The 56,577-nt window shown below is 69.3% G+C and carries 51 protein-coding genes (2 of these 51 running past the window's edge); 31 read left to right on the forward strand and 20 right to left on the reverse strand.

Features of this window, described 5'->3' with window-relative positions:
- From DTA15_RS08075 to DTA15_RS08095, 5 genes are all read left to right on the forward strand, one after another.
- A protein-coding gene (locus DTA15_RS08075) for a MotA/TolQ/ExbB proton channel family protein (RefSeq protein WP_006484339.1) crosses the window boundary here: on the forward strand, window positions 1–697 show its 3' portion. The gene continues 20 nt to the left of window position 1, outside the view; 697 of the gene's 717 nt are visible here — the last part of the coding sequence; its start codon lies beyond the left edge, outside the window; its stop codon occupies window positions 695–697.
- Window positions 697–1,107: an ExbD/TolR family protein gene (locus DTA15_RS08080; RefSeq protein ID WP_006484323.1), complete on the forward strand. Its 411-nt coding sequence runs from the start codon at window positions 697–699 to the stop codon at window positions 1,105–1,107. The genes DTA15_RS08075 and DTA15_RS08080 overlap by 1 nt, the downstream gene beginning before the upstream one ends.
- Before the next feature lie 35 nt (window positions 1,108–1,142).
- The gene (locus DTA15_RS08085) at window positions 1,143–2,207 is read left to right on the forward strand and encodes an ABC transporter substrate-binding protein (RefSeq protein ID WP_006484337.1); all 1,065 of its coding nucleotides are present in this window, start codon (window positions 1,143–1,145) and stop codon (window positions 2,205–2,207) included.
- Complete coding sequence (locus tag DTA15_RS08090; protein WP_006484327.1) at window positions 2,204–3,421, forward strand: MFS transporter; 1,218 nt, start codon at window positions 2,204–2,206, stop codon at window positions 3,419–3,421. Before DTA15_RS08085 ends, DTA15_RS08090 begins: the two co-directional genes overlap by 4 nt.
- A gap of 197 nt (window positions 3,422–3,618) precedes the next feature.
- Window positions 3,619–5,934, forward strand: coding sequence for a TonB-dependent receptor (locus DTA15_RS08095; protein WP_006484324.1), 2,316 nt, complete (start codon window positions 3,619–3,621; stop codon window positions 5,932–5,934).
- 64 nt (window positions 5,935–5,998) lie between these two features.
- Here the strand turns inward: DTA15_RS08095 and DTA15_RS08100 are convergent, their stop codons facing one another.
- Complete coding sequence (locus tag DTA15_RS08100; RefSeq protein WP_006484330.1) at window positions 5,999–7,018, reverse strand: zinc-dependent alcohol dehydrogenase family protein; 1,020 nt, start codon at window positions 7,016–7,018, stop codon at window positions 5,999–6,001.
- A 136-nt stretch (window positions 7,019–7,154) separates the two neighbouring features.
- Between DTA15_RS08100 and DTA15_RS08105 the strand changes: the two genes are divergently transcribed.
- The 8 genes from DTA15_RS08105 (at window position 7,155) to DTA15_RS08140 (ending at window position 15,795) form a co-directional block, all read left to right on the forward strand.
- Entirely contained in the window at window positions 7,155–8,084 is a 930-nt protein-coding gene (locus tag DTA15_RS08105; RefSeq protein WP_006484328.1) for a LysR family transcriptional regulator, read from the forward strand.
- A gap of 170 nt (window positions 8,085–8,254) precedes the next feature.
- Entirely contained in the window at window positions 8,255–9,562 is a 1,308-nt protein-coding gene (locus tag DTA15_RS08110) for an MFS transporter (RefSeq protein WP_006484317.1), read from the forward strand.
- Window positions 9,563–9,723: 161 nt separating this feature from the next.
- The gene (locus tag DTA15_RS08115; RefSeq protein ID WP_006484321.1) at window positions 9,724–10,443 is read left to right on the forward strand and encodes an SDR family oxidoreductase; all 720 of its coding nucleotides are present in this window, start codon (window positions 9,724–9,726) and stop codon (window positions 10,441–10,443) included.
- 136 nt (window positions 10,444–10,579) lie between these two features.
- A complete protein-coding gene (locus DTA15_RS08120) occupies window positions 10,580–12,550 on the forward strand; it encodes an arylsulfatase (protein ID WP_006484325.1) in 1,971 nt (656 codons plus the stop codon).
- A gap of 16 nt (window positions 12,551–12,566) precedes the next feature.
- A complete protein-coding gene (locus DTA15_RS08125) occupies window positions 12,567–13,616 on the forward strand; it encodes a formylglycine-generating enzyme family protein (RefSeq protein ID WP_006484326.1) in 1,050 nt (349 codons plus the stop codon).
- Window positions 13,613–14,425, forward strand: coding sequence for a MetQ/NlpA family lipoprotein (locus tag DTA15_RS08130; protein WP_006484322.1), 813 nt, complete (start codon window positions 13,613–13,615; stop codon window positions 14,423–14,425). The genes DTA15_RS08125 and DTA15_RS08130 overlap by 4 nt, the downstream gene beginning before the upstream one ends.
- Window positions 14,419–15,405, forward strand: a complete 987-nt coding sequence (locus tag DTA15_RS08135; protein ID WP_006484318.1) for a YkgJ family cysteine cluster protein — start codon at window positions 14,419–14,421, stop codon at window positions 15,403–15,405. The genes DTA15_RS08130 and DTA15_RS08135 overlap by 7 nt, the downstream gene beginning before the upstream one ends.
- 63 nt (window positions 15,406–15,468) lie before the next feature.
- Window positions 15,469–15,795 carry an antibiotic biosynthesis monooxygenase family protein gene (locus DTA15_RS08140; protein ID WP_006484329.1) on the forward strand — a complete coding sequence of 109 codons (327 nt, stop codon included), beginning with the start codon at window positions 15,469–15,471 and terminating at the stop codon, window positions 15,793–15,795.
- Between the two features lie 10 nt (window positions 15,796–15,805).
- Here DTA15_RS08140 and DTA15_RS08145 read toward each other — a convergent pair whose 3' ends face one another.
- Both DTA15_RS08145 and DTA15_RS08150 read right to left on the reverse strand, forming a co-directional pair.
- Complete coding sequence (locus tag DTA15_RS08145) at window positions 15,806–16,636, reverse strand: hypothetical protein (protein ID WP_006484335.1); 831 nt, start codon at window positions 16,634–16,636, stop codon at window positions 15,806–15,808.
- Between the two features lie 154 nt (window positions 16,637–16,790).
- Window positions 16,791–17,723, reverse strand: coding sequence for a LysR family transcriptional regulator (locus DTA15_RS08150; RefSeq protein WP_006484336.1), 933 nt, complete (start codon window positions 17,721–17,723; stop codon window positions 16,791–16,793).
- Between the two features lie 206 nt (window positions 17,724–17,929).
- Here DTA15_RS08150 and DTA15_RS08160 point away from each other — a divergent pair, with 206 nt between their 5' ends.
- The 4 genes from DTA15_RS08160 to pdeR all read left to right on the forward strand — a co-directional run bounded on the left by DTA15_RS08160 (window position 17,930) and on the right by pdeR (window position 26,424).
- Window positions 17,930–18,703, forward strand: a complete 774-nt coding sequence (locus DTA15_RS08160; RefSeq protein WP_006484320.1) for a putative hydro-lyase — start codon at window positions 17,930–17,932, stop codon at window positions 18,701–18,703.
- An 83-nt stretch (window positions 18,704–18,786) separates the two neighbouring features.
- Window positions 18,787–20,085, forward strand: a complete 1,299-nt coding sequence (locus DTA15_RS08165) for an MFS transporter (RefSeq protein ID WP_006484334.1) — start codon at window positions 18,787–18,789, stop codon at window positions 20,083–20,085.
- 128 nt (window positions 20,086–20,213) lie between these two features.
- Window positions 20,214–23,852 (forward strand): hydantoinase B/oxoprolinase family protein, encoded by a 3,639-nt coding sequence (locus tag DTA15_RS08170; protein WP_012493128.1) that lies wholly within the window; start codon window positions 20,214–20,216, stop codon window positions 23,850–23,852.
- A gap of 568 nt (window positions 23,853–24,420) precedes the next feature.
- Window positions 24,421–26,424: a cyclic di-GMP phosphodiesterase gene (gene pdeR, locus DTA15_RS08175; RefSeq protein WP_006488779.1), complete on the forward strand. Its 2,004-nt coding sequence runs from the start codon at window positions 24,421–24,423 to the stop codon at window positions 26,422–26,424.
- A gap of 48 nt (window positions 26,425–26,472) precedes the next feature.
- On the opposite strand, the gene DTA15_RS08180 is transcribed toward pdeR, so the two are convergent.
- Both DTA15_RS08180 and DTA15_RS08185 read right to left on the reverse strand, forming a co-directional pair.
- Window positions 26,473–27,336 carry a crotonase/enoyl-CoA hydratase family protein gene (locus DTA15_RS08180; RefSeq protein WP_006488766.1) on the reverse strand — a complete coding sequence of 288 codons (864 nt, stop codon included), beginning with the start codon at window positions 27,334–27,336 and terminating at the stop codon, window positions 26,473–26,475.
- Window positions 27,337–27,602: 266 nt separating this feature from the next.
- Window positions 27,603–27,848 (reverse strand): hypothetical protein, encoded by a 246-nt coding sequence (locus DTA15_RS08185; protein ID WP_006492577.1) that lies wholly within the window; start codon window positions 27,846–27,848, stop codon window positions 27,603–27,605.
- A 179-nt stretch (window positions 27,849–28,027) separates the two neighbouring features.
- Here DTA15_RS08185 and DTA15_RS08190 point away from each other — a divergent pair, with 179 nt between their 5' ends.
- Window positions 28,028–29,944, forward strand: coding sequence for a transglutaminase family protein (locus DTA15_RS08190; protein WP_012493129.1), 1,917 nt, complete (start codon window positions 28,028–28,030; stop codon window positions 29,942–29,944).
- Between the two features lie 35 nt (window positions 29,945–29,979).
- Window positions 29,980–30,177, forward strand: a complete 198-nt coding sequence (locus DTA15_RS08195) for a hypothetical protein (protein WP_006488792.1) — start codon at window positions 29,980–29,982, stop codon at window positions 30,175–30,177.
- 30 nt (window positions 30,178–30,207) lie between these two features.
- Here the strand turns inward: DTA15_RS08195 and DTA15_RS08200 are convergent, their stop codons facing one another.
- On the reverse strand, window positions 30,208–31,257 hold the full coding sequence (locus DTA15_RS08200; RefSeq protein ID WP_006488753.1) for an AraC family transcriptional regulator: 1,050 nt from the start codon (window positions 31,255–31,257) through the stop codon (window positions 30,208–30,210).
- A gap of 70 nt (window positions 31,258–31,327) precedes the next feature.
- Here DTA15_RS08200 and DTA15_RS08205 point away from each other — a divergent pair, with 70 nt between their 5' ends.
- Entirely contained in the window at window positions 31,328–32,530 is a 1,203-nt protein-coding gene (locus tag DTA15_RS08205) for an MFS transporter (protein WP_006488787.1), read from the forward strand.
- A 52-nt stretch (window positions 32,531–32,582) separates the two neighbouring features.
- Here DTA15_RS08205 and DTA15_RS08210 read toward each other — a convergent pair whose 3' ends face one another.
- A complete protein-coding gene (locus DTA15_RS08210; protein WP_006488769.1) occupies window positions 32,583–33,461 on the reverse strand; it encodes an aldo/keto reductase family oxidoreductase in 879 nt (292 codons plus the stop codon).
- A gap of 104 nt (window positions 33,462–33,565) precedes the next feature.
- Between DTA15_RS08210 and DTA15_RS08215 the strand changes: the two genes are divergently transcribed.
- On the forward strand, window positions 33,566–34,465 hold the full coding sequence (locus DTA15_RS08215; protein WP_006488775.1) for a LysR family transcriptional regulator: 900 nt from the start codon (window positions 33,566–33,568) through the stop codon (window positions 34,463–34,465).
- On the opposite strand, the gene DTA15_RS08220 is transcribed toward DTA15_RS08215, so the two are convergent.
- The 3 genes from DTA15_RS08220 to DTA15_RS08230 form a co-directional block, all read right to left on the reverse strand.
- The gene (locus DTA15_RS08220) at window positions 34,452–34,628 is read right to left on the reverse strand and encodes a hypothetical protein (protein WP_006488764.1); all 177 of its coding nucleotides are present in this window, start codon (window positions 34,626–34,628) and stop codon (window positions 34,452–34,454) included. The two genes, DTA15_RS08215 and DTA15_RS08220, sit on opposite strands and share 14 nt — an antisense overlap.
- 76 nt (window positions 34,629–34,704) lie before the next feature.
- Window positions 34,705–35,466: an isocitrate lyase/PEP mutase family protein gene (locus DTA15_RS08225; protein ID WP_006488783.1), complete on the reverse strand. Its 762-nt coding sequence runs from the start codon at window positions 35,464–35,466 to the stop codon at window positions 34,705–34,707.
- A 149-nt stretch (window positions 35,467–35,615) separates the two neighbouring features.
- A complete protein-coding gene (locus DTA15_RS08230) occupies window positions 35,616–36,083 on the reverse strand; it encodes a MarR family winged helix-turn-helix transcriptional regulator (protein WP_006488765.1) in 468 nt (155 codons plus the stop codon).
- A gap of 81 nt (window positions 36,084–36,164) precedes the next feature.
- Between DTA15_RS08230 and DTA15_RS08235 the strand changes: the two genes are divergently transcribed.
- Both DTA15_RS08235 and DTA15_RS08240 read left to right on the forward strand, forming a co-directional pair.
- Complete coding sequence (locus tag DTA15_RS08235) at window positions 36,165–36,533, forward strand: hypothetical protein (RefSeq protein ID WP_006488774.1); 369 nt, start codon at window positions 36,165–36,167, stop codon at window positions 36,531–36,533.
- A gap of 93 nt (window positions 36,534–36,626) precedes the next feature.
- Window positions 36,627–37,244: a glutathione S-transferase family protein gene (locus DTA15_RS08240; RefSeq protein ID WP_006488786.1), complete on the forward strand. Its 618-nt coding sequence runs from the start codon at window positions 36,627–36,629 to the stop codon at window positions 37,242–37,244.
- Between the two features lie 60 nt (window positions 37,245–37,304).
- Here the strand turns inward: DTA15_RS08240 and DTA15_RS08245 are convergent, their stop codons facing one another.
- From DTA15_RS08245 to DTA15_RS08260, 4 genes are all read right to left on the reverse strand, one after another.
- Window positions 37,305–38,027 (reverse strand): HAD family hydrolase, encoded by a 723-nt coding sequence (locus tag DTA15_RS08245; protein ID WP_006488782.1) that lies wholly within the window; start codon window positions 38,025–38,027, stop codon window positions 37,305–37,307.
- Window positions 38,028–38,051: 24 nt separating this feature from the next.
- Window positions 38,052–39,023 carry an ornithine cyclodeaminase family protein gene (locus DTA15_RS08250; protein ID WP_006488773.1) on the reverse strand — a complete coding sequence of 324 codons (972 nt, stop codon included), beginning with the start codon at window positions 39,021–39,023 and terminating at the stop codon, window positions 38,052–38,054.
- A gap of 109 nt (window positions 39,024–39,132) precedes the next feature.
- A complete protein-coding gene (locus tag DTA15_RS08255) occupies window positions 39,133–40,263 on the reverse strand; it encodes a DSD1 family PLP-dependent enzyme (RefSeq protein WP_006488785.1) in 1,131 nt (376 codons plus the stop codon).
- A 101-nt stretch (window positions 40,264–40,364) separates the two neighbouring features.
- Entirely contained in the window at window positions 40,365–41,324 is a 960-nt protein-coding gene (locus DTA15_RS08260; protein ID WP_006488772.1) for a LysR substrate-binding domain-containing protein, read from the reverse strand.
- Between the two features lie 155 nt (window positions 41,325–41,479).
- On the opposite strand from DTA15_RS08260, the gene DTA15_RS08265 reads away from it, so the two are divergent.
- The 3 genes from DTA15_RS08265 to DTA15_RS08275 all read left to right on the forward strand — a co-directional run bounded on the left by DTA15_RS08265 (window position 41,480) and on the right by DTA15_RS08275 (window position 45,208).
- Entirely contained in the window at window positions 41,480–42,355 is an 876-nt protein-coding gene (locus tag DTA15_RS08265) for a LysR substrate-binding domain-containing protein (protein WP_006488756.1), read from the forward strand.
- A 249-nt stretch (window positions 42,356–42,604) separates the two neighbouring features.
- Complete coding sequence (gene psrA / locus DTA15_RS08270; RefSeq protein WP_006488762.1) at window positions 42,605–43,747, forward strand: iron-containing alcohol dehydrogenase PsrA; 1,143 nt, start codon at window positions 42,605–42,607, stop codon at window positions 43,745–43,747.
- A 15-nt stretch (window positions 43,748–43,762) separates the two neighbouring features.
- On the forward strand, window positions 43,763–45,208 hold the full coding sequence (locus DTA15_RS08275) for an MFS transporter (protein WP_006488763.1): 1,446 nt from the start codon (window positions 43,763–43,765) through the stop codon (window positions 45,206–45,208).
- A 19-nt stretch (window positions 45,209–45,227) separates the two neighbouring features.
- On the opposite strand, the gene DTA15_RS08280 is transcribed toward DTA15_RS08275, so the two are convergent.
- On the reverse strand, window positions 45,228–46,142 hold the full coding sequence (locus DTA15_RS08280) for an NAD(P)/FAD-dependent oxidoreductase (protein WP_006488767.1): 915 nt from the start codon (window positions 46,140–46,142) through the stop codon (window positions 45,228–45,230).
- A gap of 141 nt (window positions 46,143–46,283) precedes the next feature.
- Between DTA15_RS08280 and DTA15_RS08285 the strand changes: the two genes are divergently transcribed.
- The 4 genes from DTA15_RS08285 to DTA15_RS08300 all read left to right on the forward strand — a co-directional run bounded on the left by DTA15_RS08285 (window position 46,284) and on the right by DTA15_RS08300 (window position 52,166).
- Entirely contained in the window at window positions 46,284–46,724 is a 441-nt protein-coding gene (locus DTA15_RS08285; RefSeq protein ID WP_006488781.1) for an Rrf2 family transcriptional regulator, read from the forward strand.
- A 251-nt stretch (window positions 46,725–46,975) separates the two neighbouring features.
- The gene (locus DTA15_RS08290; protein WP_012493132.1) at window positions 46,976–47,566 is read left to right on the forward strand and encodes a DUF2760 domain-containing protein; all 591 of its coding nucleotides are present in this window, start codon (window positions 46,976–46,978) and stop codon (window positions 47,564–47,566) included.
- Window positions 47,563–49,404 (forward strand): Hsp70 family protein, encoded by a 1,842-nt coding sequence (locus tag DTA15_RS08295; RefSeq protein ID WP_006484308.1) that lies wholly within the window; start codon window positions 47,563–47,565, stop codon window positions 49,402–49,404. Before DTA15_RS08290 ends, DTA15_RS08295 begins: the two co-directional genes overlap by 4 nt.
- A 5-nt stretch (window positions 49,405–49,409) precedes the next feature.
- A complete protein-coding gene (locus tag DTA15_RS08300) occupies window positions 49,410–52,166 on the forward strand; it encodes an Hsp70 family protein (protein WP_012493133.1) in 2,757 nt (918 codons plus the stop codon).
- 85 nt (window positions 52,167–52,251) lie between these two features.
- Here DTA15_RS08300 and ctlX read toward each other — a convergent pair whose 3' ends face one another.
- Window positions 52,252–53,256, reverse strand: a complete 1,005-nt coding sequence (gene ctlX / locus DTA15_RS08305) for a citrulline utilization hydrolase CtlX (protein WP_006491076.1) — start codon at window positions 53,254–53,256, stop codon at window positions 52,252–52,254.
- Between the two features lie 58 nt (window positions 53,257–53,314).
- Complete coding sequence (gene ocd, locus DTA15_RS08310; protein ID WP_006494134.1) at window positions 53,315–54,394, reverse strand: ornithine cyclodeaminase; 1,080 nt, start codon at window positions 54,392–54,394, stop codon at window positions 53,315–53,317.
- Window positions 54,395–54,688: 294 nt separating this feature from the next.
- On the opposite strand from ocd, the gene DTA15_RS08315 reads away from it, so the two are divergent.
- Complete coding sequence (locus DTA15_RS08315; RefSeq protein ID WP_006479718.1) at window positions 54,689–55,120, forward strand: Lrp/AsnC family transcriptional regulator; 432 nt, start codon at window positions 54,689–54,691, stop codon at window positions 55,118–55,120.
- A 36-nt stretch (window positions 55,121–55,156) separates the two neighbouring features.
- On the opposite strand, the gene DTA15_RS08320 is transcribed toward DTA15_RS08315, so the two are convergent.
- The 3 genes in view from DTA15_RS08320 to DTA15_RS08330 are tightly spaced (each overlapping or abutting the next) and all read right to left on the reverse strand, a layout consistent with a single transcriptional unit that may run on beyond the window.
- Window positions 55,157–55,750: a peroxidase-related enzyme gene (locus DTA15_RS08320; protein ID WP_006491072.1), complete on the reverse strand. Its 594-nt coding sequence runs from the start codon at window positions 55,748–55,750 to the stop codon at window positions 55,157–55,159.
- Window positions 55,747–56,274, reverse strand: coding sequence for a CMD domain-containing protein (locus DTA15_RS08325; protein WP_006491077.1), 528 nt, complete (start codon window positions 56,272–56,274; stop codon window positions 55,747–55,749). The genes DTA15_RS08320 and DTA15_RS08325 overlap by 4 nt, the downstream gene beginning before the upstream one ends.
- Window positions 56,271–56,577, reverse strand: the end of a protein-coding gene (locus tag DTA15_RS08330) for an NAD(P)-binding domain-containing protein (RefSeq protein WP_006491074.1). The gene runs 1,154 nt beyond the window's last position; the window shows 307 of its 1,461 coding nt (coding positions 1,155–1,461); its start codon lies off the right edge, out of view — the gene reads right to left on this strand; its stop codon occupies window positions 56,271–56,273. The genes DTA15_RS08325 and DTA15_RS08330 overlap by 4 nt, the downstream gene beginning before the upstream one ends.

A 56,577-nucleotide genomic window follows, 5' to 3' on the forward strand; every position in this document is an offset into this window, starting at 1 on the left:
CTTCATCGTCCAGGGCGCGCTCTGGCTGCTCGTCGTCTTCTCCGTCGTCACGTGGACGCTGATCGTCGTGAAGGCGATCCAGAGCCTGCGTTCGAGCGCGCGCAACCGGCGCTACGTCAGCGCATTCTGGGCCGCGAACAGCTTCCACGACGCGGCCGCGCTCGACGGCGCGAACAGCCCGGTGGGCCAGCTCGCCGCGACGGGCTTCGACGCGCTGCGGCGCGCCGACGAGAGCAGCGCGCACGATCTCGAACACAGCTGGAGCCGTCACGACCTGCTCGAACGCCATCTGCGCCAGCAGATCCACAACGCGCGCCGGCGCGAGGAAGCGGGGCTCGCGGTGCTCGCGTCGATCGGCAGCACCGCGCCGTTCGTCGGGCTGTTCGGTACGGTGTTCGGCATCATCCATGCGCTGACCGCGATCACGCACAGTGCGTCGGCGAGCATCGACGTCGTGGCCGGTCCGATCGGCGAAGCGCTCGTCGCGACCGGGATCGGCATCGCGGTCGCGGTGCCGGCCGTGCTCGCGTACAACTTCTTCGTGCGCCGCGTGAAGGCTGCGTCGGCCGATCTCGACGCGTTCGCGACCGACTTCGTCACGCTCGCGCAGAAGGCCGGCTTCCGCGTGCCGGCCGCCGCGCCCGCGGCCGCCCCGGCGCGCCGTTCCGACGACACCCGCCAGGAGGCGTTCGCATAATGGCCTTCTCGTCCTCCTCCGACAACGATGACGTGCTCAGCGAAATCAACATCACGCCGCTCGTCGACGTGATGCTCGTGCTGCTGGTCGCGTTCATCGTCACCGCGCCGCTGCTGAACAACGCGGTGCACGTGAATCTGCCGAACACCGTCGCCACCGCGCCGGCCGACCGCAAGCCGAACGTCACCGTGAGCGTCGACGGCAAGGGCGTCGTGTATCTCGACAAGCGCGCGGTCGCGCTCGACACGGTGCCGGCCGAGCTGGCCGCGCTGAAGGCCGGCCGGCCCGACGTCGCGCTCGACCTGCAGGCCGACGAGCACGTGCCGTACGGCACCGTCGCGAAGCTGATGGCGGCGATCGAGCACGCGGGCATCACGCGACTGTCGGTGCTCACCGCGCCGCGCGGCTGACGCGCCCTTCACGACTCCTTTCTGCGAACGCATTCATGAGCACCACGGCTTCACACAACGTCCAGTCGATCTGGTACACGCGCTGTCCGGTGCCGACACCGCTCGGCATCGCCGCCCATCTCGGCTGGCTGGATCACGAATTCGCCGGCGACGGCATCACCGTGCGCGCGCTGCAGGAAAGCCAGCACGCGGCACTGCATCACGCGCACGTCGACCATTCGCTCGACAACGCGTTCCGCCAGGGCGGCAGCATTCCGGCGCTGTGGGCACGCGCGTCCGGCGCCGACACGCGCGTGATCGCGCTGACCTGGGTCGACGAGGCGCAGGCGATCGTCGCGTTGCCGGAAGCCGGCCTCGCGCGACCGAAGGATCTGCGCGGGCGCCGCATCGGCCTGCCGCGCCGCGACGGCGAGCGGATCGACATCTTCCGCGCGGCGGCGCTGCGCGGTTTCGTCAGCGCGTTGTCGCTCGACGGGCTCGGCCCCGGCGACGTCGACTGGGTCGACGTACCGGCCTCGAACCTGCGCGCGCCGGTGTCGACGCCCGCGACCCGCGACGCGGCATTCAGCCACCCCGCGAGCCTGTCGAGCCGGCGGCTCTATGCGGCCGAGGCCGCCGCGCTGGTGCGCGGCGACGTCGATGCGATCTACGTGAAAGGTTCGCTCGGGCTCGAAACCGCGCACCTGATCGGCGCGCAGCCGGTGATCGACATCGGCTTTCATCCCGATCCGCAGATCCGCATCAACAACGGCTCGCCGCGCCCGCTGACCGTCAATGCGTCGACGCTGGAGCGCCACCCCGATATCGTCAGCCGCTTTCTCGCACGCGTGACCGACGTCGAAGGGTGGGCCCGCGAGCACGAGCACGAAGTGCTCGGCTATCTCGGCCGCGAGACGGGCTCGGGCCACGACTGGCTGCGGCTCGCATACGGCGCGGACGTCCACCGGCGGCTGCGCACGGATCTCGACGAAGCGTCGATCGCCGCGCTCGACGATTTCAAGCGCTTCCTGGTCGACTGGCGGTTCCTGCCCGCCGACTTCGACGTGCGCGTATGGATCGACCGGCGCGCGCTCGACGGCATCGCGACGCTGTCGCGGTGAGCACGCCGGCACGCGTCGCCGACGCATGGCGGCGCGAGCGCTTCACCGGCGGCTTCATGCTGCTCGCGCTCGCGAGCGGCACGACGATCAGCATGGCGCAGCTCGCGACGACGCTGTATGCGCTGGCGCTCGGCGTCGACGACGCACGGCTCGGCATCATCGCCGCGATGGAGCCGCTCGGCATCGCGCTGATGACATTGCCGGCCGGGCTGCTGGTCGCGCGCTACGGTGCACGGCGCGTGTACTTCGCCGCGAGCATGGGGCCGATGCTGCTCAATCTCGTCGTGCCGTTCACCGGCGCATGGCCGCTGATCGCACTCACGCAGGGGCTGATCGGGCTGTGCATTCCGTTCCGGATCGTGTCGATCAACGGGGTGTTTCTCGCGCGTCTCGCGCAGATCGGCCTGGCCCGCGCGGGCTGGTATCGCGCGGCGATGTCGGTCGGAACGGGGATGGCGGGGCCGTGGCTGGCGAGCTGGCTGATCGGCACACACGGTGCGGTCGCGACGTTCTGCGCGGCATCGGCGAGTTTCGCCGGCATGGCGTTGTTCAGCCGCGCGTTGCTCGGCGATGCACCGCCGCCGCCGCGTGGTGATCGAACCGGAACCGGCAGCCTGCGTACGTTGCTCGCGCTCGCATGGCGCCGCGACATCCGCGAGCAACTCGTCGCGGAAGCGGTGAACAGCGCGACGCGCGCACTCGTCGGCACCTATACGGTCGTGCTCGCGATCCAGTCGCTCGGCCTCGCGCAGACGCATGCCGTCGCGCTGCTGACGTTGCAGGGCGTCGTCGCGGTGCTCGCGCTGTTCGGGCTCGGGCACGTCGCGCAGCGAATGACGGAACGTCGTTGCCATGCACTGAGCGTCGCGGGCGGCGTGGCCGGGCTGCTCGCGCTCGGCCTCGGGCGCGACGCATGGACCGTCGGCGCGGGTCTCGCCGCGCTGTGCGCCGGGTCGTCGCTGCTGCATCTCGTGAACATGCAGCATCTCGGCCGTCATCCGGCCGACAAGAGCCAGGTGTCGAGCCTCTACAACCTCGCGTCGATGACCGGCGCGTTCTGCGGTCCGCTGATCGGCGGCGCGCTCGCGCCACTCGTCGGGCTGCGGGCGGTGTTTCTGTGCTGGCTGCCTGTCGTCGTGCTGGGCGCGCTTGCACTGCGGTTCGCGCATGGACGTCGCGACGCAACGCAGCCGGCACCTGCGAAGCTGTCCTGACGATTTCGGCGTCGGCCGGTGTTGCGTGACCAGCAGTTTGACGTCGTTCACAGATGCGCATGCAGCAACACCGGCGCGGCATGCCCGCTGCAAGCCCCATGCGACGGGCATGTCGACGCTGGCATCCGAATTGCATGAGAGAACCCGTGCGTCGCGCACGCACGTGCGTTCAACCGATCAAACAGGATGACTCATCGATGTTCAGGAAAAAACTAATCGTCACCGCGCTGGGGGGACTGTTGACGGGCGGCGCCGTGTCGTTGCCCGCGTGGGCAGAGGACGGCGCGGCGACGGCGGGCGCGCCGGACGCGCAGCCGGCGCAACAGGCATCGGACGATGCCGCCGCGGCCGCGCCGAAGGCGGTGCGTGCGAACCGCGGCGCGGCCGCACGCGAAACGAACCTCGGCACGGTGACCGTGACGGCGCGCCGGCGCAAGGAAAGCATCCAGGACGTACCGGTCGCGGTCACCGCGCTGAGCGGCGATGCGATCAGGAACAACGAACTGCGCGTGATCAACGACGTGACGAAGTACGTGCCGAACTTCACCGGGCAATCGACCGAAGGCCGTGAGCGGCCGCGCTGGTTCCTGCGCGGCGTGGGCAGCAACGATCCGTCGGACCTGTCGCTGAGCCCGATCGGCGTGTACTTCGACGACGTCTATATCAACAGCGTGTTCGGGCAGGGCTTTCCGCTGTTCGACCTCGACCACATCGAAGTGCTGCGCGGGCCGCAAGGCACGCTGTGGGGCAAGAATACGGTCGGCGGCGCGCTCAGCATCACGTCGCAGAAACCGACGTTCGACGTGAGCGGCTACGGAAAAATCGGGCTCGGCCAGTACAACAGCCGGCTCGCGGAAGCGGCGATCGGCGGGCCGATCGGCAAGAACGACGTGCTGGCCGCGCGCGTGTCGGTGTATCACGAGAATGCCGACAGCTTCTACACGAACACGGTGCAGCAAGGGCGCTTCGGCGGCTTCCACGACAACGCGGTGCGCTTCCAGGTGCTCGCCGTGCCGACGTCGGATACCGATTTCCTGTTCAACATCCACGGCCGCAACTATACGGGCGGCGGCAACGCATGGCACGCGGAAGGCGCGGGACGCGGCGGCACGAACCAGTTCGGCTTCGTCGGGTCGAGCGATCCGTATACGGTGTCGCTCAACGCGCCGTCGAGCGATCACATCTCGACGTGGGGTACGTCGCTGACCGCGCACTGGCGCATCAACCCGGCCGTATCGCTGACGTCGATCACCGCGTTCGAGGGGCTGCACCGCTGGTACCAGGACGACGAGGACTATTCGCCGGTCGATGCGGCGCGCTCGCACGATCGCCTGTCGAGCCGGCAGTTTTCGCAGGAATTCCGGCTCGAATCGCCGCAGAACGACCGGCTGAGCTGGATCGTCGGCACGCACCTGTTCACCGAGCAACTGGCCGAGCAGGGCGCCGGCGGCGGGCTGCCGGGCTCGCCGTCGCCCGCGTACTACCATCTGACCGACCTCACGCAGCACACGCAGAGCGCGGCGATCTTCGGCAGCGTCAAGTACCGGTTCACCGACCGCTTCAACGTGACGGGCGGGCTGCGTTACACGATCGAGCGCAAGACCATCAACCTGACCGGGCTGCAGGATACGGGCAACGTGACGTTCAGCGATCCGAACAGCTGGTGGTCGCCGTCGTCGGTATCGTCGCCGCTCGCGGTCAGCGCGCAACAGCACCAGACCAACACCTGGCGCGCACCGACCTGGGACCTCACGCCCGAATATGCGCTCAGCAGCAATGTGCGCGCGTATTTCCGCTATGCGCGCGGCTTCCGCTCGGGCGGCTACAACGGCAACGCGTATACGCAGAGCACGGTGTCGACCGTGTCGCCGGAGTACCTGAGCGATTACGAAGTCGGCATCAAGAGCGAATGGTTCGACAAGCGGCTGATCGTCAACGCGAGCGTGTTCCACTACGACTATCGCGACATCCAGGTGTTCGCGCTGGCGCCGAACCCGTTCGGCGGCCCGCCGGTGTCGACGCTGTCGAATGCCGGGCAGGGGCGCGCGGACGGTTTCGAGCTGGAGCTGAAGGCGCAGCCGGTCAACAGCCTGTACCTGTTCGCGAACCTCGGGATGCTGAACACGCGCTACACGGAATTCCGCAACGTGCCGACGGCCGTCGGCAACTCGTTCGCGCGTTCGCCGCATACGACGCTGAACGCGGGCGTCGACTATCGCGTGCCGGTGTCGTTCGGCACGCTGACGGCGGGCGGCGACGTGAACTACCGCAGCCGCGAGTACTTCAGCGCGACGCGGCAGACGATGCCGCAGCTCTGGCAGGGCGGCTATACGGTGCTGAACGCGCATGTGTCGTACACGACGCCGAACCAGAAGTACATCGTGACCGGCTACGTGACGAACCTGACGAACAAGGTCTACAAGAAACTCGAGTTGTTGCCGTCGTATGGCGCGTATCCGGTGCTGTATGGCGATCCGCGCACGGTCGGGATCACGCTGACCGCGAAGATCTGACGGCGATGTCTGCCGCGGGCCGGCGCGTGGAGCGCCGGCCCGCGGCGGGCGCTCCACGCGCGCGTCACGAGGCGACGCGAATCACCACCTTGCCGAAGTGCTGCCCCGATTGCAGGTGCGCATACGCCTGTGGCGCTTCGTCGAAGCCGAACACCCGATCGACCACCGGCTTGATCCGTTTCGCGTCGACGAGCCGCACGACGTCGTCGAGCATCGCGCGGCTGCCGACCATGAAACCGTGCAACCGCCGGAAGCCGCCGATCAGCGACAGCAGCCCGAGTTCCGGCCCGCCGAAGCTGCTGAGGCCGCCGATCACCGACACGATGCCGCCGATTTTCGTCGCGGCGACCGAGCGCGGCAGCGTATCGCGGCCGCCGACCTCGACGACCAGATCCGCGCCGGCGCCGTCGGTGAGCCGCAGCACCTCGTGCTGCCATTCCGGCGTCGCGCGATAGTTGATCGTTGCGTCCGCACCGAGTGCACGCGCGCGTTCGAGCTTCGCGTCGCTCGACGACGTGACGATCGTGCGCAACCCGGCGGCCTGCGCAAGCTGCAGTGCGACGATCGACACACCGCCGGTGCCGAGCAGCACGACGGTCGCGCCCGGCTCCAGTCCGCCGTCGACGAACAGCGCGTTCCATGCGGTGATGCCCGCGCACGACAGCGTCGCCGCTTCGTCGTAGTCGAGATGCGCGGGAATCGCGACCAGCGCGGTTTCGTCGGACACGAAGCGTTCGGCGAGCACGCCGTCGAATTGCGCGCCGGGCGACCCCGCGACTTTCTGCGGCGTCGGCGGCCCGTCGATCCAGCGCGGGAAGTAGGTGTTGATCACGCGGTCGCCCGGCTTGAAGCGCGTGACGTCGCGGCCGGTTTCGACGACTTCGCCGGCGCCGTCGGCGACGGGGATCAGCGCTTCCTTGCCGATACCCAGATAGTCGCCGCGCGCGAACATCAGGTCGCGATAGTTCAGCGCGGCCGAGTGGATCTTCACGACGACGTCGGTCGGCCCGACCGGGCGCGCTGCCGCGTCGACGCGCCGGAGCCCGGCCAGGCCGTCGCCCGGTTTGATTTGCCATGCATGCATGTCGACTCCTTTTCGAGATAGTCCGGACTATCATAGTGTCGCGCGGGTGGACGCATTGGCGAGAATTTGGCCAACGATTGTTGCCGTCATGGACACAACCCCGTCATCGCATTTCATTGGAGCGGAGCGGAACGGCATGGACGAACGGCTCAGAGGCGTCGCCGAATTTGTCGACGTGGTGGAATCGGGTAGCTTCGCGGCGGCGGCGCTGCGCCTCGGCATGACGCGCTCGGCCGTCGCGAAGATCGTCGCGCGGCTCGAACTCCGGCTCGGCGCGCGGCTGCTGCAGCGCACGACGCGCCAGCTCGGCCTGACCGACGAAGGGTTCGTCTATTACGAGCAGTGCCGGCGGCTGCTGGCCGAACTGGGCGAGACGGAAGCCGCGCTCGACGCGGGCCGCCGCGAGCCGGCCGGGCGCGTGCGCATCAGCGTGCCCGTGCTGTTCGGGCGGCAGTGCGTGGCGCCCGTCGTGCGGCGGCTCGTCGAGCGCCATCCGCGGCTCGAAATCGACATGTCGTTCAGCGATCGCGTGGCCGACCTCGTCAACGACGGTTTCGACCTGGCCGTGCGCATCGGCGAGCTGGCCGATACGAGCGCGCTGGTCGGCCGCAAGCTGGGCGTGCAACGCATGGGCATCTGCGCATCGCCCGACTATCTCGCGCGTCATGGCCGGCCGTCGGGGCTCGAGGCACTCGCGTCGCACGTCGGCATCGCGTATTCGCGCGGCGGACAGCCGACACCGTGGCGGATCATCGGCGCGGATGGCGCGGTGCACGACCATCGCGCGGCCGGCCGCCTGCGGTTCGACGACCTGCAGGCGATCGCCGACGCGGCCGCCGCCGGCGCGGGCCTCGCGTGGCTGCCGTGCTGGCTGATGGCGCCGTACGTGCGCGACGGCCGCCTCGCGCTCGTGATGGACAGCGACAGCGTGTCGGGCGCCGAAGTGTTCGCGGTGCGGCCGGCGGCGCGCCACGTGCCGTCGAAGGTGCGGGTCGTCGTCGATGCGCTGGTCGACGAGATTCCGCACATGCTGGCGTCCGACGACGCGAGCGGCGAGCGTACGTGACGGCGACGCTGTTCCGACGACGACGCGACAACCCGGCTGGCTGCGCATCGCGCCCGCTCGCGTCTCACATATCGAGAAGACGTCCCGGTAATTGACGCGAATTTCACGCGGCTCCTAGACTGGCCTGCATGACGCCGCGCCTCACGCGAGACGATCCAGGAGACATGCCGATGACCGCCACCGCCCCGCAGTTGCACGCCGCGACGATGCGGCGCCTGAACCTGCGCCTGATTCCGTTCCTGATGCTGCTGTACCTCGTCGCGTATATCGACCGCTCGAACATCTCGGTCGCGGCGCTGCAGATGAACGCCGACCTCGGCCTCAGCGCCGAAATGTACGGGCTCGGCGCGGGGCTGTTCTACGTGACCTACATCCTGTTCGAGGTGCCGAGCAACCTGTTCCTCGCGCGGGTCGGCGCGCGTCGCTGGATCGCGCGGATCATGATCACGTGGGGCATCGTCGCGGCCGCGATGAGCGCGGTGCAGACGCCGGGGCAGCTCTATGCGATGCGGCTGCTGCTCGGCGCGGCCGAAGCCGGCTTCACGCCAGGCATCATCTACTACCTGTCCGCGTGGTATCCGCAGAGCGACCGGGCGCGGGCGATGTCGTTCTTCTATATCGGCGCGACGCTCGCGTCGGTGATCGGGCTGCCGCTGTCCGGCGCGCTGCTGAACCTGAACGGCGTGCTCGGCGTCGAAGGCTGGCGCTGGCTGTTCCTGCTCGAAGGCGTGCCCGCGTTGCTGCTCGGGTTCGTCGTGCTGCGCCGCCTGCCGGACACGCCCGCGCACGCGCGCTGGCTGCCGGCCGACGAACGCGCGTGGCTCGAAGCGACGCTGCGCGACGCCGCGCCGCGCGAACATCTGTCGCACGGCGTCGCATTGCGGCGTGCGTTCGGCGACGGCAAGGTGTGGGCGCTCGCCGCGTTCTGGTTGCTGCAGGCGTTCGGCACGATCGGCCTCACGCTGTTTCTGCCGCTGCTCGTGAAGAGTCTGTCGGGACAGTCGAGCTTCGCGGTCGGCAGCCTGTCCGCGCTGCCGTTCCTGTTCGCGTGCGTCGCGATGTACCTGAACGGCCGGCATTCGGATCTCGGCGGCGAACGCGCGCTGCATCTCGGCGTGCCGATGCTGCTGGCCGGTGCGTTGCTGATCGCGGCGATCTATACGCCGGTGCTGCCCGTCGCGTATGCGCTGCTGGTGCTCGCGGTCGGCTTCAACTGGGCCGCGACGCCGGTGTTCTGGGCCGTGACGACCGAGTACGTGTCGGGCCTCACGGCGGCCGCGTCGATCGCGCTGATCAACGCGGTCGCGAACATCGCGGGGCTCGCGCTGCCGCCGGTGATGGGGCGGATCAAGGACGTCACGCATTCGTACGATCTCGCGCTGCTGCTCGTCGCGGCCGCGTTGCTGGCGGGTGGTGTGCTCGCGTTGCGGATCGCGTCGCGGCGCGTAATGCCGGTCGTGGCGGGGCGGGTGGGGTGAGCGACTGGCGAGTGTGAGGGTGACGCATCGAACGCGACGAGAAGGCATCGACCGTACGCGTTTCTCATCGCTGCGGCACAATCGGGCGGAGCACGCGCGCGCCGGGTGACCACAAGGCGCGTTGCGCCATTTCCTCCGGATTCCTTCCCAAGGGCACGCCTATGTCATCCCGCACTTATCTCGTCACCGGCGCATCACGCGGCATCGGCCTCGCGATCAGCACCACGCTCGCCCGACGCGGCCATCGCGTCGTCGGTCTCGCGCGGCACGCGCAGGGCATCGACTTCCCCGGCGAATTGCTCGCGTGCGATCTCGCCGATATCGAGCAGACCGCCGCGACGCTCGCGCGGATCGGCGAACGCCACCATGTCGACGGCATCGTCAACAACGCGGGCATCGTGTTGCCGCAACCGCTCGGGAAGATCGATTTCCAGTCGCTGCAGACCGTGTTCGATCTCAACGTGCGGGCCGCGATCCAGGTCACGCAGCACTTTGCGGATGCGATGAAGGCGCGCGGCCACGGGCGCATCGTCAACATCTGCAGCCGCGCGATTTTCGGCAGCCTCGACCGCACCGCGTATTCCGCCGCGAAGAACGCGCTGGTCGGCTGCACGCGCACGTGGGCGCTCGAACTCGCCGAGCACGGCGTGACCGTCAACGCGGTGGCGCCCGGCCCGATCGAGACCGAGCTGTTCCGCCAGACGCGGCCGGTCGGCAGCGAAGCCGAGCGCAAGGTGCTCGCGACGATTCCCGCGCGCCGGCTCGGCACGGCCGACGACGTCGCGGCCGCAACCGCGTTCTTCCTGTCCGACGAAGCCGGTTTCGTCACCGGGCAGGTGCTGGCGGTGGACGGCGGCGGCAGCCTCGGCGGGCGCAGTTGATGCACGGCGGCGCGACGCGTGGCGGACGATACGCGTCGCATATTCCCCCACCCCGTTAGCATGTGACGAATCCGACTTTGGGCGCTGCGCGGGCGACGCTAAGATCGCCGCTCCCGTAGATCGAGCGTCAACAAGAATGAAAAAGTCCGCTTCGCCGTTGCATGCCTTTCGTTTCCGTGTCGTCTGCGCCGCGATTGCCGGCGCGGTGTCGCTCGCATCGTGCGGCGGCGTCGACAGCGATGCGCCGCCGTCGCAGGCCGGCGCCACGCCAGCGCCCACCCCGACCCAGGCCGCGAAGCGCCCGAACATCCTGTACATCATGGCCGACGATCTCGGCTACTCCGACATCCATGCGTTCGGCGGCGAGATCAACACGCCGAACCTCGACGCGCTCGTCGCATCGGGCCGCATCCTGTCGAACCACCACACGGGCACCGTCTGCGCGATCACGCGCGCGATGCTGGTATCGGGCACCGATCACCATCTCGTCGGCGAAGGCACGATGGGCGTGCCGACCGACGAACGGCGCGGGCTGCCCGGCTACGAGGGCTACCTGAACGATCGCGCGCTGTCGTTCGCGCAACTGCTGAAGGACGCCGGCTATCACACGTACATCGCGGGCAAGTGGCACATCGGCTCGGGCATCGTCGGCAGTACGACGGGCAGCGGGCAGACGCCCGACCAGTGGGGCTTCGAGCGCAGCTACGTGCTGCTCGGCGGCGCGGCGACGAACCACTTCGCGCACGAGCCGGCCGGCTCGTCGAACTACACGGAAGACGGCCGCTACGTGCAGCCGGGCCAGCCCGGGCAGCCGGGCGGCGCGGGCGGCAGCCCGGCCGTGTTCTATTCGACCGATTTCTATACGCAGAAGCTGATCTCGTACATCGATGCGAACAAGCAGGACGGCAAGCCGTTCTTCGCGTACGCGGCCTACACGTCGCCGCACTGGCCGCTGCAGGTGCCCGATCCGTGGCTGCACAAATATGCGGGCGTGTACGACGCCGGCTACGATGCGATCCGCAACGCGCGGATCGCGCGGCAGAAGGCGCTCGGCCTGATTCCGGCCGATTTCAAGCCGTTCGACGGGCTGCCCGAGACGACGGTCGCCTCGCCCGCGACCGCGAACAACGGCACGGCCGGCGCGAAGTACATCAACGCGGTGCATTCGGCCGCGGACGGCTACGGCGACTACGGCCCCGGCAAGGTCGACAAGCTGTGGTCGAGCTTGTCGCCGGCCGAGCGCAAGGCGCAGGCGCGCTACATGGAGATCTACGCGGGGATGGTCGAGAACCTCGACTACAACATCGGCCTGCTGATCCAGCACCTGAAGGACATCGGCGAATACGACAACACGTTCATCATGTTCCAGTCGGACAACGGCGCGGAAGGCTGGCCGATCGATTCCGGCGCCGACCCGACCGCGACCGACACCGCGAACGCACAGGAGCCGACCTATTCGGCGCTGGGTACTGACAACGGCAAGCAGAATGCGCAGCGCCTGCAGTACGGGCTGCGCTGGGCGGAAGTGAGCGCGGCGCCGTTCCGGCTCACGAAGGGCTATTCGGGCGAAGGCGGCGTGTCGACGCCGACGATCGTGCACCTGCCGGGCCAGTCGCAGCCGCTGCCGACGCTGCGCGCGTTCACGCACGTGACCGACAACACGGCGACGTTCCTCGCGGTCGCGGGCGTCACGCCGCCGTCGCAGCCGGCGCCGCCGCTCGTCAACACGCTGACGGGCGTCGACCAGAACAAGGGCAAGGTCGTCTACAACAACCGCTACGTGTATCCGGTCACGGGCCAGTCGCTGCTGCCGGTGCTCACCGGTTCGGCGACGGGCGAAGTGCACACGACGCCGTTTGGCGACGAAGCGTACGGCCGCGCGTATCTGCGCAGCGCCGACGGCCGCTGGAAGGCGCTGTGGACCGAGCCGCCGCTCGGCCCGCTCGACGGCCACTGGCAGCTGTACGACCTCGCGTCGGATCGCGGCGAGACGACCGACGTGTCCGCGCAGAATCCGTCGGTGATCGGCACGCTCGTCGACCAGTGGAAGGCCTACATGAGCAACGTCGGCGGCGTCGAGCCGTTGCGTCCGCGCGGCTACTATTGAGCGCGGGAGCGACACGATGCGGTTCCGCTTCTGGACGATCGGCGCGGCGCTGGCCGCCACGCTGTTCGCCGCCGCGTTCGCGGCCGGCTATGCGAACCCGGCGGCGCCGGCAGGCGGCGCGTTCGACGACCTGAATCGCGGCCGCGCGCTTGCGCCGCTCGGTTCGGAGCGCGAGTGCGAACGCTATTCGGGGCTGCCGTCGAAATGGCGCGACGATCCGAAGGCCGGGATGGTGCACCTGCGCGGCGGCGCGTTCGTGTTCGGCAGCACGCGCGGCTATGCGGACGAGCGTCCGGTCGGCGACGGCCGCACGCGCGTCGGCGGCTTCTGGATCGACCAGACCGACGTGACGATCGCGCAGTTCGCCGCGTTCGTGCAGGCCACCGGCTATGTGACCGAGGCCGAGCAGCAGGGCGGCGCGGCGGTGTTTCATGTGCCGACGCGCGACGAGATGAACGCGCGCGACCTCGCATGGTGGTCGTGGGTGAAGGGCGCGTCGTGGCGGCATCCGCGCGGGCCCGGCAGCGACGTGACGGGGCTCGGCAACCTGCCGGTGACGCTCGTCACGCAGCGCGATGCGCTCGCGTATGCGCACTGGCTTGGCCGCGATTTGCCGACCGAGGCCGAATGGGAATACGCGGGCAAGGCCGGCCGCGACGACGCATCGCTCGATGCGGCGCCGCGCGATGCGAACGGCAAGCCGGCCGCGAACTACTGGCAGGGCGCGTTTCCGGTGCTCGACTCGGCCGAGGATGGCCACGCCGGATTGGCGCCCGTCGGCTGCTATGCGGCGAACGGCTTCCATCTTTACGACATGATCGGCAATGCGTGGGAATGGACGAAGGACGCGTACACGGGCCCGCATCAATCGCACACGAACGGCGACACGGCGGCCGTCGCACCGCCGACGCGCCGGCACGATACGCCGATGGTCATCAAGGGCGGTTCGTTCCTGTGCTCGCGCGATTACTGCGTGCGCTATCGCGCATCGTCGCGCGAACAGCAGGAAGCCGATCTCGGCGCGTCGCATATCGGGTTTCGCACGATCCTGAGGGACGCGTCATGACGGCGGGCATCGGGCGATTCGTGTCGGCGTGGCTGCTGGCGGCATGCGGCATCGCGCATCATGGTGCGGCGATGGCTGCCGACGCCACTGCACCGGCCGTGCGCGTCGGCGTCACGCGCGGCGTGCATGCGCAGATCCTCGACGAAGTGAAGCGGGTGGCTGCCGCGCGCGGGCTCGGTGTCGACGTCGTCGAATTCGACGATGCGTCGCGCATCGACACGGCGCTGGCCGACGGGCGGATCGACGCGGCCAGTTTCGAGGATGCGCAACAGCTGGCCGCGACTCGCGCACGCCAGCGCGTCGCGCTGACCGAAGTCGCGCCGACCGTCACGCTGCCGATGGCGTTCTATTCGCGCAAGCTGAAGAACCTGAACGAACTGCAACCCGGCGCGACGGTCGCGCTCCCCGCCGATCGGCGCGGGATGGCGCGCGCGCTCGTGCTGCTGCAGAACGACACGCTGGTCACGCTGCGCGAAAAAGCCGGCCTGCATGCGACGCTGCGCGACGTCACCGGCAACCGGCTCGGGCTGAAATTCGTCGCGCTGCGCCGCGACCGCCTTTACGCGGCGCTCGACACGGCCGCGTTCGTCGCGATCGACAGCGACGACGCGGCCCGCTTCGGGCTGCAGCCCGCGCGCGACAGCATCAGCCTGGAGGATGCGCGCTCGCCGTATGCGAACGTGCTGACGGTGCGCGACGCCGATCGCGCGAAGCCGTGGGTCGCACAGCTCGTCGCCGCGTATCACTCGGACGACGTCGCGCGCTTCATCCTCACGCGCTACCAGGATTCGGTGCGGCGGCCGTGGTAGACACCTACCAGCTCGCGTGCAACGCGTGCGGACGCTGCTGCAACAGCGCGCCGACGCTGTCGTTGCGCGAACTGTTCCGGCATCGGCATTGCTTCGTCGGCGCATTGACGCTCCGCCGCGTGCCGAAGCGGCGAACGGGCGAACGCTGGCAGGCAGGCGGGCGCGAGCAGACGCTCGATGCGGACGACGTCGCGGCCGCCGATGCGCTGGCGGACCGGCTGTTCCATCGCGGCGGCGGCATGAACGGCGAATGGCTCGCGCTGACGCTGCAAGGCTACGACTATCCGTCGCTGGGCCGCTGCGCGGCGCTCGCCGACGACGGCCGCTGCGGCGTGCACGCGAACAAGCCGTCGATCTGCCGCGCGGTGCCGCTCGATCCGGCGCTGCCCGACCGGTTGCAGGCCCGCGTGCTCGCGGCGCGGCGCGACGATGCGGCGTGGCTGGGCGCGAACTGCATCGTCGAAGCGGGGCACGTGCGGTCTGCCGATGAATCGGTGTTCTCGATTCCGCTGGTGACGGCCGGACAGGTCGCGGACCGTGCGGCGCTCGACGCGCATCGCGCTGCGCTCGTGTTCGAGCGCGCGGTGTGGCGCGACGCCGTGTTCGCGTCGTTGACCGATGGCGGGCAGGACGTGCGTCATGCGCTGTCGCGGCTTGCGCCGGGCGGCTACCTGACCGTGTCGATCGTGCCGGTCCTGCTGGCCGTCGCGCCGGTTTCCGCGCATTGCCGCGCGCTGTGCATCGACTTCATCGACGCCCAGCTCGCGTTGATCGGCGCGAACATCGAAGCGGCGCTCGTGCGCCGGCAGGCGGCCGACCGGCCCGCGACGCACGAATTGCGCGGCTTCGCGCAGGCGCTGGAACGGGCGCGACGGGCGCTCGCGGCCATGCCCGCATCCGCGGTTGGAACGCGTGACGATGCGCCACGCATCGACGCATGGCTCGACGATCGCGTCGACGCCGATCCGCTCGCCGCGTGACGATCGCGGCACGCCGCGCGTGCCTTACACTTGGCGCTCTTTCACTCGTTCGGATGGAGCGGCATGTACGCGTCGACCTTCATTTTTCGTGCCGGGCAGTACGACGACGAATTCCACCGACTCGACCGGCAGATCGCCGACATGGCGCGTGCGACGCCGGGCTATCTCGGCGAGGAAACGTGGGAGAACGCGGAGGCGGGCCTGATTCAGAACGTCTACTACTGGGAATCCGAGGCGGCGCTGCGGCAGTTGATCCAGCATCCCGCGCATCTCGAAGCCAAGGCGAAGCAGGCGCGCTGGCTGGACGGGTATCGCGTCGTGATTTCGCAGGTGCTTCGCGAGTATGGCGACGGCAAGCTGACGCCGCCGCATGCAGGGGCGTCAGCGTAACCGTTGCCGGTCAGGCCGCTGCGCCGGCTTCTCCCGGCGCGGCCGGCTCGCTCGTCCTGCGCTCCCAGATCGGGAACGTCGCGTTCTGGATTGACGTCTGCGCGTCGATGACCTTGCGGTGATCGATGCCGGGCAGGTCGAGCAGCCGGTCGATCGCCGCCTTCGCGCCTTCTGCATCCTGCGGGAAGGCGCAGGCGAATTGCCTGTTCGTCTCGAACAGAATCCACCAGACATCCGACGCGAACGGCCCCTGGTCGTTGGTCTCGATCACGATCGCGCCGAGGTCGGACAGCGCGATGCCGCGCATCGCCCCGGTGCCGTCGGTCGCTTCGATGCGCGTGTCGGTTGCCGTTACGGCCCAGCCGTTTTGTCGGGTCGACGATCGCGCGGCATTCGATCGGGCCGTGCTGCCGGCAACTGCGCCAGTGCCAGTGCCAGTGCCGGTCGGCGCGGCCCCACCCGCGGCACCGGCCGCAACGCTCGGCGCCACGCCATCCTGCCGTTCGCGCCCGTCGATCCACGGCGGCGCGGCGGCGCCCACCATCGCCGCGATCCATAAGTAGTACCCGGCTCCGAACGTGCGGATCGTTTCGTAGTTCGCATCGGTCGGGATCGTATGCCACCCGAGCGCAAAGACCACGACCCCGGCCAGCAGTGCGGACACTGTACGGCTCGGCCTGAGCAGCGCGACGACGAGCACCGTGTAGCCGTGCCACCAGCTCACCGCGCCGGCCGCATTCGGCGGTTCGGCCGCGACGGGCAGCAGCAGCGACGCGATGTACGACGCGACGATCACGACACGCGCGAGGTTCAGGCGGGGCGAAGCGGAGCGAATCTGCATGTTGCCTTCTCGTTGTGCACGATCATGCGAAGCGACGAATGGCGGATGGCCGGGCCGTCATTCACGATGCGCGGGCCGACGTGGCGACGCGCCGAACGCGATTGTGGGCGATTCGCGCGGCGATGTCGAACGTGCGTGGTCCACCGCTGCGCCGTCACAGCGCTTCGACCAGCAACCGCGTGCTCTTCTCGCAATACTCGTGACATGCCGCGCGCGCGGCGATCGACGCACCGTGCACGAACCTGGGCGCGTCGGCCCGCCGCGACATCGACACGACGATCGACGGCGGCGACGGCTGCAGCGGCAACTCGACGACTTCGCCGCGCTCGATCAGCGCATCGACGAACAGCACCGGAATCGCGGCGACGCCGAAACCGTCGCGCACCAACTGCACGATCACCGAGATCGACGGCGATCCGGTGATGCGCGTCTCCGACAGCGGCACGCCATGCGCGTGCGCGAGCGTGCGGACGATGTCTTCCAGCGCGCGATGGGGCGCGGTGCCGCGCCCGTAGGTGAGGATCGGCTGGCGCAGCACCTGCCGCGCGAGGCCGGTGCGCGTGTTCGGCAGCAGCCCGGCGCGGGCGATCCAGCGTACCGGGTAGTTCGCGAGCGCGTCGCACACGACCGACGCTTCGTCGCTGCCTTCCACGCGGATGATCAGGTCGAGTTCTCCCGCCATCAGCCGGCGCTGCAGCACGACGCTGACGTCGACGGTCAGGTCGATCTCGAGCTGCGGATAGTCGGCCGCGAGGCGCCGCATGTAGTGCGGCAGCCAGCTGTGCACGACCGTCTCGATCACGCCGAGCCGCAGCTTGCCGCGCAGCGCGCTTTCGCCGGACGCGGCGGCCTGCAGTTCCTGCGTCGCCTCGACCACGGCTTTCGCATAGCCGAGCAGGTATTCGCCGTTCGGCGTGAGCCGGAACGCGCGGCTGTCGCGATCGACGAGTACCGTCTGCAGTTCGTCCTCGAGCGCCTTCAGGCGCTGCGAGATCGCGGCCGGCGTCGCATGCAGCGCCGCCGCGGTCGTGCGGAAGTTGCGCAGCTTCGCGAGCGTGACGAAGGTTTCGAGAAAACGTGTGTTCATGGCGGTCGGGCGAGGCAGTGGATGCGCAGCTTGCCGGCGACGAAAAGTGAACGGGACCGGGGAAAACCCGCAGATCCGTTAAGAAATTCTATACAACGGGCGCAAAAAAACTCGTTGGCGACAAAATTTTTTCCTTTCTATTCTTCGCCATATCCGATGACACACCACCGTCATCCCCACGCCATCCCGATCTGCGACCGACCATCATGACGCCTTCCGAATTCCGCCAGTCCGTACGCCGCGGCGCGTTCCGCGGCCCGACCGCCGGCCATTGCGGCCCGTTTGCCCAGGCGAACCTGGCGATCCTGCCCGACGCATACGCGCACGATTTCCTGCGCTTCTGCCAGGCGAACCCGAAGGCCTGCCCGCTGCTGGGCGTCGGCGAACCGGGCGCGTTCCGGATCGCCGCGCTCGGCGAGGATCTCGACATTCGCACCGACGTGCCGAGCTACAACGTATACAGGGACGGCCGGCTGACCGAGCGCGTCGAGTCGCTCGAAGCGCTGTGGCAAGACGATTTCGTCGTATTTGCGATCGGCTGCTCGTTCTCGTTCGAGGACATGCTGGCCCGCGAAGGGATCGGGCTGCGCCACGTCGAGGAGGGGCGCAACGTGCCGATGTACCGCACGTCGATCGCGAACCGCCGCGCGGGGATCTTCGGCGGCCAGCTGGTCGTGTCGATGCGGCCGCTGCGCGGCGCCGACGCGATCCGCGCGGTGCAGATCACGAGCCGGTTCCCGGGCGTGCACGGCGCGCCGATCCATATCGGCCACCCGCGGGAACTGGGCATCGACGATCTGAACGCGCCCGAATTCGGCGACGCGGTGACGATCCGCGACGGCGAGCTGCCGGTGTTCTGGGCGTGCGGCGTGACGCCGCAAACCGCGCTGATGGACGCGAAGCTGCCGATCGCGATCGCGCATACGCCCGGCCACATGCTGATGACCGACATCACGAACGCATCGCTGGCCGTGTTCTGACCGGCCGGCCACCCCGTACGGGACATACCGCGACATACCGCACCACAAGCCATTTGACGGCGCATCACGACAGGAGCACCACCATGGAAAGCAAGACCCTCGCGGCGCCCGCCGCCGAGCCCGCGAGCCGCGAGCGCAGCGGCCTGTTCTCGTGGTACGCGGATGCGCAGCCGCGCGAGCGCCGCGCATTCTGGAGCTGCAAGGTCGGCTACATGCTCGACGGGATGGACACGCAGATGCTGTCGTTCGTGATCCCGACGCTCGTCGCGACCTGGGGCATCTCGCTCGCCGACGCGGGCTTCATCGGCACGATCACGCTGCTCGCGTCGGCGCTCGGCGGCTGGATCGCCGGCATCCTGTCCGACCGGATCGGCCGCGTGCGCACGCTGCAACTGACGGTGCTGTGGTTCGCGGTGTTCACCGCGCTGTGCGGGCTCGCGCAGAACTACCACCAGCTGGTCGCGGCGCGCGCGCTGATGGGCTTCGGCTTCGGCGGCGAATGGACGGCCGGCGCGGTGCTGATCGGCGAAGTGATCCGCGCGCGCGACCGCGGCAGGGCGGTCGGCCTCGTGCAGTCGGGCTGGGCGATCGGCTGGGGGCTGTGCGCGCTGCTGTATGCGCTGCTGTTCTCGGTGCTGCCGGCCGAGCAGGCGTGGCGCGCGCTGTTCCTGGTCGGGCTCGCGCCCGCGCTGCTGGTCGTCGCGATCCGCCGCTACGTGAAGGAGCCGGACGTCTACGAGAAGGAGAAGGCCGCGCAGGCGAAGGTGGCCGACGCGCCGCGCCTTACCGAGATCTTCGCGCCGAAGCTGATCACGACGACGCTGCGCGCGGCATTGCTGACGACCGGCGCGCAGGGCGGCTACTACGCGATCACGACGTGGCTGCCGACGTTCCTGAAGACCGAACGGCACCTCACGGTGATGGGTACCGGCGGCTATCTCGCGATGATCATCTTCGGCTCGTGGGTCGGCTACCTGACGAGCGCGTACCTGACCGACCGCCTCGGCCGCAAGCCGAACTTCATCCTGTTCGCGGTCGGCTCGATGGTGATCGCCTTCGCGTACACGTCGCTGAACCTGACCAACGCGTCGATGCTGTGGCTCGGCTTTCCGCTCGGCTTCTTCGCATCGGGCATCTTCTCGGGGATGGGCGCGTTCCTCACCGAGCTGTTCCCGACCCGCGTGCGCGGCTCCGGCCAGGGTTTCTGCTACAACGTGGGCCGCGCGATCGGTGCGCTGTTCCCGTTCCTGATCGGCGCGCTGTCCAAGCAATACGGGCTCGGCATGAGCATCGGCATCTTCGCGGTCGCCGCCTACGGCGTGGTGATCGTCGCCGCGCTGACGCTGCCCGAGACCCGCGGCCGCGAACTCGACGCCGCCTGACCGACGGCAGCGGCGGGGCGGCCCGCCCCGCGTGTTTCTTCCCTCTTCATCGACCCCGTGACACGGCGCGCGACGCGCGCCGTGCGGCGGCGTTCGTCCCTCGATTCAACGACGCATCGACCGACACCATGACTGACCGACACCTTTCCTCCGTTCCCTCCGACGCCGCGCGCTGGCAATTCTGGATCGACCGCGGCGGCACGTTCACCGACATCGTCGCGCGGCGGCCCGACGGCACGCTCGTCACGCACAAGCTGCTGTCGGAGAACCCCGAGCAGTACCGCGACGCGGCCGTGGCCGGCATCCGCCACCTGCTCGGCCTCGCGGCCGGCGAGCCGATCACGCCCGCGCAGGTCGACATGGTGAAGATGGGCACGACGGTCGCGACCAACGCGCTGCTCGAACGCAAGGGCGAGCGCACCGCGCTGGCCACGACGCGCGGCTTTCGCGACGTGCTGCGCATCGCGTACCAGAACCGGCCGCGCCTGTTCGATCTCGACATCGTGCTGCCCGACGCGCTGTACGAGACGGTCGTCGAGATCGACGAACGCGTCGGCGCGCATGGCGACGTGGTCGTGCCGCTCGATGTTCAGGGTGCCGAAGCGTCGTTGCGCCGCGTGTTCGACAGTGGCGTGCGTGCGCTCGCGATCGTGCTGATCCACGGCTACCGCCATACCGCGCACGAACGGATGCTGGCCGAGCTCGCGCGCCGCATCGGCTTCACGCAGGTGTCGGTGTCGCACGAGGTGTCGCCGCTGATGAAGATGGTGTCGCGCGGCGATACGACCGTGGTCGACGCGTACCTGTCGCCGATCCTGCGCCGCTACGTCGAGCAGGTCGCGCACGAGATGCCGGGCGTGAACCTGCAGTTCATGCAGAGCAGCGGCGGCCTCACGCGCGCCGATGCGTTCCAGGGCAAGGACGCGATCCTGTCGGGCCCGGCCGGCGGCATCGTCGGGATGGTGCGCGCGGCGCGCGCGGCCGGCTTCGAGCAGGTGATCGGTTTCGACATGGGCGGCACGTCGACCGACGTGTCCCACTACAACGGCGAATTCGAGCGCGAGTTCGAGACGCAGGTGGCCGGCGTGCGGATGCGCGCGCCGATGATGAGCATCCACACGGTCGCGGCCGGCGGCGGCTCGGTGCTCGGCTTCGACGGCGCGCGGCTGCGCGTCGGCCCCGAATCGGCCGGCGCGAACCCGGGGCCGGCCGCGTACCGGCGCGGCGGCCCGCTGACGGTGACCGACTGCAACGTGATGCTCGGCAAGATCCAGCCCGATCATTTCCCGCGCGTGTTCGGCCCGCATGCGGACCAGCCGCTCGACCGCGACGGCGTGGTCGCGAAGTTCGCGGCGCTCGCCGATGAAATCCACGCGGCGACCGGCCGGCGCGAGACGCCCGAGGCGCTCGCCGAAGGCTTCCTGGAAATCGCGATCGGCAGCATGGCGAACGCGATCAAGAAGATTTCCGTGCAGCGCGGCCACGACGTGTCGCGCTACGTGCTGACGACGTTCGGCGGCGCGGGCGGCCAGCACGCGTGCGGCGTGGCCGATGCGCTCGGGATGACGCAGGTGTTCGCGCATCCGCTCGCGGGCGTGCTGTCCGCATACGGGATGGGGCTGGCCGACCAGACCGCGATGCGCGAGCGCGCGGTGGAAGCCGTGTTGTCCGACGCATCGCTGCCGGCGCTGAACGCGGCGCTCGACCGGCTCGCCGACGAGGCCATCGGCGCACTGCTCGAACAGGGCGTGGCGCCGGAGCGGATCGCGACCGAGCGGCGCGTGCACCTGCGCTACCAGGGCACCGATTCGGCGCTCGACGTTCCGGCCGGCAGCGTCGCCGCGATGCAGCAGGCGTTCGAGGCCGCGTACCGGCAGCGCTACGCATTCCTGATGCCCGGCACGCCGCTGGTGGCCGAACTGGCGTCGGTCGAGGCGATCGGCCGCTCGGACGCGCCGGTCGACGTCGCGCCGCTCGCGCCGCGCGAGGCTGGCGCGGCGCCGCAAGCGCACGCGGCCGCGCGCTTTTATTCCGGCGGCCGGTGGCACGACGCGGCGCTGGTCGTGCGCGACACGCTGCGCGCCGGCGACGCGATCGACGGCCCGGCGATCGTCGCGGAGCAGAACGGCACGACCGTCGTCGAGCCCGGCTGGCGCGCCGCGATGACCGCGCAGGGCAACCTCGTGCTGACGCGCACGACGCCGCTGCCGACGCGCCGCTCGCTCGGCACCGACGCCGACCCGGTGCGGCTCGAGATCTTCAACAACCTGTTCATGTCGATCGCCGAGCAGATGGGGCTGCGGCTGCAGAACACCGCGTACTCGGTGAACATCAAGGAGCGGCTCGACTTCTCGTGCGCGATCTTCGACGGCGACGGCAACCTGATCGCGAACGCGCCGCACATGCCCGTGCACCTCGGCTCGATGGGCGAAAGCATCCGCACGGTGATCGAGCGCAACCGCGGCCGCATGCGCGACGGCGACGTGTTCATGCTGAACGACCCGTATCACGGCGGCACGCACCTGCCGGACGTGACGGTCATCACGCCGGTGTTCGCGGACGGCTCGGACGCGCCGCTGTTCTACGTCGGCTCGCGTGGCCACCACGCGGACATCGGCGGCACGACGCCGGGCTCGATGCCGCCCGATTCGACCCATATCGACGAGGAAGGCGTGCTGATCGACAACTGGCAGCTCGTGTCGGCCGGCGTGCTGCGCGACGCCGAGACGCGCGCGCTGCTGGCATCCGGCCGCTACCCGGCGCGCAACGTCGAGCAGAACATGGCCGACCTGCGCGCGCAGGTCGCCGCGAACCAGAAGGGCGTCGACGAACTGCGCCGGATGGTCGCGCAGTTCGGCCGCGACGTCGTGCTCGCGTTCATGGGGCACGTGCAGGACAACGCGGAAGAAGCGGTGCGGCGCGTGATCGGCGCGCTGCAGGACGGCGCGTACCGCTATCCGCTCGACAACGGCGCGGAGATTCGCGTCGCGATCCGCGTCGATCGCGCGGCGCGGCGTGCGGAGATCGATTTCACCGGCACGTCCGCGCAGCTCGGCAACAATTTCAACGCGCCGAAGGCCGTCTGCATGGCCGCGGTGCTGTACGTGTTCCGCACGCTGGTCGGCGACGACATTCCGCTGAACGCCGGCTGCCTGAAGCCGCTGACCGTGATCGTGCCGGCCCGCTCGATGCTCAATCCCGAGTATCCGGCGGCCGTCGTGTCGGGCAACGTCGAGACGTCGTCGGCGATCACCAACGCGCTGTACGGCGCGCTCGGCTGCGTCGCGTCGAGCCAGGGAACGATGAACAACTTCACATTCGGTAACCATCAGTACCAGTACTACGAGACGATCGCCGGCGGCAGCGGCGCGGGCAACGGCTTCGCGGGCGTCGGCGCGGTGCAGACGCACATGACGAACTCGCGGCTCACCGATCCGGAGGTGCTCGAATGGCGCTATCCGGTGCGGCTCGATTCGCACCGGATCCGCGCCGGCTCGGGCGGTGGCGGGCGCTGGCGCGGCGGCGACGGCGCAGTGCGACGGATCCGCTTCCTGGAGCCGATGACCGCGTCGATCCTGTCGAACAACCGGATCCACGCGCCGTTCGGCGCGGCGGGCGGCGAAGCCGGCGCGCTCGGCCGCAACACGATCGAGCGGGCGGACGGCACGGTCGAGGTGCTCGATCACATCGGTCGCGCGCAGATGGCGCCGGGCGACGTGTTCGTCGTCGAAACGCCGGGCGGCGGCGGTTACGGCGCGGCCGGCTGAGCCGCGTACCCGGTGCCCGGCGCGGACGTCCCGCGCCGAGCGCGGGGAGACTATTGCAACGAACTGTGGAATAAAGCCGCGCATTCACGCGCGAACGGAATCAAAAATGGCGGAAAACCGGATGGCGGCATGTGATTCGACCCTGCCGCGACGGCCGCCCCGAAGATCCGTCCCCTTATCCATGAATCGGCCGCAAATGCCCGCCAGACTGGGATTCTGGGCCGTCTCGCCGGCCCTGATTCGCCGCGTGTCATCCGCTCCGTCGCATGCTGCCAATCATGAAAAATCCGGCTTGCCAATCGAGTCCCGATTCCTTGACACTCTGCTCTAAATGTGAGTGCCAATCCTCATCGTCATTTGATAAGATGGCTCTCATCATTCGTAAGGCAGAACCTGCGCGTCACGCGCGAACGCCGGTCGCATTAGCTGGAAACAAGGACGGGACGAGGCCCGCTGTCACGGCAATCACGGCTGCCCTGCCGGGCACGCGCACGGCGCGGCCCGGGAAGGCGGTCGGCCCACTCGCCTCCGACTACACTGTGCGTTTTTTCTGGATCGGGGCGTGTCCATGGATGACGAAAACGATAGCGCGGTGCTCGAGGCGCACGTCGGTACGCGCAGCCCCTGCTGGCGTCTCGGCAGCGACAGCAACGCGCTCGAACTGGCCGCGGTCCGCGGCCTGACCAACGTCGCGATCGCGCTGACGGTCGAGCAGGCCGCGCGCATCCGCGCGCTGACCGGCGTCACGTCGCACCTCGTGCTCGACATCTTGCTGTTTGGCAACCCGGTCAGCCTCCATCTCGTCGGCAGGAAGGTCAATACGGTCGACTGGGCCGGCACGGCGTCCGCCTATTCCGATACCGAATCCGTCGCCGGCGACCTGTCGCACGGGCTCGCGTTCGCCGAGCAGGTCGTGTCCGAAGTGAATTCGCTCGTCGTGATCCTCGACCGCAACGGGATGGTGCAGCGCTTCAACCGCCTGTGCGAGGAAGTGACGGGCAAGCGCGAGGTCGACGTGATCGGCCGCAGCGCGTTCGAGCTGTTCATGAGCCCCGAGCAGGGCGCGCAGTCGCGCAGCAACATCACGGGCTTTTTCGCGAGCAACCAGTCGTTCGCGGTCGAGCGCTACATCAACACGGTCAACGGGCCGCGCCTGTTCCAGTTCCGCAACAAGTTCGTGCAGAGCGGCAGCGGCGTCGACGAGCAGTACCTGATCTGCTCGGGCATCGACATCACCGAGGAGCGCAACGCGCAGCAGCGGCTCACCGAGCTCGCGAACACCGACGTGCTCACCGGGCTGCCGAACCGCCATGCGATCAGCGAGCGCATCCACGCGGCGATCGCCGCGGAGAGCGAGCAGACGCGCGGGCAGGTCGGCATCCTGTTCCTCGATCTCGACAACTTCAAGCGCGTCAACGATCACTACGGGCACATCACCGGCGACCGCCTGCTGCAGGACGTGTCGGCGATCATCAGCGGCTGCCTGCCGTCCGGCGCGACGCTCGCGCGGCTCGGCGGCGACGAATTCCTCGTGCTGTTCGAACAGGGCACGCGCCCGCTGCTCGAAGCGACCGCGCAGATCATCCTCGAGCGGCTGCGCACGCCGATCCATCTCGGGCTGATGGAGGTCTACACGAGCTGCTCGATCGGCATCGCGATGCATCCGCAGCACGGCGATTCGCTCGAGACGCTGATCCGCAGCGCCGATACCGCGATGTACGTCGCGAAGGAAGAGGGCAAGCATACGTATCGCGTGTTCTCGCTGGAGATGAACCAGAAGGTCGCGAAGTACATGTGGCTCGACACGAACCTGCGCAAGGCGCTCGAGGAAGAGCAGTTCGTGCTGCATTACCAGCCGGTCGTCGATATCGCGACGGGCGACGTGCACGGCGTCGAGGCGCTGATCCGCTGGCAGTCGCCCGATCGCGGGCTCGTCGCGCCGGTCGAGTTCATCCGTTTCGCGGAAGAGTCGGGGCTGATCGCGCCGCTCGGACGCTGGGTGATGCGCACGGCAGCCGCGCAGGCCGCCGCGTGGAAGGCGAAGGGGCTCGGCATCCGGATCGCGGTGAACGTGTCCGCGCGGCAGTTGCAGGACATGAACATCGTGCATCAGTTCGCGTCGATTCTCGACGGCGCGGGGCTCAAGCCCGGCCTGCTCGACATCGAGCTGACCGAGAGCTGCTTCATCGAGGACGAGGACGCGGCCATCGGGCTGATGCGGCAGTTCCGCCAGCTCGGCGCGGAGATCCATCTCGACGATTTCGGCACCGGCTATTCGTCGCTGTCGCAGTTGTCGCGGCTGCCGCTCGACGCGATCAAGCTCGACCGCACCTTCATCACGGCGATCGACCGCAATCCGCGCTCGCAGGCGCTGGTGCGCTCGGTCGTGTCGCTCGCGAAGGCGCTGAATTTCGCGGTGGTCGCCGAAGGCGTCGAAACGCATGCGGAAGCCGAATTCCTCAAGCAGCTCGACGTCGATCACGCGCAGGGCTACTACTACGCGCGGCCGATGCCGGCGCAGGCGTTCGAGGCGTGGCTCGCGGAGACGAGAAAGCTCAGGCTGATCGCCTGAGCGTCGTTCCGGACAAGGCGCCGCCGGCCGTCGGCGGCGCCCGTCGCATTACACCGTGCGCAGCTTCGACACGCGCCGGTTCTGCAGCATCACCAGGCGTTCCATGTACGCGAGGTCCTTCGGCTCGATCGTGAACGCCGCATGGACCCACGCTTCCGTGATGTCCATCAGCTCCGAGCGCGACAGCTGGAACACGCGTTCGCGGGCGCGCAGCATCGCACGGATGCCGTTCAGCTTGGGCTTCGTCACGTCGATGAAGGTGCGCGTCGCGAGATACGCGTCACCGGCGTCGAACGTCTCGTCGATCAGCCCGCAGTCTTCGTACCACTCTGCCGCATGCGCTTCGCCGGTCGCGATCAGCGATTCCGCGAGGCCGCGGTTCGCCTTGCGCGCGACCAGCGAATAGCCGCCCATGCCCGGGAACAGGTTGAACGCGATCTCGGGGAACCCGAGTTTCACGCCCTTCTGCGCGAGCACGTAGTGATGCGCGAGCGCGGCCTCGAAGCCGCCGCCGAGCGCGCTGCCCTCGACCATCGCGATCGAGATCGCGCCGGTGCCGAAGCCCGTGTAGATCTCGTACACGCCGTCGATGCACGAGCGCGCATAGGCCATCAGCTGGTCGCGCCGGCCGCTGCGGATCGCGTCGACGAAGAAACTCAGGTCGCCGCCGACGTTGAACAGCTCGGGGACGAGCGAGCCCGTCACCCAGAAGTCGAACGTGAGGCCCGAGTCGCGTGCGACGCGCGCGAGATGGATGATGTCGGTGACGAGTTGCTGGTTGAAACACGGCCGCGGCTCCGATCGCAGCATCATCCACATGACGTTACGGCCTTCTTCGTAGAAGGCCGTCAGTTGCGAGAGTTCGCCGGCTTCGTAAAACGGCCGGCACGCCGGATGGGATTGGAGTTGCATGGTATGTCCTCGTGAGATGTGGTTTTAAAGACCGTCGCGCCATGCGCCATGCGGGTATCGGGTTGCCCGCCGGGGCGCCTGGCGCGAGGCATCGCCATTGTTGCGCGCGCACAAAAGTCGAATTGCGGGGAACAACGCACGAACGGAAAACCCGTGCGGCTTGCGTTCGGGCGAAAGGGCGGGTGACGACGGAGGGCGGGACGAGGGGTTGAGGTCGGTGGGGGAGGGGACTCGAGTGGAGCGGGCGCGCCGGCGTCGCCGGTCGCTTACGCGCTGAAAGCGACGTCAGGACGCCGATCCGCTGTTGCGGATCGGGTCGACCGGCGTGGGGGCGATTCGTCTCGTCGCGAGCGAGAGGGCGCGCGCGGCGCGCATGGCCGCTCGGCGTCGATCGGCTTCGGATGCCGCCGTTCGGGATGCAGCACCGTTGGCAGCGTGCCGAACAGGACCACACGCAGCCACGCGAACGCCATCACGCGGTCACCGGTTGCGCAAGCGTTACCGATCGGCATGAGATCTCCTTCCCGCTGGCGCGGCTTGACGCTTGCCGGCCCGTCGCCCACACTGGGCCGCACGACGGCCCCGCGTGCGAGTGCGCGCGAGCGGCCCGTCATGCGCGCGTCATGCGGTACGACTCCCGCTCCGGCGCGCGGCGCTGACGCCCGGCAACGAACGCGCGGAGAGCTTCGACGTGGTGCGTTTTTATTCCCGATGGACCGGCTGCCTGCTTGCGTGCGCCGTGGCGTTCGGCACAGGTATGGCCGTGGCCGACACGCCCGACTCACATGACACGCCGGATGCTCGCGACGCGGGCGAGACGGCGCCCGTCACGCTCGTCAGCGACGTCCACGAATTCGTGATCCAGCACGACGGTTCGCTCGACGAGCACGACGATTCGACACTGCGCGCGAACGACGCAAACGGGATCGACGCGGTCGCGCAGCGCTACGTGTGGTTCGACAAGCATCTCGAGAAGGTGGAACTGCTCGCGGCCGAGACGATCGACCGCGACGGCGTCGCGCATCCGGTCGGCGCGGACGGCATCCGCGACGTGCAGGAGCCGCGTTCGGCCGGCGCGCCGACGTTCCAGGACGGGCTGCTGCGCACCGTCGTGTTTCCCGGCGTCGAAGCCGGGTCGAGCACGCGCGTCGCGTTCCGCAAGACCCGCACGAAGCCGGTCAATCGCGGCTACTTCGGCTACACCGTCGAGCCGTCACGCGAGCCGGTCGACAGCCAGCGGCTGATTTTCGACGTGCCGGCCGACATGCCGCTGTACGCGGATGCGCGCGGCTACGTCGCGCTGCCGCCGGTCACGGCGAACGGTCGCACGCGTTACGAATTCGACTACCGGCACGGCGCGTACGATCGCATCGAGAGCGGCGCGGTCGGCTATCCGACCTACGGCGACCGGCTCGTCGTGTCGACGCTGCCCGACTACGCGGCGTTCGCCGCGCGCTACCGCAACGCGGCCGTCGACCCGGGCGCGAACGATCCGGCCGTCGTGCAACTGGCGCGCGCGCTCACGGCAGGTGCCGCCGAGCCACGCGACAAGGCGCGCATCCTGTACGACTGGGTGCAGGCGAACGTGCGCTACGTCGGGCTGTTTCTCGGCGAAACGGCCGCCGCGCCGCATCGCGTGACCGACATCCTGCGCAACCGCTACGGCGACTGCAAGGACCACGTCGCGCTGTTCGGCGCGTTGCTCGCGGCGGTCGGCATTCGCAGCGAACCGGTGCTGATCAACCTCGGCTCGGTGTACACGCTGCCGTCCGTCCCCGGCTACGGCGCCGGCGCGATCAATCATGCGATCACGTGGCTGCCCGATCTCGGCCTCTACGCGGACACGACGACGGCCGGCATCGCATTCGGCTACCTGCCGCCGATCGTGATGGATCGCCCGGCGCTGCTGGTCGATACGGGCGTGCTGTCGCGCACGCCGGCCACGCAGCCGCGCGGCCGCACCGCGCGCATCGCGATCGATGCCGCGCAGCCCGGCGCCGCGCGTGTTCAGGCGTATGTCGAGGACGACGGCTGGACGGCCGAACTCGAGCGCACGCTGTTTCGCCGCGCGTCGCGCGAGCGCATCGAACAACTGGCGAACGAGCGCCTGCGGCAAAGCGGCCTGCGCGGCCGCGCGCAACTGTCGACCGGCGACCGGCGCGTGTCCGACGGCCCGTTCGACGTGACCGTGACCGGCACGCTCGATCATTTCGTGTGGCCGGACGGCACGACCGCGTTGCCCGCGCTGTCGAGCCTCACGGGCGGTATCGCGACGCAGGTCGAGGCCTGGCTGGCCGAGCCGGTGCGCACGCAGCCGTGGGGCTGCGTCGGCGGCACGTTCGACGAGACCGGCCAGATCGCGCTGCCGGCGGGCGTCGCCGTGACCGACCTGCCGGCCGATACGGCCGTGCACGACCGGTTCGTCGACTTCACGTCGCATTACGTGTTCGATGCGGCCGCGCGCGTCGTGCAGGTCACGCGGCGGATGAAGGCGGATTTCGGCCGGCAGGTCTGCACGCCGGACGAGTTTGCCGCGCTGCGCGCGTCGCTCGAGCGCATCGAGCGCGACACACAGGCGCAGATCGTCGTGCGGGCGAAGCAGCGTTGAGCGGCGCGGGCACGGCATTCGCTCCGAAGCGGCGAATGACCGCAATTGCCGACGCGCAGGAGGACATCATGACGGAGCGGGATCGCGAGATCGCCGAACTCTCGAAGGAATTGCTGGGCCGGATCGTGCAGGGCGCCGTCACGAACGGCGCAGCCGTGGATGCGCAGCAGTGCGCGGCGCTCGCCGTGCAGTGCGCCACGGCGCTGGTCGACAGGCTCGATGCGTTGAAGTGACGCGCGGCAGGCCGTCGCCGTCGCCGCACGTTACGCTTCGGCGGGCACGTCGCCGTCCGCGCGCACGGCGCCCGGCGGCTTGCCGACCACGCGCTTGAACGCCCGGCTGAACGCGGCGAGCGAACCGTAGCCGAGCCGGTACGCGACCGCTTCGATCGTCTCGCGGTCGCGCGCGATCCACTGCGCGGCGAGCCGCATCCGCAGCTCGGTCAGGTAACGCACGGGCGTCATCCCGGTGGCCGCGAGGAAGCGCTCGGCGAACACCGAGCGCGACACGCCCGCTTCGGCCGCAAGCTCCGCGACGCTCCAGTTGCGGCCCGGGTCGCGATGCAGCGCGACGATCGCGCGGCCGAGCTTCGGCTCGCGCAGCGCCTGCACCCAGCCGGTCGCATCGCCGCATCCGCACTCGACCCAGCCGCGCACGATGAACGCCGCGACCACGTCCGCGAGCCGCGCGAGGATGCCCGCGAAGCCCGCGCGCGCCGTGCACGCCTCGCGCTCCATCGCATCGAGCATCGGGCGGATTTCCGGGTAGCGCGCGAGCAGCGTGCCCACGTGCATGAACGCGGGCATCGTGCCGACCAGCGGCTGCATGCCGCCGAGGTCGAGTTCCATGCACGCGCTGAAGATCAGCGCATCGCCGGCGCCGGGTTCCTTCGTCGCGCAGCTCGTGGGCGACACGCCGGCCGACGCCACCGACGCGACCGTATCGCAGATCTTCGCGACCTCGAAGCCGTCGATCTCGCGGCACGGCACATCCGGATCGGACACCAGTGCGTGCATGCCGCCGTGCGGCAACAGGATCGCGTCGCCGGCCTCGAGCCGCATCGTCTCGCCCGTCGCGTCGCGCAGCAGCACAGGTCCGCGCACGATGAAATGGAACTGCGCGCGGCCCGTCCCGTGGCCGAAACTCAGTCCGAACGGCCGCGCGACCTGGATGCGGCGGTACTGGACGCCGCTCAGGCGCATCCCCAGCAGCAGCTCGCTGACGAGGTCGTGCGTGTCGGAAATCGGGGGCAGAAGGGGCTCGGACATATCGAGATATGGACGTTCGATCAACAAGAACGGATTGTATGTCATAGACCGTCCTGCCGCCGTTCCTTACGATACGCCCTCATCAGTACTTTCCCTAACCGACACGGAACCTCGCATGAATCCCGGAATCTCCTCGGCCGCCTCGACGGCGGCCCCCCGCGAACCGGCCTGGGGCGCGGTATTCGCGATGGCGCTCGGCGTGTTCGGGCTCGTCACGGCCGAATTCCTGCCGGCGAGCCTGCTCACGCCGATGGCCGAGAGCCTCGGCGTGACCGAAGGCGTGGCCGGACAGGCCGTCACGGCCACCGCCACGGTCGCGCTCGTCACGAGCCTGCTGATCTCGGCGCTCACGCGCACGATCGACCGGCGGCGCGTGCTGCTGGTGTTCTCGGTGCTGCTCGTCGCATCGAATCTCGCCGTCGCGTTCGCGCCGAACCTGGGCGTGCTGCTGATCGGCCGCGTCGTGCTCGGCATCGCGCTCGGCGGCTTCTGGACGATGGCGACCGCCACCGCGATGCGGCTCGTGCCGACGGCGATGGTGCCGCGCGCGCTGTCGATCATCTTCAGCGGCGTGGCGGTCGCGACCATCGCGTCCGCGCCGATGGGCAGCTACTTCGGTCACCTGATCGGCTGGCGCAACGTGTTCCTGATCGCGGCCGTGCTCGGCGGCCTCGCGTTCGTGTCGCAGCTTCTCACGCTGCCGTCGATGCCGCCGAGCGGCACGACGCGGCTGCGCACGCTGATCGACGTGCTGCGCCGGCCGACCGTCGGCCTCGGGATGTTCGCGACGATCCTCGTGTTCACCGGCCATTTCGCGTTCTTCACGTATCTGCGGCCGTTCCTCGAACAGGTCGCGGGCGTCGGCGTGAACGGGCTGTCGGCGATCCTGCTCGGCTACGGCATCGCGAACTTCGTCGGCACGTCGCTCGCGGGCCGCGTGCTCGAACACCGGCTGCGGCCGATGCTGATCGGCATGCCGGCGCTGATGGTCGTGCTCGGCATCGCGCTCGTCGTGCTCGGCCGCGCGCCGATGATCGACGCGGTGCTGGTCGCGTTGTGGGGAATGGCGTTCGGCGGCGTGCCGGTCGCGTGGTCGACGTGGGTCACGCGCACCGTGCCCGACGAAGCGGAGAGCGCGGGCGGGCTGATCGTCGCGGCGATCCAGCTCGCGATCGCGACGGGCGCGGCCGCCGGCGGCGTCGTGTTCGACGCGAACGGCGCGGCAGGCGTGTTCGTCGGCGCGGCGATCGTGCTGGCGGTGGCGGTCGCGACGATCGTGACCGGCGTGCCGAAGCGGGTGGGCGTGGTCGCGTCCTGACCGGCCCGGCGGCCCGCGCGGTACGGGCCGCCGCCGGCCGATCGTCCGGGCGTCAGGTGGCGCTGGCGTCCGCGATGCGGTCGAGTGCCGCGAGCGCGTCGGCCGGCAGAGCGAGATCGGCTGCCGCGAGATTCTCGCGCAGATGCGCGACCGACGACGTGCCGGGAATCAGCAGGAGATTCGGCGCGCGGCGCAGCAGCCACGCAAGCGCGACCTGCATCGGCGTCGCGCCGACGCGGGCGGCGACGTCGGACAGCGTCGACGACTGCAGCGGCGAGAAGCCGCCGAGCGGGAAATACGGCACGTACGCGATGCCGTCACGGGCCAGCGTGTCGATCAGTGCATCGTCGCCGCGATGCGCGATGTTGTAGTGGTTCTGCACGCAGACGATGTCGCAGATCCGCCGGCCTTCTGCAACCTGCGCGGGCGTGACGTTGCTCAGGCCGATGTGCCGGACCAGCTCGCGCCGTTGCAGTTCGGCGAGCGTGGCCAGCGGCGCTTCGATCGATCCCTCGGCCGGCCCGTGCGTGTCGAACATGATGCGCAGGTTGACGACGTCGAGCACGTCGAGCCCCAGGTTGCGCAGGTTGTCGTGCACGGCCCGTTCGAGTTCGTCGGGCGCGAAGGCGGGCAGCCACGACGCGTCGTCGCCGCGGCGCGCGCCGATCTTGGTGACGATCACGAGATCGTCGCGATATGGATGCAACGCGTCGCGAATCAGCCGGTTCGTCACGTGCGGGCCGTAGAAGTCGCTGGTGTCGAGATGGTCGACGCCGGATTCGACGGCTTCGCGCAAGACCTTCAATGCGGCGTCGCGGTCTTTCGGCGGGCCGAATACACCGGGGCCGGCGAGCTGCATCGCGCCGTAGCCGATCCGTCTGACGTGGCGATCTCCGAGCCTGAAGGTGGCGGTGTGGCGAATGTCGGGCATGACGTGCTCCTGTCGATGAGATGAATGAATGCGTTCAGCATAGGGACGAGTCGTCTGCGCGATAAGCCGGCATAATTCGCACGGGTTGTACGAAAAGGCGAACAATGCAAACCGATCTGGGCGATCTGAACGCGTTCATGGCCGTGGCGCGCGCCGGCGGATTCCGCGACGCCGCGCGCATGACGGGCCTCAGCGCGTCGGGGCTGAGCGAGGCCGTGCGCCGGCTGGAAGCGCGGCTCGGCGTGCGGCTGCTGCATCGCACGACGCGCAGCGTCGTGCCCACCGAAGCCGGCGAGCGCCTGCTCGCGCGCCTCGGGCCCGCGCTGACCGAAGTGGCGGCGGCGCTCGACGGTATCGACGAATTCCGCGGCCGACCGGCCGGCACGCTGAAGCTCAACGTGCCGGTCAGCGCATCGCGGCTCGTGTTGCCCGCGATCGTGCCGCGCTTTCTCGATGCGTATCCGGACATCCGGCTGGAAGTGACCGCCGACGAAAATTTCGTCGACGTGCTGGCGGCCGGATGCGACGCGGGCATCCGCTACGACGAACGGCTCGAACAGGACATGATCGCGGTGCCGATCGGCCCGCGCGTCCAGCGGTTCGCGACCGCGGCGGCGCCCGGCTATCTCGACCGGCACGGCCGGCCGCGGCATCCGCGCGACCTGCTCGACCATCGGTGCCTGCGCGGGCGTTTCGCAAGCGGCGCGATGCCGCCGTGGGAGTTCGAGCGCGACGGCGAGGTCGTGCGGGTCGAGCCGGCCGCCGGTCCGCTACTGGTCCAGATCGGCGGGGCGACGGAGCTGATGGTCGACGCGGCGATCGCCGGTACGGGCATCGTGCATCTGTTCGAAGACTGGCTGCGCCCGCATGTCGACAGCGGCGCGCTCGAACCGGTGCTCGAACCGTGGTGGCGGCCGTTCTCGGGCCCGTTTCTGTACTATCCGGGGCGGCGTCTGGTGCCGCCGGCACTCCGCGCGTTCATCGATTTCATTAAGGCATCCTGAGCGCGGGTCGGCGCACCGGCGCGTGCGCGTGCGCGTCGAGCCGCTGCCGGTGGTACGCGCCGGTCGCGTCGTCGGCCGGAAACATGCACGCGATGCGCGGTTCCCGCGCGGCCGCGCTTGGCGGCGTACCGATCGTCGTGATCGGCGAGAAGTAGCGCAGCACGACGCCTGCGTGAACAAAGCCGATCGGGATGGCCGGCAGCGACGGCGCGGCGGCCGCCCGCCGCCCCGCGAATCCGTCAGCCGCCTTGCTTGACCAGCGCCGCCAGCGTCTTCATTGCCTGCAGATACGGATACGGCCCGTGGCTGATGCGCGCCACGCCGTACTCCGCGAGTTCCGCGAGCGTCGGCGTTTCCGCGACGCGCATCACGTTCACCGGCAGCGGCGACGCGGCCGTCAGCGCGCGAATGAGCGCCGGCGAGCGCAGGCCGGGCACGAACAGGCCGTCGGCGCCGGCCGCCGCGTACGCGCGGGCGCGCGCCAGCGTCGCGTCGAGCAATCGTTCGTCGTGCGTCTCGGTTGCCGCCTTGAAGAACACGTCGGTGCGCGCGTTGATGAAATAGTCGACGCCCGCGCGATCGGCCGCCTGCCGGGCCGCCGCGATACGGGCCGCCGCTTCGTCGACGTCGCGCAGTTCGCCCGTCGACGGAAAACTGTCTTCGAGATTGCAGCCGATCGCGCCGGCCCGGATGCTCATCGCGATCGTCTCGGCGACATCTTCCGGCCGCTCGCCGTAGCCGCTTTCGAGATCGACGGTGACGGGCAAGTCCGTCGCACGCACGATCCGCTCCAGCACCTCCATCATCAGCGCGCGCGGCATCTGCTCGCCGTCGACGAAACCGTTGGCTGCCGCGACCGACCAGCTGCCGGTGGCCAGCGCGACGGCGCCGGCGTCGGCCACCACGCGCGCACTGCCGGCGTCCCACACGTTGAACAGCGCCAGCGGCTGGCCCGCGCGGTGAAGCGACCGGAAAATCGCGCCCTTCTCGTTGTTGCCCATGCTCGTCTCCTTATGGATACCGGATCGGTTGTCGTGCCGAGCGATATTGCCATCGAATCGGGCGGTGCGACGGACGCCGGCAATGTCTGCTGACAGCGCGTGACAGGAAGTGCGCATGATCGCCGCCGCTGGGCGATCCGCGCGCCGCCTCAGTCGCGCGAACCCGGATCGATCGACAGCGTGCGCAACTGGCCGCGCAACTGGTCGACTTCGCCCGGCGCGAACGGCCGCTCGATCTCGGCATGCGCGCGCTGCCACAACGGGAACGCCTCGGTCAGCAGGTCGTGCCCGGCCGGAGTCAGTTCGAGCAGGCGGCTGCGCCGGTCGTCCGGATCCTGCGCGATCGTGACGAGGCCGCGCCGCTCGAGCGGCTTGAGCGCCGCGGTGAGCGTGGTGCGATCCATCGCGAGCAGCGACGCAACCGATTTCATCGGGGCCGGTTGCGGCCGGTTCAACGACATCAGCAGCGAAAACTGACCGTTGGTGAGGTCGAGCGGGCGCAGCACATCGTCGAAGATGCGCGCCAGATTGCGCGCCGCGCGCTGCATGTGCAGGCACAGGCAGCAATCGCGGACCATCAGCGTCGTTTCGAAGGGAAGCTTTTCTTTTCGTGCCATGTTGCAATTGTGTTGATATCAACCTATCTTGTCAAGGTCGAGGCGCGGCAATCCGCCGCGTCCGTCATCGGAGGAGAAGGCATGAGTGCGCAACAACAGTTGTATCTCGCCGTATTTCTCGGGACCCGGGACAGCCCGGCGATGAAGGCATGGATGGCGCTGCCGGAGGACGAGCGGCGCACGCGCGAGCGCGACGGCATCGCCGCGTGGCATGCGTGGGTCGAGCGCCATCGCGACGCGATCGTCGAACTGGGCGGCCCGCTCGGCAAGACCAAGACCATCGACGCCGGCGGCATCCGCGACACGTCCAATGCGCTGAGCGGCTTCAGCGTCGTGCGGGCGGCATCGCACGAGGCGGCCGCCGCGCTGTTCGAAGGTCATCCGCATTTCACGCTGTTCCCGGGCGTGTCGGTCGACGTGATGCCGGTGCTGGCGATTCCGGGCGCATGAGCGACGCGTGAGGCCGGACGCGACGTGTCGCCCGATGCGATGCGCGTGGTCCGGATGCAGACATTTTCCCGACATTCTGGATGGAGATGGGCGATGAAGCTTTACGGATTTGCCGGCACCCGCTCGCAGCGGGCGCTGTGGGGGCTGAAGGAACTGGATGCGGATTTCGAATTCGTGTCGGTCAACCTGCTCGAGGGCGAGCACAAGCGGCCCGAATTCCTGCGCCTGAATCCGGCCGGCAAGGTGCCGGTGCTGGTGGACGGCGACCTCGTGATTCCCGAGTCGGCCGCGATCGTGCTGTATCTCGCGGACAAGTACCCGGAGAAGGCGCTGCTGCCGGTCGAGCCGGCGCTGCGGGCGGAGGCCTATCGATGGGTCATGTTCGCGGTGACGGAACTCGAGCAGCCGCTGTGGCGGATCACGCGGCATACGTTCATCTATCCGCCGGAGAAACGCTCGCCGGCCGATATCGAACTGGCGCGCGAGGATTTCACGACGATGGCCGCGATTCTCGACAAGCATCTCGAAGGGCGCGAATTCATCGTCGGCGATTCGCTGACGGTGGCCGACTGCGTGACGGCTTACCTGATCGACTGGGCGAGCGAATGCCACCTGATCGAACCGTTCCCGCAACTGCGCGCGTATCTGGAGCGGCTGTATGCGCGGCCGAAGGCGCCGCAGCGGATCGCGGAGGCGCGGAAGGCGGCGTGACAGTGAAACGGGTGCCGGGTCATGCGCCGCATCGGCGTGACCCGCCGCGTCCGCGTGCGATCACGACACCGTGTCGGGCCCGCCGAGCGCACGACACAGCATCGCCAGATCGCGCAACGTGAGATGCGGTGTCGCCGCCTGCGGCGGAGCCGGTTCCCCGCCCGCCCGAGGTTCGCGCACGACCCACGCGGCCTGAAGCCCCGCATTCAACGCGCCGACGATGTCGAGGTGGAAGTCGTCGCCCACATGCAGCAATTCGGCCGGCCGCACGCCGAGTGCGTCCGCCGCCGCATGGAAGATTTCGGGTTCCGGCTTGGCGAAGCCGAATACGCGCGCGCTGAGCGTCGTGCGGAAGAATTCGCCGCCGCCGGTCAGCCGGAGATCCGCGTTGCCGTTGGTGACCGCGATCAACGGAAAGCGGGCGCTCAACCACGCCAGCGCCGGCAGCGCGTCTTCATAGAACTCGACGCGATTGCGCGCCGCATAGAAGACGTCGTAGGCCCGATCGGTCAGCGAGGCATCTTCGTTCGCGCGTTCCAGCGCCAGCCGGATCGAGCCGATTCGCATCGCGCGATAGTCGCTGGCGAGATCCGGATACAAACGTTCGTATTCCTCACGGAGCGCGCTGAGCGCCTGTTGCGTCGGCAGCACGCGCTCGGTATTCGGCGCGTGCTCGAGCAACCATGCACGAAGCGTCGCTTCGGCCCGGACGACGGACGGCCCGAACGGCCACAGGGTGTCGTCGAGGTCGAACGACAGGGCGGAAACTTGGGTGAGACGCATGGTGGTTGAAAGCGGGAAGTCGTGTTACCAGGGCCACGGAACGGCGGTTCCGGTGCCGTTGTCGACGGCGTGCCGATACAGGAAGCGCGCGACGGTCAGGTCCTGAAGCGCGAGGCCCGTCATGTCGAAGACGGTGATCTCGTGCGCGGCACGGTCGACCGATGCCGCACCCGCGAGGATGTCACCGATTTCCGTGCGCGGCAAATCCGGCGCCCACTGGCACTCGCCGATGCTGCGCGCCTGATCGTGATCGTCCACGACGATGCGCGCGCGTTCCAGCACGCCAGGCGGTAGTTCGCGCTTGCCCGCGGTATCGGCGCCCACGCAGGTCAGGTGGGTGCCCGGCCGAACCGCATCCGCGTCGAACAACGGCCCGCCGCCGGGCGTGGCCGTGATCACCACGTCGCTGTGGGCGACCGCATCGTTCCGGTCGCGCGCCACGCCGATCGTGCACCGTTCGACGAAGTGCGATTCGAACGCCGGGTCCGGCTCGCCGCCGACGTTCACGTATTGCACCGTGCACCGCTGCGGCAGCAGCCGGAGCGCGTAGTCGAGCTGCACGCGCGCCTGCACGCCCGTGCCGAACACGCAGATCCGCGTGCTGTCGCGGCGCGCGAGCTGTTGCAGCCCGAGGCCGCCCGCGGCGCCGGTCCGCGCGGTGGTGATCGCGTTGCCGTCCATGATGCACAGCGGGCGGCCCGTCGCCGGATCGAACAACGCGACGGTCGCCTGATGCGGCTCGCCGCCGCGTGTACGGTTGCCCGGCCAGAACCCGGCCGCCTTGAAACCGAGCAGATCCTGGCCGGCGACGTCGCCCGACTTGATGCCGAACACGCCGCCGGTATGCAGCTTCTCGCGCACCACCGGGAATACGCGTCCGGCCCTTTGACTGTGCAGCACGAACGCTTCGCGCACGGCCGCCATCACTTGCCCGGCTTGCAGGGCGGGCTCGACGGCATCGCGGTCGAGGAGAAGGAGGCGGGCGTCGGTCGGCATGGTCGGGGGTGCCTGTCCGGCACGAGACGAATCGAGGGTGTTTAAAGTTTGTCCAGAACTGGATAAATAGTCAATGCGCGGATGGCGCGGCATGGGCGCCGGACTTCGCTTACCACCCGTAGAAGCGTGGCCACGTCTGCGCGGCGCCGTCGTCGCCGATCGCGTGGTAGTCGGGATGTTGAGCGCCGGTCGCGCACGCGTGATTCGGCAGGATGCGCAGGCGCGTGCCGATCGGAAACCGCCGCGCGATGTCCGTATCCGGCGTGCCCGTGCGCGATACGATCCCGTGTTCCTGGTTGGCGGCGCTCATCAGGTAGTCGTCGAGCACTTCGCCGGCTTCGGTGCAGATTTGCCCGTAGCCGAAGTCGCGTGCCTGGCGCTGCGTGCCGCGGTCGCGGCTCATCGCCATCCAGCCCGCGTCGACGATCGCCCAGCCTTTCTCTTCCTGATGACCGATGACCGTGGTCAGCACCGACAGCGCGATGTCGGACTGTTCGCACACGCCGATGTTGTGCATCACGAGGTCGAACATCACGTACACGCCGGCGCGCACTTCGGTCACGCCGTCGAGCCGCTCCGCCGCAAGCGCGGTGGGCGTCGAGCCGATGCTCACGACCGGGCACGGCAACCCGGCGGCCCGCAGGCGCTCCGCGGCCCGCACGGTGCGGCTGCGCTCCTGTTCGGCGATCGCGGCCAGCGCGTCGGGCGTGTCGTGTTCATAGCTGGAGCCCGCATGAGCGAGCACGCCGCCGAGCAGCGTGCCGCCGCCGGTCAGCGCGCGGCCGACGTCGATCAGCAGGTCGGCTTCGGGCGGGATGCCCGAGCGGTGGCCGTCGACGTCGACTTCGATCCATACGTCGAACCGTTCGCCGTGCTCGCGCCCGAAGGCGGCGATCGCCTGCGCGGCCGGCAGGCTGTCGGCGACGATCTTCAGGTCGCAGCCCTGCCGGCGCAGCGCGAGCGCCTGCCCGAGTTTGGCGGGCACCATGCCGACCGCATAGACGATGTCGCGGATGCCGTGCGCGAAGAACTGCTCGGCTTCCTTGAGCGTCGACACCGTGATGCCTTGCGCGCCCGCCGCGATCTGCGCGTCGACGACGTGCCGGCATTTGGTGGTCTTGACGTGCGGCCGGAACCGGACGCCGAGTGCGTCCAGATGCGTTTGCATGCGCGCGATGTTGCGCTGCATGCGGCCGACGTCGATCAGGGCGGCCGGGGTATTGAGCGTATGAAGGTTCACGAGGTGTCCGATGGTGTGGTTGCCGATGCGGACACTGTAGGGCGGTTGGGCCGCCTCGTGTTTAATGCGCGGCTAATCTGCCATTAAGCCGCATTTAACGCTTATGCCTTGCCGCGCCACGGCGGCGGATCGAGAAACCGCTGCGCGGCGTCGAGAAACACCCGCTGCCGCGCGGAGCGGCCGGTACGCGACGGCAACAGCGCCGTCACCGGCGCGGCCGGCAGGTTCCAGCCGGGCAGCAGCCGCACGAGCTTGCCGTTCGCCAGCAGCGGCGCGACGTCCCACTCGGAGCGCTCGACGATGCCGAGCCCGGCGAGCGCCCATTCGGTGATGACGGTGCCGTCGTTGGACGACAGCGCGCCGCTGACGCGGATGACGGTAGCCCGCCGCGATTCGCCGTCGACGCCGCTGCCGGGCGAGAAGCGCCAGCGCGGGATGTCTTCGTCGTTCTCGCGCAGGCACAGGCAGTCGTAGCGCGTCAGGTCGGACGGATGCTTCAGATCCTTGAGGCGGCGCGCGTACGCGGGGCTCGCGCACAGGAAGCGCTCGTTGGGGGCGAGCGGATAGCCGATCCACGACGACGACTTGAGGCTGCCGACATGGACGACCACGTCGGCCCCCGCCGCGCTCGTCAACGGGCTTTCCGACAGATGGAGCGAGATGTCGAGTTTCGGATGCGCGCGCTGCAGGTCGCGCACGATCCGTGCGACGTATTTGCGGCCGAAGCCGAGCGGGGCGACGACGCGCAGCGTGCCCTGCACGTCGCCGTGGTCGCCCGCGAGGCTGCCCGGCAGCGCTTCCACGCGCTCGAGAATGCCGACGGCTTCCTGGTACAGCCGCTGCCCTTCGTCGGTCAGCGCGATCCCTTTCGGCTGCCGCACGGCGAGCCTTGCGTTCAGCCGTGCCTCCATCCGCTGCAGGCGAATCGTCACCGCGGGCGGCGTGAGGTCGAGCAGCCGGGCGGCAGCGGCCAGGGAGCGCGACGTGCCGATCGCGCGGACGAGTCGAAGGTCGTCGAGGTCGAGCATTTCATGGCTCTTAATGCCGGTGATGTCGAGCATTAAACCGCACATCGTGCGGCGAAGCCATCGACGCGGCGTCGAGGGGCGGCGACAAGCTCGACCGGAACGCGCCTGTCACATTCGCCCGATACATTGAATTTTTCGATGCTATCCGGCATTCGGCACGTATTTCCCGATCGATTCGACCGCCCGTCATGACACTGACCCAGCTTCGCAGCTTCATTGCCGTCGTCCAGCACGGCGGTTTCACCGCGGCCGCCCGCGCGCTGTCCACCAGCCAGACGACGATCACGTCGCAGATCCAGACCCTCGAACATGAACACGGCGTCGAGCTGTTCCACCGCCGCGGCCGGCGCGTCGAGCTGTCGGCGGTCGGGCTCGAATTCCTGCCGATCGCGCGCCGCATCTGCAGCGACGAGAGCGATGCCGCCGCGCTGCTGCGCGACAGCGGCGCATTGCAGCGCGGCTCGCTGAAGATCGGCGCGGTCGGCCCGTTTCACGTCACCGAGATGATCGACGCGTATCACAAGCTGCATCCGCACATGCACCTGTCGGTCGCGCTCGGCAATTCGGAAACCGTCTTGCGCGATCTCGACGAGTACGTGTGCGACGTCGGCGTGGTGGCCCGCGCGTTCGAGGACGCGCGCTACTTCACGCAGCGCTATGCGAGCTTTCCGGTGATCGCGTTTGTGCGCTCGACGCACCGCTTCGCGACGCGCGACGCGATTACGCTGCACGAACTGGCCGGCGAGCCGCTGCTGATGCGCGAACCGGGCTCGACGACGCGCCGCGCGCTCGAAGACGCGATGGCGGCGGCCGGCCTGACGCCACGCATCGCGATGGACATCGGCAGCCGCGAGGCGTTGCGCGAGGCCGTCGCGCGCGGGCTCGGCGTCGGCACGGTATCGAAGGCCGAATACGTGCCCGACGAGCGGCTGCGGCCGCTGCGCATCGACGGCGACCCGGTCGAAACCCATATCCACGTGTGTTGCCTGAGCGAACGGCGCGGCAGCCGGCTGGTCGCGTCGTTTTTCGATGCGGTCGCGCGGTGCCGGCCGCTCGACACGTGACCGCGGGCAACGACGCACCGGCATGCGGCGGCGATCGATCGAGAAATTCGGTCGATCCATAGTCGATGACCGGGATTTTCGATCATGAGCGCGTCATCGCGGATGCCTAACCTGATGCTCGTCCCCATTCCATTCAGGTGCGAGCATGCATTGCGCGGCAGATCGGTTTTTCGTGTTGGTTCGTCATGCAGAATATCGGGTCGTGAACGGACAAGTGTGCGATACGCGGCGTCGCCCGGGAGCGGCGGCATGAGCGACTGGCACTTCCACAATCCCGTGCGGATCCGCTTCGGCGTCGACGCGCTCACGGATCTGAGCGATGCGCTCGGCGGACGCAGCTACGCGATCGTCACGTATCCCGATGCCGTGTTCGCGCGGCTGGCCGACCGTGTCGAAGCGCAGCTCGGGCCGGCGCTCGCGCGGATCGACTGCGTCGAGGCGAACCCGTCGGTGCCGATGCTGCGACGCGCGTGCGAGCGGCTCGCCGCGCTGCCCGCCAAACCGGACGTGCTGATCGCGCTCGGCGGCGGCTCGGTGATCGATTCGGCGAAAGTGCTCGCCGCCGAACACGGCGATTTCGATCGCGTGCTGCGCATCCTGTCCGGCGCCGCGGGTACGACGGGCGACGCACCGGTGCGGCCTGCGCTGCCGATCGTCGCGATCCCGACCACGGCCGGCACCGGCAGCGAAGTGACGCGGTGGGCGACCGTCTGGGATCCGCACAACGCGCGCAAGCTGTCGCTGTCGCGGCCCGATCTCTTTCCTGAAACGGTGATCGTCGATCCGCGCTTGATGGTCGGCCTGCCGATGCAGCCGACGCTCGCCAGCGGTCTCGACGCGTTGTCGCACGCGCTCGAAAGCATCTGGAACGTCCATGCGAACCCCGTCACGCGCGGTCTTGCCGTGCAGGCGGCACGCGAACTGATGCACGGCCTCGGGCGCGTGAATGCGCACCCCGACGATCTCGACGCGCGCAGCGACATGGCGCTCGGCGCGCTGCGCGCGGGGCTCGCGTTCTCGAATACGCACACCGCGCTCGCGCACAGCATTTCCTATGCGATCACGCTGACGCGCGGCGTCGCGCACGGCATCGCGTGCTCGTTCTGCCTGCCGGCCGTGATGCAGGCGGCGCTCGGCGTCGACGCCGCGTGCGACGCCGCGCTGCGCGAGATCTTCGGCGATACGGCGTCCGCCCCCGCGCAGCTCGTCGCATTGCTCGACGCGCTCGGCGTCGCGAGCCACCCGGCCGCGTACGGGATCGACGCGCCCGAATGGGCGCGCATCGTGGATCACGCATTCGACGGCGCACGTGGGCGCAACTTCATCGGCACCCGCGCGCGCTTCCCGCATTTCGACTTCAGCCCGGAGCAGCCCGAGCGGGCGCTTCACTGACGAGGAGCCCTCATCATGCAACCGTCTCATCCGATCGAAACGGACGCGCTCACGCGTCTCGACAACCTGCCGTGGACCCGCTTCCACACGCTGATGCTGGTCGCGCTCGGCGTCGGCTGGGCGCTCGATTCGTTCGAAACCAACATCATCGGCAGCGTGTTCGGCGTGCTGAAGTCGCACTGGCACCTGAGCGCCGCGCAGGGCTCGCTCGCGGTCAGCATCTGGGTGTTCGGGATGCTGGTGGGCGCGATCGCGTTCGGCTATCTCGCCGACCGCTACGGCCGCAAGCGCCTGTTCCTCGCGACGCTGCTCTGGTACGCGTGCTTCAGCGTCGCGACCGTGCTGTCGTGGAACTACGAATCGTTCCTGTTCTTCCGCGCGATGACGGCGCTGGCCGTCGGCGGCGAATATTCGGCGGTGACCGCGACGATGGGCGAATTCATTCCGACGCGCCATCGCGGCCGGACCGACGCGCTGATCCTGTCGGGTTTTCCGGTCGGCGCGCTGCTGTCGGCGGCCGTGTCGTATCTGGTGCTGAACCAGTTGCCGCCCGAGTGGGCGTGGCGCGTGGGCTTCGGCCTCGGCACGACGATGGCGCTGGTGTTCTTCTGGATCCGCCGCGTGATTCCGGAATCGCCGCGCTGGCTGATCCAGCAGGGGCGCGTGGCGGAAGCCGAAGCGATCGTCGAGCAGATCGTCGCGAGCGTGGCGCGCGCGCCGAGCGCGCAGGCCGACCGCGCGCCATTGACGAAGCGCTACACGCCGACCCGCTTCGCGCACCAGGCGCCCGCGTTCTGGCGCAACGTCGGCGAACTGTTCGGCGCGTATCGCGCGCGCTGCGCGCTGGCCGGCGCGCTGAACTTCTCGCAGGCGGCCGTCGTGTACGGCGTGCTGTCGCTGATGGCGCTCGTGCTGCTGCCGTACCTGAAGGTGGCGTCGACGGACATGCCGATCTACTACATGATCGGCAACGCCGCGGCGCTCGCGGGCGGCATCGTCGCGGCGTTCCTGGTCGAGGCCTGGGGCCGGCGCGCGTCGTTGTTCGCGAGCTATACGTTCACCGTCGCGGCGATCGTCTTCATCTATGCGATGCACGCATTGCCCGGCATGGTGTTCGGCTACTGCCTGATCCAGTTCGGCGTCACGTGGGCGTACATCTCGGGCTATGTGGTGTCGTCCGAAATCCTGCCGACGCGGATTCGCGCGACGGGGCTCGGCGTGTCGGTCGCGATCGGCCGGCTCGGCGCGGTGATCGCGCCGCTGATGCTGACGAATGTTTACGCAATGTCGGGCTCGCCGTCGGCCGCGCTGGTCGTGCTGCTGGTGCTTGCGCTGCCGGGACCGCTCGCGGCCGGCCTGTGGTGGCTCAACGGGCGCGAGACGCGGCGGATTTCGCTGGAAGCGTGCAGCGCCGAGGGGGACGCGCAGCCGGCGGTGGACGCCGCGCCGCGCGCGGCGTGACGCCCGGCTGCCCATCCACCTACGCGTCCAGCCCGAAAACCAGCGACCGGTGCGCGCCCACGCCGGCCGCCACGCCCGATGCCGACGCGAACGTCGCGTTGGTCATCAGGCTCGACGCGTCGCCGGCCGCATATACGCCGGCGACGCTCGTCCGCTTCCACGTGTCGACGCGAATCGCGGTGCCGAGCGGCCCGTCGTCGAACGCGCAGCCGAGCTGCTGCGCGAGGTCGCTCGCCATGTCGGTGCGCGCGCCGATGAACATTGCGTCGATCGGCACGACCTGACCGTCGGCGAGCCGCAGCGCGTCGATACGCGGCGCAGCGCCGAGGATCTCGACGACCGGCGAGTGCTCGATGCGTACGCCGCGTGCTGCGAGCAACGCGGCTTCCTCTTCGTTCGCTTCGACCACGCCCTGCGTGAACCAGGTCGTCGGGCCCCAGTCCGGAATCAGGATCGCCTGATGGACCGACAGCGGATGCGTGGCGAGCACGCCGAGCCGCTGGCCGCTCACTTCATATCCGTGGCAGTACGGGCAATGCAGCACGCTGATGCCCCAGCGTTCGGCCAGCCCCGGCAGCGCGGGCAACGCGTCGCGGATGCCGGTCGCGAGAATCAGCCGGTCGGCGCTCGCGCGGCTGCCGTCGCCCAGCGTCACGTGAAAGCGCCCGTCCGCGTCGCGCTCGGCGGTGCGTGCCTCGCCGTCGATGCGCTGCACGGTCGGATACGCGGCGAGCTGCGCACGCGCTTCCGCGACTATCTGCGCGGGCGGCTTGCCGTCCTGGCCGAAGAAGCCGTGCGCGTGTTCGGCAAAGCGGTTGCGCGGCCGACCGGCGTCGATCACGAGCACGCGGCGGCGTGCCCGCGCCAGTTGCATCGCGGCCGACAGCCCGGCGAAGCTGCCGCCGATCACGATCACTTCATGATGGGAATGCATGCATCAACTCCTTTCTGGACCTGCGTGAATGATCCACGTGTTCCGCTGGCGGCCAACTCATGAAACACGAGAAGTTGCATGATAGGGCGATGGTATCATTCATGCAACTTCAAAAGTTTCGAGAGAAGGGGAGCCCCGCCCGTGAGAACCGACAGCCGTTTGTCGCGCATGCTGCATGCGCTGATCCACATGGACCAGGCCGACGGTCCGCTGACGTCGGAGACGATCGCGACGATGCTGTGCACGAACCCGGTCGTCGTGCGGCGCCTGCTCGGCGGGTTGCGCGACTGCGGCTACGTGCAGTCGGAGAAGGGGCACGGCGGCGGCTGGGCGCTGAGCGTCGCGCTCGACGACATCACGCTGCTCGACGTCTATCGCGCGGTGGGCGAGCCGCCGCTGTTTTCCGACCTGGTGCCCGAGGATGCACTCGAATGCCTGGTCGAACAGGCCGTCAACGCGCACCTGTCGGCGACGCTGAAGGAAGCCGAAGCGTCGCTGCTCGCGCGCTTCGGCGAAGTCACGCTCGGCATGCTGTCGCGCGATTTCGAAGCGAAGGCGGCGCGGCTGAGCAAGTCGCGCTGACGCGTCGCAGCATCGCGCTCGATCGCATCTGACGCGCGATCCGGCGCGGCGGAAACCGCCGCGCCGCCATGTTCTGTCCCCCGACTTCTGCCCGGTTCGTCCGCCACAGGGCAAAATACGGGTTTTCCGCACCCGCGAGGGTGCGTTCGAATCACGCGCCGGGCGGCGCCGGTGCGCATGCCGCACGCCGCCGCCGGGCGCCCAGGCAAGAAACGCTCGCCGTGCTGCGAGCCCACAGGAGTCCAGACCCCATGCCCGAATCCAACCTGTCCTTCTTCGGCCGGCTGTCGCTGGCCGTCGGCACGTTCTTCTCCGTGCTCGGCAATCGCGAGTTCGCCGCCGGCGTGCTGCGCGTGCGCGACGGCGCCCCGGCCCCGGTCGCGCCGGCCCCGACCCCCGCGCCGGCTGCCGCGCCGGTCGCCCCCGCGCCGGTGAAGGCGCCGGCGCCCGAGCTGCGCGAAGCGAGCCCGCAGGCCGCCCTGCAACTGCTCGGCCTGCTGCAACGCGATGCGCGCTTCATCGATTTCGTCGAGGAAGACATCGCCGGCTACGCGGACGCCGATATCGGCGCGGCCGCGCGCCTCGTGCACGACGGCTGCCGCGCCGCGCTGCGCGAACACTTCACGATCGTGCCGGTGCGCGACGAAGCCGAAGGCAGCCGCGTGACGCTGCCCGCCGGCTTCGACGCGACCGCCGTGCGCGTGACGGGCAACGTGGTCGGCTCCGCGCCGTTTACCGGCACCGTCAGCCATCGCGGCTGGCGCGTGTCCGACGTGCGCCTGCCGAAGCTGACGGGCAGCCACGACGCATCGGTGATCGCACCGGCGGAGGTGGAACTGTGAGCGATCCGCGCTATTCGATCGGTATCGACCTCGGGACGACCCATTGCGCGCTGTCGTACGTCGACAGCAGCACGAGCGACGGCGAAAAGATCGTGCAGCAGGTGCTGCCGATCGCGCAGCTCACCGCGCCCGGCGCGCTGGAATCGCGCGACCTGCTGCCGTCGTTCCTCTACCTGCCGCATGAAAGCGAGCTGACCCAGGGCGACCTGACGCTGCCGTGGACGGCCTCGCGCGCTTTCGCGGTCGGCGAGATGGCGCGCACGCGCGGCGCCGGCACGCCGATCCGCCTCGTGTCGAGCGCGAAGAGCTGGCTGTGCCATCCGGGCGTCGACCGCCGCGCGGCGATCCTGCCGAGCGATGCACCGCCGGAAGTGGCCCGTGTGTCGCCGCTGGAAAGCTCGATCCGCTACCTGACGCACCTGCGCGAAGCGTGGGACCACGCGCATCCCGACGCGCCGTTCGCCGACCAGGACGTGACGGTCACGATCCCCGCGTCGTTCGATCCGGCCGCGCGCGAACTGACGGCGGAAGCCGCGCGTGCCGCCGGTTATTCGCGGATGACGCTGCTGGAAGAGCCGCAAGCGGCGCTGTACAGCTGGATCCAGAAGAGCGAGGGCGGCTGGCGCAAGCAGGTGCAGGTCGGCGACCTGATCCTGTGCGTCGACGTCGGCGGCGGCACGACCGACCTGTCGCTGATCGCGGTGGTCGAGCGCGACGGCAATCTCGAACTGCATCGCGTGGCCGTCGGCGAGCACATCCTGCTCGGCGGCGACAACATGGACCTCGCCCTCGCGCACGTGGTCGCACGCAAGCTCGCGCAGCAGGGCACGCAGGCCGATCCGTGGCAACTGCGCGCGCTGACCTACGCGTGCCGCTCGGCCAAGGAAACGCTGCTGTCCGACCCGACCACCGATGCGGTGCCGCTCGTCGTGCCGAGCCGCGGCTCGAAGCTGATCGGCGGCTCGATCCGCACGGAACTGACGCGCGCGGAACTCACGCAGACGATCCTCGAAGGCTTCTTCCCGCAAGTCGATGCCGCCGCGCGGCCGGTGAGCCGCGCGCGTGTCGGCCTGACGCAGCTCGGCCTGCCGTATGCGCAGGACGCCGGCATCACGCGCCATCTCGCGGCGTTCCTCGGCCGCCAGGTCGCGGCGCTCGACACGCTCGAAGGCGTGCAGCGCACGCTGCCGCAGGGCGCGACGTTCCTGCATCCGACCGCCGTGCTGTTCAACGGCGGCGTGTTCAAGTCGACGCTGCTCACGCAGCGCGTGCTCGACACGCTCAACGGCTGGCTCGCCGCCGAAGGCGCGCCGCCCGCGCGCCTGCTCGAAGGCGCCGATCTCGATCTCGCGGTCGCGCGCGGCGCGGCGTACTACGGCTACGTGAAGCGCGGCCGTGGCGTGCGCATTCGCGGCGGCACGGCGCGTGCGTACTACGTCGCGATCGAATCGGCGATGCCCGCGGTGCCGGGGCTCGAGCCGCCGGTGCAGGCGCTGTGCGTCGCGCCGTTCGGGATGGAGGAAGGCTCGGACGCGGCGCTGCCGCCGCAGGAGTTCGGCCTCGTCGTCGGCGAACCGGTGCAGTTCCGCTTCTTCGGCTCGTCGGTGCGCCGCCAGGATCAGGTCGGCACGCTGCTCGACTACTGGTCGCCGGAAGAGCTGCAGGAGCTGGAGGAAATCCAGGCGACGCTGCCCGCCGAAGGGCGCACCGTCGGCGAAGTCGTGCCGGTGAAGCTGCACGCGCGCGTGACCGAAGCCGGCACGCTCGAACTCGAGGCGATCCCGAGCGGCACGAACGAGCGCTGGAAGGTCGAGTTCGACGTGCGCGGCGCCGCCTGAGCGCGATGAAGCGTTATACGGTCGGCATCGACCTCGGCACGAGCAATACGGTCGTCGCGTACGTCGAGGCCGGCTCCGACGCGATTCGCGTGTTCGACGTCGAGCAACTCGTCGGGCCCGGCGCGGTGGCCGCGCAGCCGCTGCTGCCGTCGGTGCGTTATCACCCGGCGGCGGGCGAGCTGCCGCCGGACGCGCTGCGGCTGCCGTGGGCGGCCGAGCCGAAGGCCGACACGAAGGCGGGCGCGGCCGGTGCGCCGCCGGCCGTGATCGGCCGCTACGCGCGCACGCTGGGCGCGCAGGTGCCGGGCCGGCTCGTGTCGAGTGCGAAGAGCTGGCTGTCGCACGCGTCGGTCGATCGGCTCGCGGCGATCCTGCCGTGGGGCGCGGCCGACGGCGTCGACAAGGTGTCGCCCGTCGATGCGAGCGCGAGCTATCTCGCGCATGTGCGTGACGCGTGGAACGCGCATTTTCCCGACGCGCCGCTCGCGCGGCAGGACGTGATCCTGACGGTGCCCGCGTCGTTCGACGACGGCGCGCGCGCGTTGACCGTCGAGGCCGCACGGCGCGCGAAGCTGCCGGCGCTGCGGTTGCTGGAAGAGCCGCAAGCCGCGTTCTACGACTGGCTGTACGGCCAGCGCGACACGTTGCGCGAGACGTTCGCCGCGGCGCGGCGCGTGCTGATCTGCGACGTCGGCGGCGGCACGACCGACCTCACGCTCGTCGACGTCGCGCCGGGCGACGATGGCGAGCCGACCTTCACGCGCGTCGGCGTCGGCAACCACCTGATGCTCGGCGGCGACAACATGGACCTCGCGCTCGCGCGCCTGGTCGAGTCACGGCTGACCGAGCCCGGTACGCGGCTGTCGGCCGCGAGCCTGTCGCAGCTCGTCGAGCGCTGCCGCGCGGCGAAGGAGCGGCTGCTCGGCGACGACGCGCCGGCGTCCGCCACCGTCACGCTGCTCGGCGCGGGCAGCAAGCTCGTCGGCGGCGCGCGCTCGGCCGAGCTGACGCGGCAGGAAGTCGAGCAGATCGTCGTCGACGGGTTCTTTCCGCAGGTCGAGGCCGGCGAACTGCCGCGCCGGGCGCGCGCGGCGATCGTCGAATTCGGCTTGCCGTATGCGAGCGACGCGGCCGTCACGCGCCACGTCGCCGCGTTCCTGAATCGTCATGCGGAAGGCCCGCTGCCGGACACGCTATTGCTCAACGGCGGCGTGTTCCGCGCGGGCGCGCTCGCCGGCCGGCTTGCGCAGACGCTCGGTGCGTGGCGCGGCGCGCCGCTCGACGTGCTGCACAACGCGCATCCCGACGTGGCCGTCGCGCGTGGCGCGGTGGCCTACGGGCTCGCGCGTGCCGGCCATGCGCCGCGCATCGGCGGCGGCTCCGCGCGCAGCTATTTCCTCGTGCTCGACGACGGTGCGGACGATTCCGCCGCCCGCGGCGTCTGCCTGCTGCCGCGCGGCGCGGAAGAGGGACGCGAGATCCGGCTCGACGATCGCACGTTCGCGCTGCAGCTCGGGCAGCCGGTGCGGTTCCACCTCGTATCGACGGTGGCCGACACGAAGTACCGGCCCGGCGATCTCGTCGATCTCGACGGCGGCGATTTCGTGCGGCTGCCGCCGATCGCGACGGTCGTCGACGCGAAGGCGGGTGGCGACGCGCGCGAAACGCCGGTGAAGCTCACCGCGTCGCTGACCGAGGTCGGCACGCTCGAAATGCATTGCATCGCGACCGACGACGCGGCGCGCCGCTGGCGGCTCGAATTCCAGTTGCGCGGCGATGCGCCGGGGCACGGCGACGATGCGGCGTCCGCGCGGCATCCGCGGCTCGACCAGGCGATCGAGCTGATCGAGCGCTCGTTCGGCAGCAAGGCCGCGGGCGTGACGCCGAAGGACACGCGCCGGTTGCGCGCGCAACTCGAACAGGTGCTCGGCGCCCGCGAAGACTGGGACGTCGCGCTCGCGCGCGAACTGTTCGACGCATTGCTCGCACGGGCGCGGCGGCGCCGTCGCTCGGCCGATCACGAGCGCGCGTGGCTGAATCTCGCCGGCTATTGCCTGCGTCCGGGCTTCGGTCATCCGCTCGACGCGTGGCGCATCGAGCAACTGTGGCCGCTGTTCGACGACGGCATTCAATACGTGACCGATGCGCAGGTGTGGTCCGAGTGGTGGACGCTGTGGCGGCGCGTGGCCGGCGGCCTCGACGACGATGCGCAGACGCAGGTGCGCGACGCGATCGCGTTCCTCGAACCGTCCGACGACAAGCGGCGCAAGCTGCCGTTCGATCCGGCCAAGGTCGGGCCGGCCGACATGACGCGGTTGTCGGCGTCGCTCGAACGGTTGCCCGTCGAGCGCAAGGTCGAGCTCGCCGAGCGCCTGATCGTGCAGCTGCAGAAGCCGGCCGAACGCGCGTTGTGCGCATGGGCGCTCGGGCGGATCGGTGCGCGGCGGCCGTTCTATGGCAGCGCGCACAGTGTCGTGCCGGCGGAAATCGTTGGCGGCTGGCTCGATGCGCTGTTCGCGCTCGACTGGAAGCAGGTCGAGCCGGCCGCGTTCGCGGCCGCGCAGATCGCGCGGATGACGGGCGACCGCTCGCGCGATTTGCCGGACGACACGCGCGAGGCCGTCATCAAGCGCCTGTCGGCCGCGAATGCATCGGCGGCGTGGATCGACATGGTCCGTGAAGCGATCGCGTTCGACGAAGCCGATACGGCGCGCGTATTCGGCGAAACGCTGCCGGCGGGGTTGAAGTTGCTGGCCGATTGAAAGCACGACCGGATGCTTCGATCTCGTTCGCAGATCGAAGCATCCGGTCGCGTCAACGGTAGCGTGACGTCAGAACCCGCTACAGTCAGGCGTGCGACACCGCTTCGCGCTCCCGTTCCATCGGTTCGATTGCCGCGCCGTCGCGTGCCGCCATCGAGCGCCGCGCGAGATGTATCCCCGCGAGCATGCAGCGCACCGACCCGCCGGCCAGCTCGATCGTCGGCACGTCGAGCGGCAGCAACCGCGCGGAGCGTTCGATCACCGCGCGCTGGTCGTGCGTGAGGCAGTCGAACGCACGCCGCGACAGCGCGAGCACGCGCCCATCCTTCCCCGACAATTCCAGCGTATTGCCCGCGAAATTCGCGATCTGCGCGTGGTCGAGCGCGATCACAGCACGCCCCGTTTCGGTCAGGCGTTGCGCGATCTCGCCACGGCGGCGGCTGTTGGCGATCAGGTCGAGGCCGACCATCGCGAACTCGGTCGCGACGCTCATCATCACGTTCGTGTGATAGATCGGCTTGCCGTTCGCGTCGGCCGTGTCGAAGCAGATCGGCTCGAAGTTGAAGTGCGTGCAGAAGCGTTCGAGCGCGACCGGATCGGCACGGCGCGAGCGCGCGGTGTACGCGATCCGCGCGACGTGGTCGAGCGCCATCGCACCGGTGCCTTCGAGGAACACGTCGTCGTATTCGAGGCCCGAGTAGTCGATCACGTCCTGCACGCGGTACTCGGCCTTCAGCATCTCGATCACGTCCGCCCGCCGCTCGCGGCGACGGTTCGGGCTGTGCATCGGATACAGCGCGACATGGCCGCCCGGATGCGTCGAGAACCAGTTGTTCGGGAACACGGAGTCGGGTGTGTCGCGCTCGCCGTGGTCGTCGAACACGTGCACGCGCACGCCCGCATCGGCGAGCGTGCGCGCGGCGGCCGTGACTTCGTCGCGCGCGGCGGCCGATATCGACGAGGTGTCGCACGCACCGCCTGCGGCCGTGCACTGGAACGCGTTGTCGGCCGCGGTCTGCGGGTTCGGCAGGAAGCGGTGCGGCCGGATCATCACGACGGCGGATGGCGCCTGGATCGATACGAGATTCATGAAGGGCGGGAGCGGAGGGAGGAAAACGGGCGGCGCAGGGGCCGCCCCCAGCTGACGGTCAGCGCGCGAACGCGGCGACGGCTTCGGTCACGAACGCCGCGTGGCCGTGCGCGATCGCGGCCGGGTCGTCGATCAGCGCGAACAGGTTCTTGGGATCGACGGCCGGCGGAATCAGCGCGATCTCGACGCCCGCGTTGTGCTGCTGCGCGAGCGCGTACAGGTAGCGCAGCGCCGAGTAATCCTCGAGCGCGAAGCCGACCGAGTCGAACACCGTGACTTCGTCCGCGCGCTCGCGGCCAGCCGTTTCGCGCTGCAGCACGCGCCACAGCTCGGTCACGGGGAAGTCGGCCGGCATCTGCTGGATCTCGCCCTCGATGCGCGACTGCGGCTCGAATTCGACGAACACGCGGCCCGCGTGCAGCACGCCCGCCTCGAGTTCGGTCTTGCCCGGGCAATCGCCGCCGACGGCGTTCAGATGCATGCCGGGCTCGATCATGTCGGCCGTGACGATCGTCGCGTATGCCTTGTCGGCGGTGACGGTCGTCACGATGTCGGCGCCGCGCACGGCGTCGGCGGTCGAGGCCGCGCGCACGACCCGCAATTTCGGGTACGCGGCGAGATTTCGCACGAGCTTGTCGGTTGCGCGCGGATCGACGTCGAACACGCGGATTTCGTCGATGCCGAGCAGCGTGTGGAACGCGATCGCCTGGAATTCGCTTTGCGCGCCGTTGCCGATCAGCGCCATCGTGCGCGAATCGGGCCGGGCGAGCGCCTGCGCGGCGAGGACCGACGTCGCGGCCGTGCGCAGCGCGGTGGTGAGCGTGAGTTCGGCGAGCAGCAGCGGGTAGCCGGTATCGACTTCGGCGAGCGCGCCGAACGCCATCACCGTGTGCATCCCGCGCGCCGCATTGACGGGATGGCCGTTCACATACTTGAACGCGAACAGCGACGCGTTCGCGACGGGCATCAGCTCGATCACGCCGTCGCGCGAGTGGCACGCGACGCGCGGCGACTTGTCGAAATCGGCCCAGTGCAGGTAGTCGGCGCGCAGCGTGTCGACGAGTTCGCGCAGGAACGTCGTGACGCCGGTCCTGGCGATCAGGCGGGCGGTGGCGGGAACGTCGAGGAAGCGAGTCATCGGTCTGTCTCCATATTCGGTGCCGGTACGGGTGTCCGGGCGTTCTGGTCGACCGGGCGGGGTGTCGGCGCGAATCCGGGCTTGCTGAAAAAGCAGCGGCGCGGCGGGTCGGCCGGTCGATGGAGTCATTATTTCCGTGAGTCGAGCCAACAAAAAGACGGCAAAAGTGGCAGATTTCTCGATAGACTTGGCAAATTGCCAGCCATTTCCGGCACTTTGAACAGTTCACGCTGGCCGGAACGGGCGGCCTCCGGCACGCTGGCGGCCGGTTCACGCTCAACAGGAAAGCCGTTCATGATCACGCTCGACGACGTCGACCGTCAGCTCATCGCGCTGCTGCGCGACAACGCGCGACTGCCCGTCGTCGCGTTGGCGAAAGAATTGCGCGTGGCGCGCGCGACCGTGCAGAACCGCCTCACGCGGCTCGAGAAAAACGGCGTGATCGTCGGCTATACGGTACGGCTCAAGCCGGCCGCCGAACGGCACCGGATTCGCGCGCTGATGTCGATCGCGGTGCAGGGCAATCGCGGCGCGGAGGTGGTGAAGGTGCTGCGCGGGCATCCGAACGTCGCGTCGATCCACAGCACGAACGGGCGCTGGGATCTCGTCGCCGAGCTGCACGCCGATTCGCTCGAGCACTTCGATCGCGTGCTCGGCGCGATCCGGCTGATCGACGGAATCGCCAATACCGAGACGAGCATCTTGTTGTCGACGCACAAGGCGTGACGCGGGCGGGGGCCCGCGCCACCTCTTTCGCTGCGGTCAGGCCGTGGCCGCCGGTGCCGGGAACACCGGCTCGCCGAGCGTCAGCATCAACCGGTTCGCCCACGCGAAGATCGCGATGGCGTGCGACAGGTCGAGAATCTCCTCGTGCGTCAACCCTTCGACTTCGAGCGCCGCAATGTCATCTTCGCCGATCGCGTCGGGCCGTTCGGTCAACGCGATCGCGTAGCGGACGATCGCGCGTTCGCGCGCCGTCGTGCCGGCCGTCGCCGGATCCTCGAACACCTGTTCGATCGCATCGGTGCGTTTCGCGAGCTGCGCGAAGCGCTGCGCATGCACCGACGCGCAGTACACGCAGCCGTTCACGCGCGATACGGCCGTGCTCGCCAGTTCGCGCTCCGCGCGCGACAGCCCGCCGGGACCGTACATGATCGCGTTGAATACGCCCGAGCGTTGCCGCAGGATGTCGGGAAGGTGGACGAGCAGCAGGTAATAGTCGGACGTCTTCGCTTGCGGGTGGCTCGCTTCGAGCACCGCGAGCTGATCGGGTGTCGCCGTGTCGAGCGATACCGTGTCGAGCCACGCACGCCAGCCGAGCGTGTCGGACGTGAAGCCGTGGGCTGCCGTCGTCATGCGGCCTCCGCGGCACGTGCCTGAAGCGCCCGCGCGGCCGCGGCGACGCGCAACTGATACGCGACGAACGCGACGAGCTGCGACAGCGCGACGATCGCGGATGTCGTGAGCCCGGCCGATTTCAGCGCGTCGAGATCGGATGCGCGCGCGTCGGCCGGGGCGTGCGTCAGGCGCTTCGCGTGCAACAGGATCGCGCCGAGGCGGCGCGGCAGTGCGTCGAGCGCGTCGGCATCCGCCCGTTCGATGTCGTCGAGCGTGCCGCCCGCGTCGAGCAATCGGGCGCGATAGATGTCGGCCAGCGCGTGCGCATTCGACTGCCGTGCGACATACCGCGCCGCATGCAGCCGCTCGATCAGCGAAAGATCGGGCAACGCGGGATCGAACAGCGCGGCTTCGCTCAGTTGCGTCGGCAGCAGCACCTTGTCGCGGGCGCGGCGCAGCGCGGCGACGGCGTCGCCTTCCCGCAGGCCGGCTGCCGCGTCGATCGTATCCGGCCCGACGGCCGGCGTGATGGAGTCAGTCATCGTTTCGGTGTTCCTTCGTCGTCAAAGTGATCGAGGGCGTCGGCGTCGCGCCATTCGTCGCCCTGCAACTCCGCATTCGCGTAGGCGACGAGCGCGTCGTAGTGGCGGTCGCGATCGGCATCGAACAACCGGCTCGCAATTCCGCGTGCCAGCCGCTCCGCGCCCGCGCTGATCGCCGGGATGTCGCCGGACAGCTTGCCGTGGCTCAGGCTCGCCGCATGGTTGAAGCAATGAATCCGCGTGACGGCCGGGCACGCGCCGCGCTCGCGCTCCTGGAACGCGAACGCGGGGCCGAGATCGGGC

Source organism: Burkholderia cenocepacia, from assembly GCF_900446215.1.
In the GTDB taxonomy this organism is placed as follows: Bacteria; Pseudomonadota; Gammaproteobacteria; order Burkholderiales; family Burkholderiaceae; genus Burkholderia; species Burkholderia cenocepacia.

What these genes read in the sequence shown, in the direction of transcription:
- DTA15_RS08080 (WP_006484323.1), top strand. Translation starts at nt 697, where the DNA reads ATGGCCTTCTCGTCCTCCTCCGACAACGATGACGTGCTCAGCGAAATC.
- DTA15_RS08085 (WP_006484337.1), top strand. Translation starts at nt 1,143, where the DNA reads ATGAGCACCACGGCTTCACACAACGTCCAGTCGATCTGGTACACGCGC.
- DTA15_RS08095 (WP_006484324.1), top strand. Translation starts at nt 3,619, where the DNA reads ATGTTCAGGAAAAAACTAATCGTCACCGCGCTGGGGGGACTGTTGACG.
- DTA15_RS08100 (WP_006484330.1), bottom strand. Translation starts at nt 7,018, where the DNA reads ATGCATGCATGGCAAATCAAACCGGGCGACGGCCTGGCCGGGCTCCGG.
- DTA15_RS08105 (WP_006484328.1), top strand. Translation starts at nt 7,155, where the DNA reads ATGGACGAACGGCTCAGAGGCGTCGCCGAATTTGTCGACGTGGTGGAA.
- DTA15_RS08110 (WP_006484317.1), top strand. Translation starts at nt 8,255, where the DNA reads ATGACCGCCACCGCCCCGCAGTTGCACGCCGCGACGATGCGGCGCCTG.
- DTA15_RS08115 (WP_006484321.1), top strand. Translation starts at nt 9,724, where the DNA reads ATGTCATCCCGCACTTATCTCGTCACCGGCGCATCACGCGGCATCGGC.
- DTA15_RS08120 (WP_006484325.1), top strand. Translation starts at nt 10,580, where the DNA reads ATGAAAAAGTCCGCTTCGCCGTTGCATGCCTTTCGTTTCCGTGTCGTC.
- DTA15_RS08125 (WP_006484326.1), top strand. Translation starts at nt 12,567, where the DNA reads ATGCGGTTCCGCTTCTGGACGATCGGCGCGGCGCTGGCCGCCACGCTG.
- DTA15_RS08130 (WP_006484322.1), top strand. Translation starts at nt 13,613, where the DNA reads ATGACGGCGGGCATCGGGCGATTCGTGTCGGCGTGGCTGCTGGCGGCA.
- DTA15_RS08140 (WP_006484329.1), top strand. Translation starts at nt 15,469, where the DNA reads ATGTACGCGTCGACCTTCATTTTTCGTGCCGGGCAGTACGACGACGAA.
- DTA15_RS08145 (WP_006484335.1), bottom strand. Translation starts at nt 16,636, where the DNA reads ATGCAGATTCGCTCCGCTTCGCCCCGCCTGAACCTCGCGCGTGTCGTG.
- DTA15_RS08150 (WP_006484336.1), bottom strand. Translation starts at nt 17,723, where the DNA reads ATGAACACACGTTTTCTCGAAACCTTCGTCACGCTCGCGAAGCTGCGC.
- DTA15_RS08160 (WP_006484320.1), top strand. Translation starts at nt 17,930, where the DNA reads ATGACGCCTTCCGAATTCCGCCAGTCCGTACGCCGCGGCGCGTTCCGC.
- DTA15_RS08165 (WP_006484334.1), top strand. Translation starts at nt 18,787, where the DNA reads ATGGAAAGCAAGACCCTCGCGGCGCCCGCCGCCGAGCCCGCGAGCCGC.
- DTA15_RS08170 (WP_012493128.1), top strand. Translation starts at nt 20,214, where the DNA reads ATGACTGACCGACACCTTTCCTCCGTTCCCTCCGACGCCGCGCGCTGG.
- pdeR (WP_006488779.1), top strand. Translation starts at nt 24,421, where the DNA reads ATGGATGACGAAAACGATAGCGCGGTGCTCGAGGCGCACGTCGGTACG.
- DTA15_RS08180 (WP_006488766.1), bottom strand. Translation starts at nt 27,336, where the DNA reads ATGCAACTCCAATCCCATCCGGCGTGCCGGCCGTTTTACGAAGCCGGC.
- DTA15_RS08185 (WP_006492577.1), bottom strand. Translation starts at nt 27,848, where the DNA reads ATGCCGATCGGTAACGCTTGCGCAACCGGTGACCGCGTGATGGCGTTC.
- DTA15_RS08195 (WP_006488792.1), top strand. Translation starts at nt 29,980, where the DNA reads ATGACCGCAATTGCCGACGCGCAGGAGGACATCATGACGGAGCGGGAT.
- DTA15_RS08200 (WP_006488753.1), bottom strand. Translation starts at nt 31,257, where the DNA reads ATGACATACAATCCGTTCTTGTTGATCGAACGTCCATATCTCGATATG.
- DTA15_RS08205 (WP_006488787.1), top strand. Translation starts at nt 31,328, where the DNA reads ATGAATCCCGGAATCTCCTCGGCCGCCTCGACGGCGGCCCCCCGCGAA.
- DTA15_RS08210 (WP_006488769.1), bottom strand. Translation starts at nt 33,461, where the DNA reads ATGCCCGACATTCGCCACACCGCCACCTTCAGGCTCGGAGATCGCCAC.
- DTA15_RS08215 (WP_006488775.1), top strand. Translation starts at nt 33,566, where the DNA reads ATGCAAACCGATCTGGGCGATCTGAACGCGTTCATGGCCGTGGCGCGC.
- DTA15_RS08225 (WP_006488783.1), bottom strand. Translation starts at nt 35,466, where the DNA reads ATGGGCAACAACGAGAAGGGCGCGATTTTCCGGTCGCTTCACCGCGCG.
- DTA15_RS08230 (WP_006488765.1), bottom strand. Translation starts at nt 36,083, where the DNA reads ATGGCACGAAAAGAAAAGCTTCCCTTCGAAACGACGCTGATGGTCCGC.
- DTA15_RS08235 (WP_006488774.1), top strand. Translation starts at nt 36,165, where the DNA reads ATGAGTGCGCAACAACAGTTGTATCTCGCCGTATTTCTCGGGACCCGG.
- DTA15_RS08240 (WP_006488786.1), top strand. Translation starts at nt 36,627, where the DNA reads ATGAAGCTTTACGGATTTGCCGGCACCCGCTCGCAGCGGGCGCTGTGG.
- DTA15_RS08245 (WP_006488782.1), bottom strand. Translation starts at nt 38,027, where the DNA reads ATGCGTCTCACCCAAGTTTCCGCCCTGTCGTTCGACCTCGACGACACC.
- DTA15_RS08250 (WP_006488773.1), bottom strand. Translation starts at nt 39,023, where the DNA reads ATGCCGACCGACGCCCGCCTCCTTCTCCTCGACCGCGATGCCGTCGAG.
- DTA15_RS08260 (WP_006488772.1), bottom strand. Translation starts at nt 41,324, where the DNA reads ATGCTCGACATCACCGGCATTAAGAGCCATGAAATGCTCGACCTCGAC.
- DTA15_RS08265 (WP_006488756.1), top strand. Translation starts at nt 41,480, where the DNA reads ATGACACTGACCCAGCTTCGCAGCTTCATTGCCGTCGTCCAGCACGGC.
- psrA (WP_006488762.1), top strand. Translation starts at nt 42,605, where the DNA reads ATGAGCGACTGGCACTTCCACAATCCCGTGCGGATCCGCTTCGGCGTC.
- DTA15_RS08275 (WP_006488763.1), top strand. Translation starts at nt 43,763, where the DNA reads ATGCAACCGTCTCATCCGATCGAAACGGACGCGCTCACGCGTCTCGAC.
- DTA15_RS08280 (WP_006488767.1), bottom strand. Translation starts at nt 46,142, where the DNA reads ATGCATTCCCATCATGAAGTGATCGTGATCGGCGGCAGCTTCGCCGGG.
- DTA15_RS08290 (WP_012493132.1), top strand. Translation starts at nt 46,976, where the DNA reads ATGCCCGAATCCAACCTGTCCTTCTTCGGCCGGCTGTCGCTGGCCGTC.
- DTA15_RS08300 (WP_012493133.1), top strand. Translation starts at nt 49,410, where the DNA reads ATGAAGCGTTATACGGTCGGCATCGACCTCGGCACGAGCAATACGGTC.
- ctlX (WP_006491076.1), bottom strand. Translation starts at nt 53,256, where the DNA reads ATGAATCTCGTATCGATCCAGGCGCCATCCGCCGTCGTGATGATCCGG.
- ocd (WP_006494134.1), bottom strand. Translation starts at nt 54,394, where the DNA reads ATGACTCGCTTCCTCGACGTTCCCGCCACCGCCCGCCTGATCGCCAGG.
- DTA15_RS08315 (WP_006479718.1), top strand. Translation starts at nt 54,689, where the DNA reads ATGATCACGCTCGACGACGTCGACCGTCAGCTCATCGCGCTGCTGCGC.
- DTA15_RS08320 (WP_006491072.1), bottom strand. Translation starts at nt 55,750, where the DNA reads ATGACGACGGCAGCCCACGGCTTCACGTCCGACACGCTCGGCTGGCGT.
- DTA15_RS08325 (WP_006491077.1), bottom strand. Translation starts at nt 56,274, where the DNA reads ATGACTGACTCCATCACGCCGGCCGTCGGGCCGGATACGATCGACGCG.